The 55780-nt window shown below is 70.1% G+C and carries 60 protein-coding genes (2 of these 60 only partly in view); 27 read left to right on the forward strand and 33 right to left on the reverse strand.

The window, feature by feature from the left end; genetic code table 11:
• Positions 1–869, forward strand: the 3' portion of a protein-coding gene (locus tag G406_RS0129645; RefSeq protein WP_051342873.1) for an alpha/beta hydrolase. 313 nt of this gene lie to the left of the window's left edge; the window shows 869 of its 1182 coding nt (coding positions 314–1182); its start codon lies off the left edge, out of view; it ends in the stop codon at positions 867–869.
• 5 nt (positions 870–874) lie between these two features.
• Here the strand turns inward: G406_RS0129645 and G406_RS57390 are convergent, their stop codons facing one another.
• The 10 genes from G406_RS57390 to G406_RS50730 all read right to left on the reverse strand — a co-directional run bounded on the left by G406_RS57390 (position 875) and on the right by G406_RS50730 (position 10530).
• Complete coding sequence (locus G406_RS57390; protein ID WP_169736814.1) at positions 875–1690, reverse strand: ESX secretion-associated protein EspG; 816 nt, start codon at positions 1688–1690, stop codon at positions 875–877.
• On the reverse strand, positions 1687–2919 hold the full coding sequence (locus G406_RS57395; RefSeq protein ID WP_169736815.1) for a PPE domain-containing protein: 1233 nt from the start codon (positions 2917–2919) through the stop codon (positions 1687–1689). The genes G406_RS57390 and G406_RS57395 overlap by 4 nt, the downstream gene beginning before the upstream one ends.
• 16 nt (positions 2920–2935) lie before the next feature.
• Positions 2936–3271 carry a PE domain-containing protein gene (locus G406_RS0129660; protein ID WP_028936597.1) on the reverse strand — a complete coding sequence of 112 codons (336 nt, stop codon included), beginning with the start codon at positions 3269–3271 and terminating at the stop codon, positions 2936–2938.
• A gap of 158 nt (positions 3272–3429) precedes the next feature.
• Positions 3430–5238, reverse strand: a complete 1809-nt coding sequence (locus G406_RS0129665; RefSeq protein ID WP_211241321.1) for an acetyl/propionyl/methylcrotonyl-CoA carboxylase subunit alpha — start codon at positions 5236–5238, stop codon at positions 3430–3432.
• 49 nt (positions 5239–5287) lie between these two features.
• Positions 5288–5728: an SCO6045 C-terminal-like domain-containing protein gene (locus tag G406_RS0129670; protein WP_084216473.1), complete on the reverse strand. Its 441-nt coding sequence runs from the start codon at positions 5726–5728 to the stop codon at positions 5288–5290.
• The gene (locus G406_RS50725; RefSeq protein ID WP_051342874.1) at positions 5725–6600 is read right to left on the reverse strand and encodes an MbnB/TglH/ChrH family RiPP precursor modification enzyme; all 876 of its coding nucleotides are present in this window, start codon (positions 6598–6600) and stop codon (positions 5725–5727) included. The genes G406_RS0129670 and G406_RS50725 overlap by 4 nt, the downstream gene beginning before the upstream one ends.
• On the reverse strand, positions 6597–7445 hold the full coding sequence (locus G406_RS0129680; RefSeq protein WP_156935224.1) for a TIGR04222 domain-containing membrane protein: 849 nt from the start codon (positions 7443–7445) through the stop codon (positions 6597–6599). Before G406_RS0129680 ends, G406_RS50725 begins: the two co-directional genes overlap by 4 nt.
• Positions 7442–8419, reverse strand: a complete 978-nt coding sequence (locus G406_RS0129685; protein WP_028936601.1) for a TIGR04222 domain-containing membrane protein — start codon at positions 8417–8419, stop codon at positions 7442–7444. The genes G406_RS0129680 and G406_RS0129685 overlap by 4 nt, the downstream gene beginning before the upstream one ends.
• A 56-nt stretch (positions 8420–8475) precedes the next feature.
• Positions 8476–9468, reverse strand: coding sequence for a TIGR04222 domain-containing membrane protein (locus G406_RS0129690; RefSeq protein WP_169736816.1), 993 nt, complete (start codon positions 9466–9468; stop codon positions 8476–8478).
• Positions 9469–9588: 120 nt separating this feature from the next.
• Positions 9589–10530 carry a TIGR04222 domain-containing membrane protein gene (locus G406_RS50730; protein ID WP_051342876.1) on the reverse strand — a complete coding sequence of 314 codons (942 nt, stop codon included), beginning with the start codon at positions 10528–10530 and terminating at the stop codon, positions 9589–9591.
• A gap of 170 nt (positions 10531–10700) precedes the next feature.
• Here G406_RS50730 and G406_RS0129700 point away from each other — a divergent pair, with 170 nt between their 5' ends.
• Positions 10701–11654, forward strand: a complete 954-nt coding sequence (locus G406_RS0129700) for a hypothetical protein (protein ID WP_028936603.1) — start codon at positions 10701–10703, stop codon at positions 11652–11654.
• A gap of 53 nt (positions 11655–11707) precedes the next feature.
• Here G406_RS0129700 and G406_RS0129705 read toward each other — a convergent pair whose 3' ends face one another.
• From G406_RS0129705 to G406_RS0129740, 8 genes are all read right to left on the reverse strand, one after another.
• Positions 11708–12151 (reverse strand): SufE family protein, encoded by a 444-nt coding sequence (locus G406_RS0129705; protein WP_028936604.1) that lies wholly within the window; start codon positions 12149–12151, stop codon positions 11708–11710.
• Positions 12148–13041 carry a sulfurtransferase gene (locus G406_RS0129710; RefSeq protein ID WP_028936605.1) on the reverse strand — a complete coding sequence of 298 codons (894 nt, stop codon included), beginning with the start codon at positions 13039–13041 and terminating at the stop codon, positions 12148–12150. Before G406_RS0129710 ends, G406_RS0129705 begins: the two co-directional genes overlap by 4 nt.
• A gap of 189 nt (positions 13042–13230) precedes the next feature.
• Positions 13231–13851: a Maf family protein gene (locus G406_RS0129715; RefSeq protein ID WP_028936606.1), complete on the reverse strand. Its 621-nt coding sequence runs from the start codon at positions 13849–13851 to the stop codon at positions 13231–13233.
• Between the two features lie 27 nt (positions 13852–13878).
• A complete protein-coding gene (locus tag G406_RS0129720; protein WP_028936607.1) occupies positions 13879–14532 on the reverse strand; it encodes a response regulator in 654 nt (217 codons plus the stop codon).
• Positions 14529–15650, reverse strand: a complete 1122-nt coding sequence (locus G406_RS50735) for a sensor histidine kinase (RefSeq protein ID WP_156935226.1) — start codon at positions 15648–15650, stop codon at positions 14529–14531. Before G406_RS50735 ends, G406_RS0129720 begins: the two co-directional genes overlap by 4 nt.
• A gap of 4 nt (positions 15651–15654) precedes the next feature.
• Positions 15655–16182: a hypothetical protein gene (locus G406_RS0129730; protein WP_028936608.1), complete on the reverse strand. Its 528-nt coding sequence runs from the start codon at positions 16180–16182 to the stop codon at positions 15655–15657.
• A gap of 256 nt (positions 16183–16438) precedes the next feature.
• Positions 16439–16690 carry an acyl-CoA carboxylase subunit epsilon gene (locus G406_RS0129735; protein ID WP_245607262.1) on the reverse strand — a complete coding sequence of 84 codons (252 nt, stop codon included), beginning with the start codon at positions 16688–16690 and terminating at the stop codon, positions 16439–16441.
• Positions 16687–18321, reverse strand: a complete 1635-nt coding sequence (locus G406_RS0129740) for an acyl-CoA carboxylase subunit beta (protein WP_028936610.1) — start codon at positions 18319–18321, stop codon at positions 16687–16689. The genes G406_RS0129735 and G406_RS0129740 overlap by 4 nt, the downstream gene beginning before the upstream one ends.
• A gap of 70 nt (positions 18322–18391) precedes the next feature.
• Here G406_RS0129740 and G406_RS0129745 point away from each other — a divergent pair, with 70 nt between their 5' ends.
• Genes G406_RS0129745 through G406_RS0129755 form a run of 3 tightly spaced genes read left to right on the forward strand, consistent with a single transcriptional unit; the run spans position 18392 to position 20923 of the window.
• Positions 18392–19207 (forward strand): biotin--[acetyl-CoA-carboxylase] ligase, encoded by an 816-nt coding sequence (locus tag G406_RS0129745; RefSeq protein ID WP_028936611.1) that lies wholly within the window; start codon positions 18392–18394, stop codon positions 19205–19207.
• A 4-nt stretch (positions 19208–19211) separates the two neighbouring features.
• A complete protein-coding gene (locus G406_RS0129750) occupies positions 19212–19697 on the forward strand; it encodes a PH domain-containing protein (RefSeq protein WP_028936612.1) in 486 nt (161 codons plus the stop codon).
• Positions 19698–19756: 59 nt separating this feature from the next.
• Positions 19757–20923, forward strand: coding sequence for an LLM class flavin-dependent oxidoreductase (locus G406_RS0129755; RefSeq protein WP_028936613.1), 1167 nt, complete (start codon positions 19757–19759; stop codon positions 20921–20923).
• A 92-nt stretch (positions 20924–21015) separates the two neighbouring features.
• On the opposite strand, the gene G406_RS0129760 is transcribed toward G406_RS0129755, so the two are convergent.
• From G406_RS0129760 to G406_RS0129780, 4 genes are all read right to left on the reverse strand, one after another.
• Positions 21016–21297, reverse strand: a complete 282-nt coding sequence (locus G406_RS0129760; RefSeq protein ID WP_028936614.1) for a hypothetical protein — start codon at positions 21295–21297, stop codon at positions 21016–21018.
• A gap of 382 nt (positions 21298–21679) precedes the next feature.
• A complete protein-coding gene (locus G406_RS0129770) occupies positions 21680–22141 on the reverse strand; it encodes a MaoC/PaaZ C-terminal domain-containing protein (protein ID WP_028936615.1) in 462 nt (153 codons plus the stop codon).
• A gap of 32 nt (positions 22142–22173) precedes the next feature.
• Positions 22174–22947: a histidinol-phosphatase gene (gene hisN / locus G406_RS0129775; protein ID WP_156935227.1), complete on the reverse strand. Its 774-nt coding sequence runs from the start codon at positions 22945–22947 to the stop codon at positions 22174–22176.
• A gap of 2 nt (positions 22948–22949) precedes the next feature.
• Positions 22950–23468, reverse strand: a complete 519-nt coding sequence (locus G406_RS0129780) for a GtrA family protein (RefSeq protein WP_028936617.1) — start codon at positions 23466–23468, stop codon at positions 22950–22952.
• 100 nt (positions 23469–23568) lie between these two features.
• Between G406_RS0129780 and G406_RS0129785 the strand changes: the two genes are divergently transcribed.
• The 4 genes from G406_RS0129785 (at position 23569) to G406_RS0129800 (ending at position 27654) form a co-directional block, all read left to right on the forward strand.
• The gene (locus tag G406_RS0129785) at positions 23569–24771 is read left to right on the forward strand and encodes a 5-(carboxyamino)imidazole ribonucleotide synthase (RefSeq protein ID WP_028936618.1); all 1203 of its coding nucleotides are present in this window, start codon (positions 23569–23571) and stop codon (positions 24769–24771) included.
• Entirely contained in the window at positions 24762–25271 is a 510-nt protein-coding gene (purE, locus tag G406_RS0129790; protein WP_028936619.1) for a 5-(carboxyamino)imidazole ribonucleotide mutase, read from the forward strand. Before G406_RS0129785 ends, purE begins: the two co-directional genes overlap by 10 nt.
• Positions 25272–25593: 322 nt before the next feature.
• The gene (locus G406_RS0129795; protein WP_028936620.1) at positions 25594–26751 is read left to right on the forward strand and encodes an acyl-CoA dehydrogenase family protein; all 1158 of its coding nucleotides are present in this window, start codon (positions 25594–25596) and stop codon (positions 26749–26751) included.
• A 201-nt stretch (positions 26752–26952) separates the two neighbouring features.
• On the forward strand, positions 26953–27654 hold the full coding sequence (locus G406_RS0129800) for a class I SAM-dependent DNA methyltransferase (RefSeq protein WP_028936621.1): 702 nt from the start codon (positions 26953–26955) through the stop codon (positions 27652–27654).
• A 9-nt stretch (positions 27655–27663) separates the two neighbouring features.
• Here the strand turns inward: G406_RS0129800 and G406_RS0129805 are convergent, their stop codons facing one another.
• From G406_RS0129805 to G406_RS0129820, 4 genes are read right to left on the reverse strand one after another with little or no spacing between them, the layout of a single operon-like run.
• Complete coding sequence (locus G406_RS0129805; protein WP_028936622.1) at positions 27664–29007, reverse strand: acetyl-CoA carboxylase biotin carboxylase subunit; 1344 nt, start codon at positions 29005–29007, stop codon at positions 27664–27666.
• Positions 29008–29018: 11 nt separating this feature from the next.
• Positions 29019–29525: an acetyl-CoA carboxylase biotin carboxyl carrier protein gene (locus tag G406_RS50740; protein ID WP_051342878.1), complete on the reverse strand. Its 507-nt coding sequence runs from the start codon at positions 29523–29525 to the stop codon at positions 29019–29021.
• Positions 29522–31255, reverse strand: coding sequence for an acetyl-CoA carboxylase carboxyl transferase subunit (locus tag G406_RS0129815; protein WP_028936623.1), 1734 nt, complete (start codon positions 31253–31255; stop codon positions 29522–29524). Before G406_RS0129815 ends, G406_RS50740 begins: the two co-directional genes overlap by 4 nt.
• Before the next feature lie 25 nt (positions 31256–31280).
• Entirely contained in the window at positions 31281–31541 is a 261-nt protein-coding gene (locus G406_RS0129820; protein WP_028936624.1) for a phosphopantetheine-binding protein, read from the reverse strand.
• Between the two features lie 184 nt (positions 31542–31725).
• Between G406_RS0129820 and G406_RS0129825 the strand changes: the two genes are divergently transcribed.
• The 3 genes from G406_RS0129825 to G406_RS0129835 all read left to right on the forward strand — a co-directional run bounded on the left by G406_RS0129825 (position 31726) and on the right by G406_RS0129835 (position 35017).
• Positions 31726–32727, forward strand: a complete 1002-nt coding sequence (locus G406_RS0129825; RefSeq protein ID WP_051342880.1) for a beta-ketoacyl-ACP synthase 3 — start codon at positions 31726–31728, stop codon at positions 32725–32727.
• A gap of 105 nt (positions 32728–32832) precedes the next feature.
• On the forward strand, positions 32833–33618 hold the full coding sequence (locus G406_RS0129830; protein ID WP_028936626.1) for an SDR family NAD(P)-dependent oxidoreductase: 786 nt from the start codon (positions 32833–32835) through the stop codon (positions 33616–33618).
• Between the two features lie 562 nt (positions 33619–34180).
• On the forward strand, positions 34181–35017 hold the full coding sequence (locus G406_RS0129835) for an AfsR/SARP family transcriptional regulator (protein ID WP_028936627.1): 837 nt from the start codon (positions 34181–34183) through the stop codon (positions 35015–35017).
• Here G406_RS0129835 and G406_RS50745 read toward each other — a convergent pair.
• Entirely contained in the window at positions 35002–35655 is a 654-nt protein-coding gene (locus tag G406_RS50745; protein ID WP_051342881.1) for a TetR/AcrR family transcriptional regulator, read from the reverse strand. The genes G406_RS0129835 and G406_RS50745 overlap by 16 nt on opposite strands.
• Positions 35656–35827: 172 nt before the next feature.
• On the opposite strand from G406_RS50745, the gene G406_RS0129845 reads away from it, so the two are divergent.
• The 8 genes from G406_RS0129845 to G406_RS50755 are packed head-to-tail and all read left to right on the forward strand — an operon-like array spanning position 35828 to position 42911.
• On the forward strand, positions 35828–37093 hold the full coding sequence (locus tag G406_RS0129845; protein WP_028936628.1) for a beta-ketoacyl-[acyl-carrier-protein] synthase family protein: 1266 nt from the start codon (positions 35828–35830) through the stop codon (positions 37091–37093).
• On the forward strand, positions 37090–38307 hold the full coding sequence (locus G406_RS0129850) for a ketosynthase chain-length factor (protein WP_028936629.1): 1218 nt from the start codon (positions 37090–37092) through the stop codon (positions 38305–38307). The genes G406_RS0129845 and G406_RS0129850 overlap by 4 nt, the downstream gene beginning before the upstream one ends.
• 18 nt (positions 38308–38325) lie before the next feature.
• Positions 38326–39525: an SRPBCC family protein gene (locus G406_RS0129855; protein WP_051342882.1), complete on the forward strand. Its 1200-nt coding sequence runs from the start codon at positions 38326–38328 to the stop codon at positions 39523–39525.
• Positions 39522–40451 carry an MBL fold metallo-hydrolase gene (locus G406_RS0129860; RefSeq protein WP_028936631.1) on the forward strand — a complete coding sequence of 310 codons (930 nt, stop codon included), beginning with the start codon at positions 39522–39524 and terminating at the stop codon, positions 40449–40451. The genes G406_RS0129855 and G406_RS0129860 overlap by 4 nt, the downstream gene beginning before the upstream one ends.
• 12 nt (positions 40452–40463) lie before the next feature.
• Entirely contained in the window at positions 40464–40937 is a 474-nt protein-coding gene (locus G406_RS0129865) for a nuclear transport factor 2 family protein (RefSeq protein ID WP_028936632.1), read from the forward strand.
• A complete protein-coding gene (locus G406_RS0129870) occupies positions 40934–41386 on the forward strand; it encodes a nuclear transport factor 2 family protein (protein WP_051342883.1) in 453 nt (150 codons plus the stop codon). Before G406_RS0129865 ends, G406_RS0129870 begins: the two co-directional genes overlap by 4 nt.
• A gap of 5 nt (positions 41387–41391) precedes the next feature.
• Positions 41392–41700 (forward strand): antibiotic biosynthesis monooxygenase family protein, encoded by a 309-nt coding sequence (locus tag G406_RS54685; protein ID WP_051342884.1) that lies wholly within the window; start codon positions 41392–41394, stop codon positions 41698–41700.
• Positions 41697–42911, forward strand: a complete 1215-nt coding sequence (locus G406_RS50755; RefSeq protein ID WP_037079335.1) for a cytochrome P450 family protein — start codon at positions 41697–41699, stop codon at positions 42909–42911. Before G406_RS54685 ends, G406_RS50755 begins: the two co-directional genes overlap by 4 nt.
• Before the next feature lie 126 nt (positions 42912–43037).
• On the opposite strand, the gene G406_RS0129885 is transcribed toward G406_RS50755, so the two are convergent.
• On the reverse strand, positions 43038–43841 hold the full coding sequence (locus G406_RS0129885; RefSeq protein WP_028936634.1) for an AraC family transcriptional regulator: 804 nt from the start codon (positions 43839–43841) through the stop codon (positions 43038–43040).
• A gap of 54 nt (positions 43842–43895) precedes the next feature.
• On the opposite strand from G406_RS0129885, the gene G406_RS0129890 reads away from it, so the two are divergent.
• Positions 43896–45092, forward strand: a complete 1197-nt coding sequence (locus tag G406_RS0129890; RefSeq protein ID WP_037079337.1) for an MFS transporter — start codon at positions 43896–43898, stop codon at positions 45090–45092.
• Here the strand turns inward: G406_RS0129890 and G406_RS50760 are convergent.
• The 5 genes from G406_RS50760 to G406_RS0129915 form a co-directional block, all read right to left on the reverse strand.
• The gene (locus G406_RS50760) at positions 45037–45723 is read right to left on the reverse strand and encodes an antibiotic biosynthesis monooxygenase (RefSeq protein WP_156935229.1); all 687 of its coding nucleotides are present in this window, start codon (positions 45721–45723) and stop codon (positions 45037–45039) included. The two genes, G406_RS0129890 and G406_RS50760, sit on opposite strands and share 56 nt — an antisense overlap.
• A gap of 75 nt (positions 45724–45798) precedes the next feature.
• Positions 45799–46620 carry a mycofactocin-coupled SDR family oxidoreductase gene (locus G406_RS0129900; protein ID WP_028936636.1) on the reverse strand — a complete coding sequence of 274 codons (822 nt, stop codon included), beginning with the start codon at positions 46618–46620 and terminating at the stop codon, positions 45799–45801.
• A 21-nt stretch (positions 46621–46641) separates the two neighbouring features.
• Positions 46642–48096, reverse strand: a complete 1455-nt coding sequence (locus G406_RS0129905) for a carotenoid oxygenase family protein (protein WP_028936637.1) — start codon at positions 48094–48096, stop codon at positions 46642–46644.
• 252 nt (positions 48097–48348) lie between these two features.
• Positions 48349–49077, reverse strand: coding sequence for a TIGR03089 family protein (locus G406_RS0129910; RefSeq protein ID WP_028936638.1), 729 nt, complete (start codon positions 49075–49077; stop codon positions 48349–48351).
• Positions 49067–50560 (reverse strand): LCP family protein, encoded by a 1494-nt coding sequence (locus G406_RS0129915; RefSeq protein WP_051342886.1) that lies wholly within the window; start codon positions 50558–50560, stop codon positions 49067–49069. The genes G406_RS0129910 and G406_RS0129915 overlap by 11 nt, the downstream gene beginning before the upstream one ends.
• A 64-nt stretch (positions 50561–50624) precedes the next feature.
• On the opposite strand from G406_RS0129915, the gene rfbB reads away from it, so the two are divergent.
• From rfbB to manB, 6 genes are all read left to right on the forward strand, one after another.
• Entirely contained in the window at positions 50625–51614 is a 990-nt protein-coding gene (rfbB, locus tag G406_RS0129920) for a dTDP-glucose 4,6-dehydratase (RefSeq protein WP_028936640.1), read from the forward strand.
• A complete protein-coding gene (gene rfbD / locus G406_RS0129925) occupies positions 51611–52519 on the forward strand; it encodes a dTDP-4-dehydrorhamnose reductase (protein WP_037079339.1) in 909 nt (302 codons plus the stop codon). Before rfbB ends, rfbD begins: the two co-directional genes overlap by 4 nt.
• Positions 52520–52874: 355 nt before the next feature.
• A complete protein-coding gene (locus G406_RS0129935) occupies positions 52875–53714 on the forward strand; it encodes a tetratricopeptide repeat protein (protein WP_037079342.1) in 840 nt (279 codons plus the stop codon).
• Positions 53715–53885: 171 nt separating this feature from the next.
• Entirely contained in the window at positions 53886–54755 is an 870-nt protein-coding gene (locus tag G406_RS0129940) for a glycosyltransferase family 2 protein (RefSeq protein ID WP_028936643.1), read from the forward strand.
• 29 nt (positions 54756–54784) lie between these two features.
• The gene (locus G406_RS0129945; RefSeq protein WP_028936644.1) at positions 54785–55411 is read left to right on the forward strand and encodes a GNAT family N-acetyltransferase; all 627 of its coding nucleotides are present in this window, start codon (positions 54785–54787) and stop codon (positions 55409–55411) included.
• Positions 55412–55436: 25 nt separating this feature from the next.
• A protein-coding gene (gene manB, locus G406_RS0129950; protein WP_028936645.1) for a mannose-1-phosphate guanylyltransferase crosses the window boundary here: on the forward strand, positions 55437–55780 show its 5' portion. 739 nt of this gene lie beyond the right edge of the window; only the first 344 of its 1083 coding nucleotides appear in the window; the start codon lies at positions 55437–55439; the stop codon falls past the right edge of the window.

The following is a 55780-nucleotide window of genomic DNA, read 5'->3' on the forward strand; positions in this document are numbered from 1 at the left end:
ACCCGTCCAGGGCGGAGGCGGCGTCGGTCGACGCGGACAGCGGCGACCGGGCCGCGGCCGTGATGTTCGCCGCCGACGGCTACGTCGTGTCGGCACCGGATTATCTGGGGCTGGGGACCGGTCCGGGTGACCATCCGTACGTCGATCTCCCGTCGACGGTCACCGCCTCGGTCGATGCGCTGCGCGCGACCAGGGCGCTGGCGGACCGCGACGGCCGACGGCTGACCGGTGACGTGCTGCTCAGCGGCCACTCACAGGGTGGGCAGGCGGCGATGGCCGTGGCGAAGGAACTGCTGCGGGCAGGCGAGGAGACGCTGCACCCCGAGGCGGTGGCACCGATCAGCGGCCCGTACGACGTCAGCGGCACGCTGCACACCGCGGTCACCGGCGGAATCCGCAACGGTGCCGCGTACCTGGCGCTGCTGGCCGTCCAGTGGAACCGCCTGCACCATCTCTACGACACCCCGGACCAGGCGTTCCGGTCACCCTACGACCGCACGGTGACCGGGCTCGTGAGTGGCGACCACGGCAGCGAGCAGGCATTGCGCGCGCTGCCGGAGACACCTGAGCAGCTGTTCACCCCGGCGTTCCTCGCCCTGCTGCGCAACCCGGCCGGTCCGTTGGCCGACGCTCTGCGCGTGGCCGACGGAAGCTGCGACTGGCGGCCGCCGACGACACTGCCGGTGCGCATCTACGCGGCCTCGGGCGACCAGGACGTCCCGATCGCCAACGCCACCTACTGTCAGCGGCGGATTCGAGCGGCGGGCGGCGCCGCCGACGTGATCGACCTCGGGATGATCGACCACTCGGCCTCCGCGCCCCGCGCTCTGCCGATGGTGCTCGCCGGCTTCGACAGAGCCGCGAGCTGACCTGCTCAGACCCGGTTCGCCCGGTCCATGGTCTCGGTCAGCAGCTCGTCGACACGGAACCGCAGCCGGTGCGCGTCGGTCGGTGCCAGGGTCGTCCACTCCACGCTGCTGCCCGGCGCGGCCGCACGCTGGATCGTGTACCGGCCGTGCCGCGTGTCCAGTACGCCGACGACCTTGCCGAGCCGGTGCAGCATCCCCCAGCGGTCCGCCGCGAGGACGCTCAGCTGCCCTCGGCCGGTGATTCCCCCGAGGATGGCCTGGACCAGCTCGGCATCCCCCGGGTCGACGCCCCGGTCCCGCAGCGCCTCGGCCAACGGCAGGCCGGCGTCGGCGGAGGAGCTCGCGGCGTCCAGGTCGGCGCTGGGCAGCGTCACCGAGCGCCCGGCGCCGGGAGGCAGCGGGGGGAGCGCGCTGAGTGCGGCATCGATCGGCTGCGTCGCCGCGCTGAGCGCGACCGTCGCGTCCTGGCGCACCGCCAGTGCGGTCGCGGTCGACTGGCCGGCACCGACGGCCCGCAGGTCGTGCCCGGATCGCAGCCGTAGCTCGACCTGCTGAGCCGGTGCCGCGAGCAGATGCATGAGCCGGACGATCTCCGGGTCGGGACCGCTGTGGTCGGCGAGCCCACGTTCGCGCAGGCCGTGCCAGCCCGCGTTGATGATGTCCCTGCGCTGGCTGTGCGTGCGACCGGGCGAGTCGAGCTGCAGCACGACCGGTGTGGCACCGAGACCGAGCCATTCCCAGAGCACGTCGAACTCGACAGCGGTCAACACCCGCCGCTCCGGGGCCCGATAGCCGTGGTGGATCGGCGTCCCGGCGGTCACTTCCCGATCACCGGAGGAACCACCCAGCTGTCTCCGTCGAACAGCTCGAAGTCGTCGAGCAGGTACGCCGGTGTCTGGTGCCGCTGCTCCGAGCCGGACGATCCACTCATTCCCGAACCTCCCATCATCGGCGACACCATGCCGCCGTGCGCGCCGGTCATCGCCTGCTGTGGCCCGCCGTGCCCCGGCGCCCCGGCCTGCTCGGTGCCGGGAGGCGGAGGACCGTACGGGTAGCCGACGCTCGGCTGACCAGCGTCGAGATGGCCTTCGCCCCGCGCCGTCAACTGCCGAGGAGCCGGTCTCGAAGGGTGTGCCGGACCGCCCGGCACGACCGCCTCCGGGCTGGGCCGGGGACCACGTCCACGCTTCCGGCCCTGCCCGTCCGGCCCGGGAAGCGCGGCGGCGGGCGCGGGTCCGCCTCGTGGTGCTCGCCGGGTCGAACGCTCCGCGAGATACCCGTTGGTACCGGGAACCATCTCGCTGAACCCACCGGGCTGATAGCCCCTGGTGGAGCTCGGCCGAGCGCCCATACCGGCCCTGCCCGCGCCCTCGTTCACGGCCGAGGCCTGACGGACCGACGACGCCGCGCTGGTCCTTGCGCCACCGGCGCCCGCTGCACCCGCCGCGCCGCCGGCGGCCGGGCCGGGCGCCTTCACCCCGGCGCCGCGACCTCGCGTCGCGGGAGCGCGCGAGCCCGAGGCGCCCGCTTTGGCGCCCGCGGCCGAGCCGGCGGTGGGCGGCGCGGTCAGCGCGGTCCTCGGGGTGTTCGACCGGCAGTTGCCCGCATGTTGCTTGAACAGCTCGCGTGCCCGCTGCTCGGCCTCGCGCCTGGCGCCCTCGACGGCGGCGGCGTTGGGCGAGCCGTCGGGCGCCCGGCCACCGGGCGCGTTCGTGGTACTGGCCGCGATGGTCGCCGGGTCCGGAATGGAGTTCTTCACGTGCGTGACGCTCTGGGCGTGCGCCTCGGCGTTGGCCGCCACCGCCGTGGACTCCCGCGCCGCCGTCTGTGCCCACTGCACGTGCTGGCCGATCCCGGTCTGTGCCGCCTGCGCGCCCTGCCCCTGCCACCCCGTACCGATCTTGTCGAGTGAACCGCGTAGGCCCTGCGACACCTGGTAGAGACCGGCGGAGACCTTGGTGAAGCCCTCCCCGCTACTGGTCGCGACGGCGGGTGTGGACGACTGCGCCGTCGCGTACATCTGTTCGAGGGTCATGCCCGCTGGGCGCATCTCGGCCATGGTCAGGTCACGACCCCAGCTGGGCGGCCAGGTTGCGCGCGGTGTCCTGGTCGTTCGAGTCGTAGGCCCGCTGGATCGAGCCGAGTGTCGCCAGCACCTGGTTCAGCCGCTGCTCGAATGCCGTGAGCGAGTCGAGGTGTTGCGTCGCGGACTGGTTGAAGGCCGCCTGGAACTGGGTGCTCGCCTCGTCGGCCATGGCGGGGCTCGCCATCGGCAGGCTGTGCCCCGCCTCCTGAAGCACCGGTCGCAGCTGCGCGAGCGCATCCTGGAAGGCCTTCTGAAGCTGGGGGATCGTCGTGGGATCGATCCTGAAGCCGCCTGCGGCGGGGGCGTTGTCCGGCATACGGCCACGCTAGGAGCGAACCCGCGCCGGCCGGGGGCGAACGATCGAAAACCTTCGCGATCGCACAGCTTGTCGAGTCAACGACAGTGGGCCGGACAGACGACTGGCCGTTGCCGCTCCAACGCGAGCGGCAACGGCCAGTCGATCGGACCTGCCGGTCAGGCGTCCTTGATCTCGCAGATCACGGTGCCCTGGGAGATCGATCCGCCCGCCTCGGCGGACAGACCGGTGATGGTGCCGTCCTTGTGCGCGGTGACCGGGTTCTCCATCTTCATCGCCTCGAGGACGACGACCAGGTCGCCCGCCGAGACGGTGTCGCCGTCGGAGACCGCGACCTTGATGATGGTGCCCTGCATCGGCGCGGTGACCGCGTCACCCGACACGGCTCCGCCGCCCTTGCCACCTGCCCGCTTGCGCGGCGGCTTCTTGGCTCCGGCCGCCGCGCCCCCGCCGCCACCCAGGGCGAGATCGCCGGGCAGCGACACCTCGAGGCGGCGACCGCCGACCTCGACCACGACGGTCTGACGCTCCGAGCTCTCCTCGTCAGCGCCCTCACCACCGGTGAACGGCGGCACCGTGTTGTCCCACTCGGTCTCGATCCACCGGGTGTGCACGGTGAACCCGTCCTCGGTGTTCGCCGCGAACGCCGGGTCCTCGACGACCAGACGATGGAACTCCAGCACCGTGGCCATGCCCTCGACCTGGAACTCGGCCAGCGCGCGGCGCGAGCGCTCCAGCGCCTGCGGCCGGTCCGAGCCGGAGACGATCAGCTTGGCCAGCAGCGAGTCGAACTGGCCGCCGATGACCGAGCCGGACTCGACGCCGGCGTCCACCCGGACACCGGGCCCGGCCGGATACGCGATCGAGGAGACCGTGCCAGGGGCAGGCAGGAAGTTACGCCCGGCGTCCTCGCCGTTGATCCGGAACTCGATGGAATGCCCGCGCGGCTCCGGGTCGTCCTTCAGGTTCAGCTCCAGGCCCTCGGCGATGCGGAACTGCTCACGCACCAGGTCCAGCCCGGAGGTCTCCTCGGACACCGGGTGCTCGACCTGCAGCCGGGTGTTGACCTCGAGGAAGGTGATCAGGCCGTCCTGGCCGATCAGGAACTCGACGGTACCGGCGCCGTAGTAGCCGGCCTCCTTCACGATGGCCTTGGAGGCGTCGTAGAGGGTCTTGCGCTGCTCGTCGGTGATGAACGGCGCCGGGGCTTCCTCCACCAGCTTCTGGAAACGCCGCTGCAGCGAGCAGTCCCGCGTTCCGACCACGATGACGTTGCCGTGCTGGTCGGCCAGCACCTGGGTCTCGACGTGGCGGGGCTTGTCCAGGTAGCGCTCGACGAAGCACTCGCCACGGCCGAACGCCGCGGTGGCCTCGCGGACCGCGGACTCGTACAGCTCCGCGATCTCCTTCTCCTCGCGCGCGACCTTCATGCCGCGGCCGCCACCGCCGAACGCCGCCTTGATGGCGACCGGCAGTCCGTACTCCTTGGTGAACTCGATGACCTCGTCGGCGCCGGACACCGGGTCGGGGGTGCCGGGTACCAGAGGTGCACCCGCGCGCATCGCGATGTGCCGCGCGGTCACCTTGTCGCCGAGGTCGCGGATCGACTGGGGGGACGGTCCGATCCAGACCAGGTCCGCGTCGATCACCGCCTGGGCGAAGTCGGCGTTCTCGGACAGGAAGCCGTAACCGGGGTGGATGCCGTCGGCGTCCGCCTGCTTCGCGGCGCCGATGACCTTCTCGAAGTCCAGGTAGGACTCGGCCGCGGTGTTGCCGCCCAGCGCGTACGCCTCGTCGGCGAGCCGGACGAACAACGCGTCCCGATCAGGTTCGGCGTACACCGCGACACTGGTCAGGCCGGCATCACGGCAGGCTCGGATCACCCGAACCGCGATCTCGCCCCGGTTGGCGATGAGCACTTTCCGCAACTGACGGGTCGCCTCGGCGGCCACGGTGCCTCCATGCATAGATCTTCAGTGTCATTCCACGATCGGCCGAGTCTATGCGGGGACCGGACTATCGCCAGAGCAGGTGACCCCGACCGAGTGCGCCGAACGCGAGCCCGCCGGGGACCCGGCGGATCGTCGGCAGCATACGGCGTCGCGGATCCCGCCGGCCGTCATAACGCATAACCGTGTCGCGAAACGCCAGTTCTCGCGCCGCACGCGGCGAAAGTTGATCTCTGTCGGCCAGTTCGCGGGCCAGGTCCCAGCCGTCCCGCAGCGAGCCCCGGGGCGGCTTTCCGGCCGACCACCTGCAGAAACACGGGATCCAGGCGTCGCCGAGGGAGGCCGCGAGGATCGGCCACACCCGTGCCACCTCGCCGGCTCGCTTGCGACGCAACGCGTGCTGTGCCACCGCCACCCTGTCGGTGTCGAAACCGGTCGGCAGCGGCCCTCCGGCGACGAGCGCCGAGACGAGCGCGGCCTGCGCCTGCGCCAATGTGGACTTGCTCACCGTGTACTCCTGGTCACCCGCGATCGGGTGATCGGCTCATGTGAACGGGGGCTAGGTACACCCGCCGCGAGGGCGATCGCGTCCAGCTCCGCGTACAGCTGCTCGGCGGGCGGGTAGTCCCCGTCGCGCTCCAGCATCAGCGCGGGCGGTCGTCGGCGCGCGCAGAGCTCGGTGACGAGCGCGAGCACCTCCGGTGGCGTCGTCGCCGTATGCGTGTCGTGATAGAGCCCCTCGTGCTCGGCACCCCCGGCGACGTGCACGTACGCGACGCGTTCCAACGGCAGCCGGTCGAGCAGGTCCAGTGGGTCCTGTCCCCGGTTGCGGGCGTTCGCGTAGACGTTGGCGACGTCCAGCAGCAGCCATGCGCCGGTGCGGTCCAGCAGCTCGGTCAGCCAGTCCGCCTCGTCCAGCTCGTTGTCCGGCCAGTCGAACAACGCGGCGATCGGTTCGAGCGCGATCGGCACGTCCAGCTCGCCCTGGAGCGCGCGCACGTTGTGTTCCAGGACATCGAGGGCCTCGCGGGTGCGCGGCAGCGGAAGCAGGTGCCCGGCTTCGAGACCGCCGGCCCTGACGAACGCGATGTGCTCGCTCACCAGGGGTGCACCCAGCATGTCCGCCGCCGACGCGAAGTGCCGCACGCGGTGCGGGTCGAGCGGTTGCGTCCCGCCCAGCGACAGGCGCGTCCCGTGCGGGACGACGGTGACGCCGTCCTCGACCAACCGGCGCAGGGGCGCCGGCAGTGGACCGTCGCAGGGCAGTGACTCGGCGACGACCTCGCAGAAACGCAGGCCGGGAAGCTTCGCCAGCGGCCCGGCGATCTCCGACCGCCAGCCGATCCCGACGCCCAGCTCGGTCAGCGGGTTCGCGCTCATCGGGGTCCCCCTCGGTCGGTTCCCGCCCCGACGAGACCGGCGCCGGCTTCGACGACCTCGTCCGCGAGCCCGGGATTCGCGGCTCGGAGCGCGGCGAAGCCGAACACCGCCACGGCCAGCGCGGCACCGGTCGGGCCGTGGGCGTCCCAGTCCGGGCGGGTCGCGGGGTCGAGATATCCGTACTTGGTGCGCAGCATCGAGGCTGCCTGACGGCCTCGCGCCGTCCTGGTCGGAGCGTTGATCATCAGTACGGTGGCCACCACGCCGAGGGACAGGACACAGAGCAGCAGACCGGTGAACAGGCCGCCGTCGATCAGCTCGCCGACCAGCCGTGCCACACCGACGAGCAGGACCACGAGCACGACGTAGCTGAGGTACCGCATCCGCGCCCGTTGCCCGTCGCCGAGCAGCAGGCCGTGCCGGATCAGCTGACCGCGCAGCTGCTCCAGCTCCACCTGGATGTGCCGTGCCCGGGCGAGCTGCCCGAGTGACCGGGCTCCGGCCAACTCGGTGAGCACGGCCCGCTCCAGAGCCGGTGTCGGCTGCTCCGCCGCGCCGTCGATGCGGAGGAGGCTGTGCCGCTCGGCGCGCAGCCGTCGAGTGCCGTGCAACGAGACCACCGCGCTCAGCAGCGCCAGCTCACCCCCGCCGTTCAGGGAGGCGGCCAGGTAGGGGTCGGTCGGGCCGTGCAGGGTGAGGACACCGCACGGCTCGGGTGACGACCGGTGGCCGGCCGACCCGACGGCGAGAACGAGGGTGGCGGTCACCGCGAGGTACCAGCCGAGGAACGCCGGCCCGCTGACACCCCACATGGTGCCACCGCCGACGAGTACGTCGGTGATCATCCGCCGCACCCCCCTCCGCCTCCGCCCCCGCCGCAGCCGCCTCCTCCGCCCCCGCCGCAGCTGGAACCGCCGCCGCAGCTCGAGCCGCCGCCACAGCTGGACCCGCCGCCCCCGGACCACCACGAGCCGCCGGAGTACGAACCGCCGCCGAGCATCGAGGACGCCTGGTGCTCGACCAGCTCGTCGGCGAAGGCCGGGTCCGCCGCGTAGAGCGCGCCAGCCCCGAACACGCCCACCGCGAGGGCCGCCGCGGTCGCGCCGTTCGCGGTCCAGTCCGGCCGATGAACCGGGTCGAGGTGGTCGTGCTGTTCCCGTAGCCGAGCAAGTTCCCGGTCCCCGAGCACGGTGCGGCCCGGCGGCTCCTTCATCATGATCAACAGCGTCGGCACGATGAGCACCGCCACGCTGAGGGCGAGATAGCCCACCGGGTGGTCCGACGTCGCACCGGCGATCATCCGAACGACTCCGAGAGCGCAGAGAGCGACCATCGGCCAGCCCGCGCGCCGATATCCGGTGCGCTGCCGCCCGCTCATCAGCAGCCCTCGCTCGACGAGCTCGTCCCGCAGGCGCTCCATCACCGCGACGACTCCCGGGCGCCTGGCCAACGAGTTCCGCGACGTCGGAGTGGACAGCTCCAGGAGAACCTGCCGCTCCAGAGTGGGGCGCCCCCGCTCGGAGGTGGCGCCGGTCGGTTCCCAACGGTGGTCGCGGCTCTGCACGAGCCCGTCGGTCCGCAGGGCGGTGAGCGCGGCGGTGAGCGCGAGGTGGGCGTCGCCGTTGAGATACGCGGCCAGGTAGGGATCGCTGTCCAGCTGGGCTCGCGGACCACCGACGGGTACCTGCTCGCGGATCGCTCGCCTGAGCAACAGCACCGCGATGATCGCGGCCGCCGCCAGCACCCAGTACAGACTCAGGAACGTCGGGCTGCTGACGCCCCAGGTGTCGCCTGGGGCGGCGAGTGTCAACCGTGTCATCTGGTCGTCCTCCCACGTGTGAGCAACCTGTGGTCCACCGGTGAGCAGCTCGGTGATCATCCGCCGCACCCCCCGCCGCCCCCACCACCACAGCCGCCTCCTCCGCAGCTGGAACCGCCGCCGCAGCTGGAATGGCCGCCGTAGCCGCCGGTGTTGGCGGCGGTGGCCCATCCCGAGTTGTCGCCGGATCCGGAGTAGAAGCCGGTGCCGAACAGGGACGACGCCTTGTGCACGACCAGCTCGCCGGCCAGCGCAGGACTGGCCGCGTACAGGGCGCCCACGCCGAACACCCCGACGGCCAGCGCGGCGGCGGTCGCGCCGTTGGCGGTCCAGTCCGGCCGGTGGGCCGGGTCGAGGTGTTCGTGCTCCTCCCTCAGCCGAGCCAGCTCCTTGTCACCGAGCACGGTGCGCCGAGGCGGCTGCCTTCTGATGATCAGCAGCGTGAGGAGGACGACCACCACCACGCTGACGGCGAGGTAGGTCACCGGCCGGCCGGATGTGCCGCCGGCGATCAGCCGGAGCATCCCGAGGATGCACAGAGCGATCAGCAGCATCCCGGAGTAGCGGTAGTGATCGTACTGCCGGCCGTTCAGCAGCAGCCTGCGCCGAACGAGCTCGCCGCTCAGCCGCATCATCACCTCGGCGACACCGGCCCGTCCGGCCAGCGAGCGGCGGGTGGTCGAGGTGGTGGGAGCCAGGTCGGCCATCTCGGTGAGCAGCTGTCGCTCCAGGCCGGGACGATCTCCTCGCGCGACGGCGTCGGTCCGTATGCACACCTTGTGCCGGCACTCGACGAGACCGTCGGTGGACAGCGCGGCGAGCGCGGCCGTCAGCGCGAGGTGTGGACCGTCGTGGAGGTAGGCGACCAGGTATGGGTCGTCGTCCAGCCGCCTCGAGGAGCCGGCGGGACGCACCTGTTCGCGGATCGCGCGCCTGGTGACCAGCACCGCGGCGACCGTGACCGCGGTGAGGACCCAGTACAGGCCGAGGAACGTCGGGCCGCTGATGCCCCAGGTGTCGCCGGGTGCGGCAAGCGTGAGCTGTGTCATCTGTACGTCCTCCTTCATGGGAGCCGTACCTGAGAAGTGTGGGCGGGGCCACGGTGGGGAACCAGCGGTTTGATCAGGACTTGATCTGTTGCAGGGCGAATCTTGAGGTTGGCCCGGGGTTCACTCCCTGTCGCCGCTGCCGGACTCTCCGTTCCCGCCGTCGTGGAGGGTCGCGGCCCCGTAGGCGGTTGCGGTGCTCCCCCCACCCGGCGACCAGGTGCCGGCGCCGCGGAAGTCGCGGAAGAAGCCGGTCAACGGCCGTTCGGCCAGCTCCTCGGCGAACTCCGGATCGGCGGCGTGCAGCGCGTCCTCGCCGAACAGCGCGACGGCCATCGCCGCCGAGCCGGCACCGCTCGCGGTCCAGTCCGGCCGGTGGTGGGGCGCCAGGTGTTCGTGCTCGACGGTCAAGCGGGCCAGCTCCCGATCACCGTGCAGGGTTCGTTTCGGCCTTCTCCGCACGAGCAGCAACCCGATGGCGAGGGTCGCCAGCAGGCTCAGTCCCAGGTACAGGACCGGATGGCGGCTCATCATCCCGGCGACCAGGCGGACCACCCCGAGTACGAGCACCACCAGCAGGAGCGCAGTGCAGCTCTGGTGGTCGGCGTGCTGGGCATCGCTCATCAGCAGCTTGCGCTGGATCAGCTGGTTGCGGAGGTGTCTGAGGGCGATGACCACCGCGGATCGCCTGGCCACGGTGCTGCGGGGCCGTGGCATGGTCAGCGAGCCGAGCACCGCGGTCTCCAGGTCCGGGCGAACCCGGTCCGGTGGGGTCCCGATCACCTCGCATCGGGTGTCGCGGCACCGCACCAGGCCCTCGGCGCGCAGTGTCGCGAGCGCCGCGGTCAGCGCGAGGTCCGGTCCGCCGTGGAGGTAGGCGGCCAGGTACGGCTCGTCGTCCAGCCGGGTGCGGGAACCGTCCTCCGGGGGCCGCAGACGGATAGCCCGCGTGAGCGAGAGGATCACGACGACCGTGGCCGCGGTGACGATCCAGTACAGGCCGAGGAACGTCGGGCCGCTGATGCCCCAGGTGTCGCCGGGTGCGGCGAGCGTGAGCTGTGTCATCTGTACGTCCTCCCTCGTAGGAGCCGTACCTGAGAATTGTGGGTCGCCACACCGCTGATGACCAGCGGATTGAGCAGGACTTGAGCTGGGGCGGGACAAAACCCGAGGTTGCCCCAGCAGTGGCTGCCCCAGGCAACTACTGTCCCCGTGAAGAACGGGGGGAACCGCCTATGGCACGTACGGCCTGGATCGGCGTCGTACTCGGGCTGGTGATGACGCTGGTCGGCTGCGCGGGCGCACCGCCGCCGCCCGCCCCCGCTCCGCCCGTCGGCTATCAGGACCGGCTGAGCCGCACCGATCGGGACATCTCGGCGGCCTTCGACGGCATCGCCCGCGCGCCCGACCTACCGGCACTGACCCAGTCCGTGCTCGGTGCCGCCGGGGTGGTGAGCGCCGCGAGTGAGCAGCTCGCCACGGGCGGCCCCACCCCGATCCAGATGACCGGGCCGAACGGTGAGCTGGTGGCCGCGCTGCGCCAGTTCGGCTATGAGCTCGCCTACCTCAGCCAGCAGATCAACCTGCAGGTCATCTGCACCGGTTCGACCGCGGCTGCCGCCATCACCACGGCGCCGAGCATGGACGCGTTGCGCGCCGCATCCACCGGTATCGGCACCCCGACGGCGGACCGGCCGGCCTTCGAGTGGGGCGGCTGGATTCCCGCCGCGAGGGACGCCGTGAACGCCCGGATGCCCAACGGACGGGTGGTCGTGGACCGGCGCGCGGCCGGCAGCCCGGCCGACGGCGTGCTGGAAGTGACCGACGACGAGGACGTCGACGCGGTCCTCGCCCTGTCCCGGCAAGGGAAGATCGTGGTGTCGGTCGCGGTCGGCGCACGCAAGACCGTCCGTCTCGACGGCATCCCGGACGGTGTCTACGACCTGTACTACAGCACCGGCACCGACTGGGACGACGTCGTCGGCGCGTTCGGCCGGGGGTGTGAGTTCCACCGGTTCACCGACCCGACCACGTTCAGCTCACAGGCACTGCCCGACGGGACCTCGTACACCGTGCAGACGATCACGCTGCACACGTCGCGCGACGAACCCGGTGCCGCGCCGGAGGACGCCGCCGGTGCGGCCGCCGACGAAGCTCCGGAAGTCCCGCCCACACAGCTACCCCGCTGACACCCGTGAGTGTTGTGGGTTGCCATGGCAGCCCACAACACTCACGGGTTCTGTCAGGCTGAGCGTTCGCGGACCTGGTTCTTGATCCGGGTGAGCATCGCCGCCATGCCGCGCAGCCGCAGCGGGCTGACCGCTTCGCCGAGCTTCAGCGCCGTGTAGAAGTCGTTCGGTACGGCCAGGACGGTCTGTGCCTGCTGGCCGTCCAGTCCGGTGTGCATGATCGAGGCGAAACCGCGCGTCGTCGGTGCCTCCGGCGGCGCGTCGAAGAACAGGTGCACCACCTGGTCGTCGTCGACCTCCACCGCCAGGAACAGCGGCGTCTGGCACTCGTGCACCTGCTCCATGCCCGCTTCGCGCTCCGCATATCGAGCCGGAAGCGCTGGTAATTCTTCGGACAGCTCCAGCAGCAGCTGCAGCCGGTCCTTCGGGCCGACCTCGGAGAACTCCTCGACCAGCTCGGTCAGCTTCGGGGGCAGCTCGCCGACCGGCGAGGTCATCGTGCCGATCCGCGCTCGGTGCCGGTCGTGATCGGCACCCGCACCGAGTTGCCCCACTCGGTCCAGCTGCCGTCGTAGTTGCGCACGTTCTGGAAGCCCAGCAGGTGGGTCAGCACGAACCAGGTGTGGCTGGAGCGCTCGCCGATGCGGCAGTACGCGACCACGTCGTCCGACGGCGACAGGCCCTGCTCGGTCAGGTAGATCGCCTCGAGCTCGTCACGGGTCTTGAACGTGGCGTCCTCGGCCGCTGCCCTGGCCCACGGGACGCTCGCCGCGCCCGGGATGTGCCCGCCGCGCATCGCGCCTTCCTGCGGGTAGTCCGGCATGTGCAGCAGCTCGCCCGAGTACTCGCCCGGCGAACGGACGTCGACCAGTGGCTTGCCCAGGTGCGCCAGGACGTCCTCCTTGAACGCGCGGATGACGCTGTCGTCGCGCTCCACCACCGGGTAGTCGACCGAGGCCCGGTCCGGGACGTCCTTGGTCAGCTCACGGCCCTCGGCCACCCACTTGGCGCGCCCGCCGTCGAGCAGCCGCACGTCGCGGTGCCCGAACAGGCTGAACACCCACAGTGCGTAGGCGGCCCACCAGTTGTTCTTGTCGCCGTAGATGACGACCGTGTCGTCGCGGCCGATGCCCTTCTCGCCGAGCAGCTCGGCGAAGCGCGTGCCGTCGACGTAGTCGCGGGTGACCGGGTCGTTGAGCTCGGTGTGCCAGTCGACCTTCACCGCGCCGGGGATGTGGCCGGTGTCGTAGAGCAGCACGTCCTCGTCCGATTCGACGACCACGAGCCCGGCCTGCCCGAGCTGTTCGGCCAGCCATTCGGTGGTGACCAGGCGCTCCGGGTGGGCGTAGGAGGCGAGCTTCGGGTGCGTGTCGTTGGGTACTGGCATAGGACCCAGGCTAACGGGTCTGGACCAGCGGGTGCATAGCCCATCTCGCCGTGGCCCCTGTGCCCTCGTGCCGCATGAGCCGATTCAATCCCGCACCGCGCACCGCGCGGTCACACCGCGCTATGTGCACGTCGCGCGGTGTTGACTCGAGGTGCGCGGCGTCGCTCACATACCGCTTTACGCTGCACGTCAGTCGCGGGATTTCCACAGGTCGGTCACCACGACGCCGACCTTCGCCAGCAGTGTGCGGGTGAGCGGCAGGCTGATGCCGATGACGGTCGACGGGTCGCCGTCGATGCCGTCGACGAACCAGCCGCCGAGCCCGTCCAGGGTGAACGCACCGGCCACCGCGAGCGGCTCGCCCGAGTTCAGGTACGCGTCGAGCTCCGCTTCGGACGGGCTCCCGAACCGGACCGTCGTGCCGGCGTGCGCGGCCGCCTCGTCCACGATGTCACCAGCGGACAGCCGAAGGACGGCGTGTCCGGTGACCAGCTCCCCGGTCCGGCCGGCCATCCGGGCCCACCTCGCGCGGGCGACCTCCACCGTGCCGGGCTTGCCGACCAGCTCGCCACCGATCGAGAGCATGGAATCGCAGCCGATCAGCACCGCGTTCGTCGAACCGAGCCGCCGGGCGACAGCGTGTGCCTTCGCACGGGCCAGCGCGGTCACCGCGTGGGCAGGCGAGGCACCGGGCAGCGAGTCGAGTACCGCGTCCTCGTCCACATCCGAGACTTCGACCAGTGGGTCGAGCCCCGCGGCCCGGAGAACGGAAAGGCGAGCCGGCGAGGCCGACGCGAGGATCACCTGCATGACGCCGATCGTGCCATCAGGCTCGTGTCACTCGGGCACGAGGCCGTTGCGGTAGGCGTAGCGGACCGCGTCCGCGCGGCCTCGCAGACCCGCTTTCGTGAACAGGTGGTTGATGTGGGTCTTCACCGTCGTCTCGCTGATCACCAGCCGTCGGGCGATCTGCCGGTTGGTGAGCCCCTCGGCGATGAGCCCGAGCACCTCGATCTCACGAGGGGTCAGCTCGTCCGGAGGCTGGTCGGTGCGGGTCGGCGCACGTTCGGCGGACGCGACGAGACGGGCGAGGACCGCCGCGTCGATGGTGGACTGTCCAGCGGCCGCCGACCGGAGCGCGTGCCCGATCGCCTCGGCGTCGGAGTCCTTCGACAGCCAGCCGACGGCGCCCGCGCGCAGCGCGGCCAGGACCGACTCGTCCTCGGCGTAGGTGGTCAACACGACGACAGCGGTGTCCGGGTGCGCGGCCCGGACCCGCTCGGTCGCGCGCACGCCGTCACAGTGGGGCATCCTCAGGTCGGTGAGCAGCACGTCGGGCCGGTGCTCGGCGACCAGCTCGACCGCCCGATCACCGTCGGCGGCCGACCCGACCACGGTGATTCCGGGCAGCAGACCGAGCACCGTGACCAGGCCCTCACGCACGATCGCCTGGTCGTCGGCGAGCACGACCCGCAGCTCGGGGTCACTCATCGAGGGATCCGCAGCCGCACCTGCCACCCGTCCTCCGTCGGCCCGGCACCCCACTCGGCACCGATCAGCGCCGCGCGTTCGGCCATTCCGACCAGACCGTAGCCGTCGCTGTCACGCACGGCAGGCCGGGTGCCGGACCGGTCGCGGACGATCAGTGTCGTGCCCTCGGCGTCGTGGCGCAGGGTGACGACGACCGGGGCGTCCGGGGCGTGCTTGCGGGTGTTGGTCAGTGCTTCCCGTGCGACCCGCAGCACCGTCTCCCGCTCCGCCGCGTCGAGTGAGTCCGGCGCCGTGCCCTCGAGAACCAGCTCGGCACTCGGATGAGCCTCCACCAGGTCGCCCAGGCCGTCGGCGAGCGTGGCCGGATCCGTGCGCAGCGCCGACACCGCACGCCGTGCCTCGGCGATGCCTTCGGTCGCCAGCCGCTGAGCGCGTTCGATCTGGGCGACCGTGTCCGCCGGTGCACCATCCCGCAACACCATGAGCCGGGCGCCCTGCAGCTGCACCGCCAGCGCCGAGAGCGAGTGCGCGAGCGCGTCGTGAACATCGCGCGCGATCCGGGCCCGCTCGGCCAGCGCCGCGGCCCGGATGTGCTCCTCCTGGGCCCGCGTCGCGGCGGCCAGTGCCAGTTCGCGTTGCTCGGCCTGCAGCGCGGTGTCGCGCCGGCCGATACCCGCCACCAATGCCATGACCAGCATCAACGTCACCAGCACCACACCAACGAGCCCGGACTGAGGCTCCAGGAGGATCGCCAGCGCCGACGCCACGCCGAGGAACACCGCCACCGAGGCCGCTCGGGGCAGCCGCCCACCGCCGGATGCGACCGCGAGGAAGCAGAACGCGACCGGGACCGACCAGCCACCGACCGCCGCGACCATCGTCGTGCCACCGATCGCGGTCGCCAGCACACCGACCGGCTGGGACAGCCACAGCCGATCGCGTGGGCGCAGTACCAGGATCAGCCATCCCGCCGAGGCGACCGCCGCCGCACCGGCTGCCGCCCACGGATGGGCGACCGGGGCATCGCCGACGTAGGGCGACACGACGATGATCGGCAGCCAGACGACCGTGAGCAGGAAGCGGGACAAGCCGCCCGCGTGGCCCGGACCGATGATCACGGAGTCAGTGTGACCCACTCGGGGGAGTGCCGGCGACCTCGTGACGCCGGGTTCGGCCCTCGGCGGGGCGGACCGGCCTGCCGTCACCGCGCACCCGGTGCTGCACCACCATCGCCTGCACCACCAGGCTGATCCCGAAGGTCAGCGCCAGTGTCGCACCGGCCGCCGCGCCCACGCCGAGGGACGCGGCGAGCAACCCCACCCCGACCCGGACCGCGATGGACAGCGCCCACAGCAGCAGGGTCGGCACGCCGCCACGCTGGTAGAGGTAGCCGTCGCGCAGGCTCAGCCGGATCGAACAACCGCGAGCCACACCGAGCACCGCGGTCAGAACCAGATCGGCGACGATCACCAGAACGGCTAGTGGCGACAGTGCCGGATGGGCCTCGCCGAACTCGACCAGTCCGAGGGCGACGAGGACCAGCGGAAGCTTGTAGGCGCGGCCGGGGGCGGCCACGAACCGGCCCTTGAGGTTGCGGCTGATGATCCAGCCCAGCACCAGAGCGGTCCCCAGGACGGACATGAGATTCATACCGACGATGATCGGGTGTTCGGTTCCCGATCACATCGGACCCGAGGTGGGGCCGGGGTGGAGCCGGATGTCCACCCGAGGGTGGACATCCGGCTCGCTCACGAGCTGAACACCGCGTCGCGGATCACCCGTGTGTGCTCAGGCCGCCAACTCAGTGTGCCCACGTCCCCGACTCGCGCGATGCCGGCGCCCGACCCTTCCGCGAGTCGGGCGCCTGAGCACAGCGAGTCGGGCGTTTCAGCACATGCCTTGCACCTCAGCGAGGCAGGACCGACGCCTTCCAGGCGCCCGGGCCGGGGTACAGCGGCTGACGCAGCTGCGCCTGCCGGTCCACCCAGACGCTGTGCGACCGGTTGCTCTCCGGTTCCTCGGAGCCGGACGACGCGGCCGCCGCCAGCACCACGGTGAGCGCCGCCAGCTCGACGTCGTCGGGCTCGCCACGCACCACCCGGAACAGCGCGCGACGCTCCTCGGGGGTCTGCTCGTCGTCGCTCACGGTGTCGCTCACAGGGGGATGTTCCCGTGCTTGCGGGCCGGCGAGGCCTCCCGCTTGGTGGCCAACATCCGCAGCGACCGTCCGACGTAACCTCGGGTGTGCGAGGGCGGGATCACCCCGTCGATGTAGCCGCGGTCGGCCGCGATGTACGGGTTGCAGAGGGTGTCCTCGTAGTCCTGCTGCAGCTCGGCGCGCTTCGCGGCCAGCTCGTCACCCTCGAGGCCCTTGAGCTCCTTGCGGTACAGGATGTTGACCGCGCCCTGGGCGCCGGTGACGGCGATCTGGGCGGTCGGCCACGCCACGTTGACATCGGCACCGAGGTGTTTCGACCCCATGACGTCGTACGCGCCGCCGTAGGCCTTGCGGGTGATCACGGTGACCTTGGGGACGGTCGCCTCGGCGTAGGCGTAGATCAGCTTCGCGCCGCGCCGGATGATGCCGTTCCACTCCTGGTCGGTGCCGGGCAGGAAGCCGGGGACGTCCACGAAGGTCAGGATCGGGATGTTGAACGCGTCGCAGGTGCGGACGAAGCGCGCGGCCTTCTCCGAGGCGTCGATGTCGAGGCACCCGGCGAACTGGGTCGGCTGGTTGGCCACGATGCCCACGCTGCGGCCCTCGACCCGGCCGAAGCCGACCACGATGTTGGGTGCCCACAGCTCCTGGACCTCGAGGAACTCACCCTCGTCGACGACGCGGCTGATCACGCCGTGGATGTCGTACGGCTGGTTCGGCGAGTCCGGGACCAGGGTGTCAAGCTCCAGGTCGGACTCGGTGAGCCCGTCGGCGATGGACCCGGCGACCGGCTCGGCCGGCGCGAAGACCGGCGGCTCGGACAGGTTGTTCGACGGCAGGAAGCTGAGCAGCTCCTTGACGTAGGCCAGCGCGTCCTCCTCGTCGGAACCGAGGTAGTGCGCGACACCGGACTTCGAGTTGTGCGCCCGGCCTCCGCCGAGCTCCTCCATGTCGACGTCCTCGCCGGTGACGGTCTTGATGACGTCGGGGCCGGTGATGAACATGTGGCTGGTTTCGTCGACCATGACGGTGAAGTCGGTCAGCGCCGGGGAGTACACGGCGCCACCGGCCGACGGGCCCATGATCAGCGAGATCTGCGGGATCACGCCGGAGCTGCGCACGTTGCGGATGAAGATCTCGCCGTACAGACCGAGCGCGACGACACCCTCCTGGATGCGTGCGCCACCACCGTCGTTGATGCCGATGACCGGGCAGCCGATCTTGGTCGCCAGGTCCATGACCTTGACGATCTTCTCGCCGTACACCTCACCGAGCGAGCCGCCGAAGACCGTCGCGTCCTGGCTGAACACGCACACCGGGCGGCCGTCGATCGTGCCGCTTCCGGTCACCACACCGTCACCGAAGGGACGGTTGGCCTGCATCCCGAAGTTGGTCGAACGGTGCCGGGTCAGTGCGTCCAGCTCGACGAACGAACCGGGGTCGAGGAGCTGGTCGACCCGTTCGCGGGCGGTCTGACGGCCTTTGCTGTGTTGCCGCTCGATGGCTTTCTCCGAGCCGGCGTGCACAGCGGCGTCATCCCGCCGGTACAGGTCCGCCAGCTTGCCGGCGGTGGTGTGGATATCGGGCTCGTCGGCCGGCGGCTCACCGATGGGCGCGGTCGCGGTACTCATGACTGGGCAGCCTATCGATATATTTGCCCGCCCCGATCGGCGTAGTGACGGGGCTCATTAACCTGCATGGGTGGAATATCGAGCACTGGACGTCGAGGAGCTCCGTTCGGCCCTCGTCGAACCGTCGGGACCGGTCGCCGGGCTCGATGTCGTCGAGCGAACCGGGTCGACGAACGCCGATCTGAGCAAGGCCGCTCTGGCGGGCGCGCCGGACCGGACCGTGCTGGTCGCCGAGCTGCAGGAATCCGGCCGGGGGCGCCTGGACCGGCGCTGGACCTCGCCGTTCGGCGCGGGCGTCACGGTCAGCGTCCTGCTGCGCCCGACCGCGGTACCCCAGGCGCGGTGGGGCTGGCTGCCGCTGCTCACCGGCTTGTCCCTGCTGCACACCGTTCGGGAGCTGACCTCGGTCCAGGCCGCGCTGAAGTGGCCGAACGACCTGCTGGTCGGTCCGGACGGGGCGAAGTGCGCCGGGCTGCTCGCCGAGGTCGCGGCGCCGGGCGCGGTGGTGCTGGGCATCGGGCTGAACGTGCGCACCACACCGGAGCAGCTGCCCGAGGGAGCGAACGCCACGTCGCTGCTGATCGAGGGCGCCGACCTGCGCCGCGAGGACGTGCTCATCGCGTTCCTGCGCAGGTTGCTGGCCGACGAGGCCCGCTGGCGCGCGGCAGGTGGCGATCCGGACGCGGTCGGGCTGTGGGACGACTACCGCGCCGGGTGCGCGACCATCGGTTCCCGGGTACGCATCGAGCAGCCCGGCGGTGAGACGAACGAGGCCACGGCGATCGACGTCGACCGCGACGGCCGGCTGCTGGTGCGGGACTCCGTGAGCGGTGACACGCGCGCGGTCGCGGCTGGCGACGTTGTGCACCTGCGGGCGATAAGTTGAGGCCGTGGCCTATCCGGACGAACTGCTGGTCTCCGGTGAACACGTGCTCGCGCACCAGCATCCGCATCCCAAGATGCTCGTGGTGCCCGCGCTGATCTTCCTGGTCACCGTGGGCGCGATCGCCTATCTCGCCGCCCTGATCAGCGCGGCGAGCTGGCACAGCTACGGCTGGATCGCGTTGACGGTCCTGGGTCTGGTCTCGATCGGCTGGTTCACCGTCGCGCCCCTGCTGCGGTGGCGATGCACCCATTTCGTGGTGACCAACCGCCGGGTCCTGGTCCGCGAGGGCGTCCTCACCCGGACCGGTTTCGAGATTCCGATGAACCGCATCACCAGCGTGCACTTCCGGCAGACCGTGTTCGAGCGCATGCTCGGCTGCGGGACGCTGAGCGTCGAGTCGGCGTCGGACGAGCCGCTGGACTTCGACGACGTCCCCGGTGTCCAGCACGTCTACGGCCTGCTCTACCAGGCATCGGACGGAGATCGGTGAACTCGCAACGTTGATGCAAGGGTGTTGCGGGTCACGTCCGTGGCCGTAGCGTGGGTCACATGAGCAGACTGCGCTTCGGCATCTTCCTGGCCCCGTTCCACCCGGCGGGGGAGAACCCCACGCTCGCACTGCAGCGGGACCTGCGCCTGATCGAACACCTGGACCACTGCGGCTACGACGAAGCGTGGATCGGTGAGCACCACTCGGCGGGCAGCGAGATCATCGCGTCGCCGGAGATCTTCATCGCGGCGGCCGCGGAACGCACCAAGAACATCAAGCTCGGCACCGGCGTGACCTCGCTGTCATACCACAACCCGCTGTGGGTGGCGGAGCGCATGGTGCTGCTCGACCACCTCACCAAGGGCCGCGCGATGCTCGGTGTCGGCCCCGGTTCGCTGCCCACCGACTCGGCGATGATCGGGCTGAACCCGACCCAGACCCGCGAGCTGCTCGAGGTCAACCTCGACGTCGTCATGCGTCTGCTGACCTCGGACGAGCCGATCACCGTGGACACCGGCACCCACAAGCTCATCGACGCGCGGCTGCACCTGCGTCCCTACTCCGAGCCGCACTTCGACGTGGCGGTCGCCGCCGTCGCGTCGCCGACCGGGCCGAGGCTCGCCGGCAAGCACGGCGTCGGCCTGATGTCGATCGGCGCGACGCTGAGCAGCGACGGCTTCGACGCGCTGGCGCACCACTGGAACGTCATGGAGGAGCGCGCCGCCACCTTCGGCACCACCGTGGACCGTGCCCAGTGGCGCCTGGTCGGCCCGATGCACATCGCGGAGACCCGCGCGCAGGCGTACAAGGACGTCGAGCACGGTATCGAGCAGTGGTTCAACTACTTCAAGAAGGTCGCGGCGTTCCCGCAGATGGCGGTCGACGGCGGCAACCTCGAAGAGATGATCAACTTCATCAACAGTGCGGGCATCGGGGTGATCGGCACACCCGACGAGGCCAAGGCCCAGGTGCAGCGGTTGGTCGACCAGTCCGGCGGCTTCGGCGCGATGCTGTTCATGGCACACGAGTGGGCCAACCCGGAAGCGACCCGCCGCTCCTACGAGCTGATCGCCCAGCACGTGATGCCCGAGTTCCAGGGCCAGGCCCACTCGACCCTCGCGGCGAAGCAACGGGCGATGGACACCCGCACCGGCCACGCGGAGTCCCAGGTCCAGGCGGTGGCCCACATGACGGCCAAGTACGAGAAGGAACTCGCCGACAAGTAGCGCCGACTTCGCAGCCGACTTCGCAGAGCTTCACGTCGTGTCGCAGACACTGCAGTGTCTGCGACACGACACCTAGCTCTGCGAGGCACTGGTCAGGTCAGCGGGCGGGCCGCGTTGACGGCGATGCTCGGGTCGGCTGGGTCGTTGACGATGTTTGCCGGTTTGTGGTCGGGGCCGAAGAACGAGTCGAAGCCGCTGCCGAACTGGCGGCCGCCCTCCGCCGCCATCGCGCCATAGATGAGGATCATGGGGACGCCGCCGAGGGCACCGAATCCGGTGTCGGAGAGGGCGGCCCCTTCGGCTTCGCCGAGCATGCCGTCTGCCACTTTGAACGCACCGAGGCCCATGGCGGCGAGCGCCTGGCTCTTCGACATCTGCGGTGTGATCAGGTCGGTGGAGCCACCCGAGGCGGGTGCTGGTGGCAGTTTGCGGCAGCCCGGGGCGTTGTCCGCACCACATGCCTGCTGGGCCGCTGCGCCGTCGGGAGGGCGTGGAGCCATCGTTCGGCGGAAGTACTTGAGGCGTCGGACCGCAGGGTTGGCCCGGACTTCCACACTGGTCGGGCGCCGTGTTGCGATCCCGCTCCTGGTGTCCTTGGTCGCCGCTACCCTGGTCAGCTACGCCGAGCTGCGCTTCTGGGAGTAGTCCCTCCCGCCCATACCGCGCACCTTGTCGTCACACCGCGCTAGGTACACGTAGCGCGGTGTGGGCGGGAGGTGCGCGGTGTGGGCGAAGTTGATCACAGCCCTGGGTTCGCTAGTGGTCAGCCAGACCCAGGAGGAGCGCGAACTGGGCTCGGTAGACGCAGTGGTCGTCGCGATGCAGCGTCGCCAGGACGTCCACCAGGCCGACGCCGGGCTGAGCCTTCGACAACCGGGAGCTCAGCACGCCGCCCCGGATCGCCAGCTCGTCCCCCGCGAAGACCGGGGCCGGCCAGCTCACGTTGTTCGCCCCGGGGCAGCTCAGGGCCGTGGAGCGGTTCAGCACCTGCTCGGCGAACGCCCGGCTCCACAGCGCCGCCACGAACAGACCGGAGGCGCACAGCTTGCCGACCAGCGGGTTGCGGGCGGCGGCCGCGTCGTCCAGGTGGACCGGCTGCGGGTCGTACAGAGACGCGAAGCCGACCATCTCGTCGCGGTCGACCCCGACCGTGCCCAGATCGAACACCCGCCCGGCGGTGAAGTCCTCGAAGGCGAGCTCCGTACGCACCTCTGTCATGGCACAGATCGTGTCATGACCTGTGTGAACCGTTATCGACGGAGGGTGTCGAGCGCCGCGTCGTGCAGCAGGCCGTTCGAGGAGATGCCGGAACCGCCGTCGAAACGGTCGGCTCCGCTCAGGTCGGAGAACCGGCCGCCGGCCTCGGTGACGATCAGCTGGATCGCCGCCAGGTCCCAGGCGTTCGCCTCGCCGTCCAGACCCAGGTCGATCGCGCCCTCGGCGACCAGCATGTGCTGCCAGAAGTCGCCGAACGCGCGGACCACCCAGCAGCGGGCCGCGAGGTCCAGGTACTGCTGGAGGGCGCCGAGCTCCACCCAGGTGCTCAGCTCGGTCGTCGACAGGCACGCGTCGGAGAGGTCGGCCACCCCGGACACCGAGATGCGGCGGGCGCCCTGCCCGGCGTCGGTGAACGCACCGCCACCGGCGCTCGCCCACCATCGGCGGCCCAGCGCGGGGGCGCTCACCACACCGACCGTCGGGCGGCCGGCCTCGGTGAGCGCGATCAGCGTGGCCCAGACCGGGACGCCGCGCGAGTAGTTCTTCGTGCCGTCGATCGGGTCGAGGATCCACGCCCGGTCCCCGGCACGGGAATCCAGTCCGCGTTCCTCGCCGAGTACCGCGTCGTCCGGCCGGTGCTCGCCGATCAGCGCGCGCAGCGCGTCCTCGGTCGCGGTGTCCGCGTCGGTCACCGGTGTGCGGTCCGGCTTGCGGTCGATCTTCAGGTCGGACGCCTGGAAGCGGTCCAGCGTGATGCGGTCGGCGGCGTCCGCGAGAGCGAGCGCGAGCGTCAGGTCGTCGGTCACGGTCAGTGCTTCGCCACCGGGACGGGGCGGGGCCGCGCGTCCTCGTGCGGGAAGACCCACCGGCGGAACGCCCACCAGCGGAACGCCATGCCGAGCAGGACACCGACGATCTGACCGCTGATCAGGTCGGCCATGTGCTCGGTGAACAGCGTCACGGTCGGCGTGCGCAGATCGAGGACGTAGCGCGACACCCAGACCGGCGCCGCGTACACGCCGACGCTGATCGCGCTGACCAGGACGTAGAGCACCGTCTCGTGATGGCGCTCCCGGCCGCCCCGGGTGCGGAACGACCAGCCGCGGTTGAGGCCGTACGAGACGATCGTCGCGATGACCGTGGCGATCACCTTCGCCGTGGTCGGCTTGGGCTCCAGGATGGTGCTCTTCAGTACCAGGAAGATGGCCGTGTCGATCACCCACGTGGTGCCGCCGACCATGGCGAATTTGAGAAGTTCGCGGTGGCGGATGGCCACGGCACGATAGGGCTGCGGTATCAGACCGAGCGCCGTTTCGACCATCGTCACCCGGCCAGTCTAAAAGATTGCCTTCAGCGGTTGACTTCCTGCCCATCCAGGTGGCGCGGTGGACGGGCATGCCAACGGGTCCGATTAGGCTCCTCAACCCGTGGACCCCCGTACTCGTCTCCCTGTTGTCGGAATGGTCGGCGCAGGCCAGCTGGCGCGCATGACGCACCAGGCCGCCGTGGCGCTCGGCCAGTCGTTGCGCGTGCTGGCGGTCTCCCCGGACGACCCCGCCGCGATGGTCAGCCCCGACGTCGTACTCGGCAGGCCGGACGACGCGGACGCGTTGCCGCGTTTCCTCGCCGGGTGCGATGTGGTGACGTTCGACCACGAGCTGGTGCCGATGGAGCCGCTCGCGTCGCTGGCCGCCGCCGCCGCCGGCGGGGTTCCGCTGCGCCCGGCTCCGCACGCGCTGGCGCACGCGCAGGACAAGATGGTCATGCGCGACCGGCTGACCGCCCTCGGCGTGCCGTGCCCGCCGTACCGCGCGGTCGCCTCGGTCGCCGACGTCGAGGCGTTCGGCGCCGAACACGGCTGGCCGGTGGTGCTCAAGGCGCGCAGCGGCGGCTACGACGGGCGCGGCGTCTGGATGCTCGACGACCTGGCCGAGGCGGAGCGCGTGGTCGCCGAGACGCTGGCGGCGGGCACGTCGCTGATGGTCGAGCAGAAGGTACGGATGCGCCGGGAGCTCGCCGCGCTCGTCGCCCGCTCGCCGTTCGGCCAGGGCGCCGCGTGGCCGGTCGTCGAGTCGGTGCAGGAGAACGGGATCTGCGTCGAGGTCATCGCGCCCGCGCCGGGGCTGTCGCAGGACCGCGCCGAGGCCGCGCAGAGCCTCGCGCTGCGGGTCGCGAACGAGCTCGACGTCGTGGGGCTGCTCGCGGTCGAGCTGTTCGAGGTCGACGGACCAGGATCGGGTCTGCTGGTCAACGAGCTGGCCATGCGGCCGCACAACTCCGGGCACTGGACGATCGAGGGTTCCCGCACGTCGCAGTTCGAGCAGCACCTGCGCGCGGTCCTGGACTACCCGCTCGGCTCGACGAGCCTGACCGCGCCGGTCACCGTCATGGCGAACGTCCTCGGCGGTGACCCCGCGCCGGACATGTCGATGGACGAGCGCGCGCATCACCTGTTCGCCCGCTTCCCGGACGTCAAGGTGCACCTGTACGGCAAGGGCGAGCGGCCGGGACGCAAGATCGGTCACGTCACCGCGCTCGGTGACGAGGTGGAGCCGACCCGTCGACGCGCGGTGACGGCCGCCGCGTGGCTGTCCACCGCCCAGTGGCTATCGTCGGACAAATGGACCTGAGCGACGGCCCCGTGGTGGGCGTGATCATGGGTAGCGACTCGGACTGGCCGGTGATGTCGGCGGCCGCCGAGGCGTTGACCGAGTTCGAGGTGCCGCACGAGGTCGCCGTGGTCTCCGCGCACCGCACGCCACACCGCATGCTGGACTACGCGGGCGAAGCCGCCGTCCGAGGCATCCAGGTGATCATCGCGGGCGCGGGCGGAGCGGCCCACCTGCCGGGCATGGTCGCGTCCGCGACACCGCTGCCGGTGATCGGCGTGCCGGTGCCGCTGGCGAACCTGGACGGGCTGGACTCGCTGCTGTCGATCGTGCAGATGCCAGCCGGCGTGCCGGTCGCGTGCGTCTCCGTCGGCGGTGCGCGCAACGCGGGTCTGCTCGCGGTCCGCATGCTCGGCGCCACCGAACCGGCCCTGCGCGCGCGGATGTCGGTCTACCAGGCCGAGCTGGAGAAGATGGTGCTGGCCAAGGACGCGGCGCTGCGCAAATCGATCACCAGCTGAGGGCCGCACAAAACCTCGTTGCCGGGAAGGGCCACCTCGACGTAGCGTGGACTTACACGTGAAGGGAGGTGGTCCAGCGTTGAATAGCTCTAGGACTCGTGAGGTGGCTGTCCGCTAGCACCGAGAATCCTGACGGTACGTGGTAACCGGTCCGGTGCCGGTAATCCCCGACAGTCACCCGACCCCCGGGCAACCGAGCCAAAGTCCAGCTCGGTCACACGCTTGGCTAACCCAAGCGTGTGAAGCTGCCCGGGGGTCGTCACGTATCCATAGGGGAGTCGTCCCTGTTCGTCACGGATATGTGCCTATAGCATCACTGCTCGTGAACTCTGATTTCGACCTTTTCCAGCTCGCCGAGGAGCACCAGGAACTGCGCGCGGCTGTCCGAGCGCTCTCCGAGAAGGAGATCGCGCCGCATGCCGCGGATGTCGACGAAGAGGCCCGGTACCCGGTGGAGGCGCGCAAGGCGCTCACCGCGGCGGGCTTCCACGCGGTGCACCTGCCCGAGGAGTACGGCGGCGACGGCGCCGACGCGGTGGCGGGCTGCATCGTGATCGAAGAGGTCTCCCGGGTCTGCGTCAGCTCGTCGCTCGTGCCCGGCATCAACAAGCTGGGCAGCATGCCGGTGCTGATCTCCGGTTCGGAAGATCTGAAGAAGCAGGTCATGCCGTCCATCGCCAGCGGCGAGGCGATGATCTCCTACGCGCTGTCCGAGCGGGAGTCCGGTTCCGACGCCGTCGCCATGAAGACGAAGGCGCGCCTCGACGGGGACAACTGGGTCCTCAACGGTGGCAAGGCCTGGATCACCAACGCCGGGGTGTCGACCTGGTACACCGTGTTCGCGGTGACCGACCCGGAGAAGGGCGCGAACGGCGTCTCCGCGTTCGTCGTGCACTCCGACGACCCCGGCTTCGAGGTCGGTGCCAAGGAACGCAAGCTCGGCATCAAGGGTTCGCCGACCTGCGAGATCTACTTCACCGACTGCACGATCCCGGCCGACCGGATCATCGGCCAGCCCGGCACCGGCTTCAAGACCGCGATGAAGACCTTCGACCACACCCGCCCGACGATCGGCGCGCAGGCGGTCGGGGTGGCGCAGGGCGCGTTGGACGCCTCGGTCGCCTACGTCAAGGAACGCCGCCAGTTCGGCAAGTCGGTCTCGGAGTTCCAGGGCGTCCAGTTCATGCTCGCCGACATGGCGATGAAGGTCGAAGCCGCCAGGAACATGGTCTACGTGGCCGCGGCGAAGGTCGAGCGCGGCGACAAGGACATGACCTTCTACGCGAGCGCGGCGAAGTGCTACGCCTCCGACATCGCGATGGAGGTCACCACGGACGCGGTCCAGCTGTTCGGCGGCGCCGGTTACACGAAGGACTTCCCGGTGGAGCGCATGATGCGCGACGCCAAGATCACCCAGATCTACGAGGGCACCAACCAGATCCAGCGCATGGTGATGGCCAGGGCCCTGCTCAAGGGCTGACCGGCGCACACAGAAAACACGCCGCACAGAGCCCGGAGGCTTGTGAGGTGACTGTGCACACGGTCGTGTCGCGTCGCACACGTCCGGACATGTGCGACGCAGCATGAGCATGTGCACAGTGCCTCCAGATGTGGCCGGTGCGACGGGGCGCGGCTCGAAACTGAGTGACGGTGGAGGGTCGTCGGTGTTTACGATCTTCCGGTGACACAGTTCGCGGACTTCGACACTCGCAACTACCGGACGGTCGACGTACGGACCGGGTACGGGCAGTGGGTCGCCACGTACGAGCAGACCGTCGAGGACGTCATGGACCTGGCGTTGCTCGACCGTCTGGAACAGCCCTCGTGGACCACGGTCCGCCGGGCGATCGACCTGGGCTGCGGCACCGGCCGGACGGGTGCGTGGCTGCGCAACCATGGTGTCGAGCTGATCGACGGGGTGGACCTGACCCCGGAGATGCTGGCCGTGTCGCGCCGCAAGGGCGTGCACCAGACCCTGACCGAGGCCGACGTCACCGACACCGGCCTATCGTCCGGCTCCTACGACCTGGCGATCGCGTCGCTCATCGACGAACATCTCCCGGACGTCGCGCCGCTGTACGCCGAGGCGTTCCGGCTCGCCGAGCCGGGTGGTCTGTTCGTGATGGTGGCGTTCCACCCGCACTTCATCATGACCGCCGGCATGCCGACCCACTTCACCTCCGCGACCGGCGAGCCACTGGCGATCAGCACCCACGTCCACCTGCTGAGCACCCAGATCACCGCCGGGCTCGCCGAAGGCTGGGTGCTGACGGAGATGCGCGAGGGCGTGATCGACGAGGGCTGGCTCGCGGTGAAGCCCAAGTGGGAACGCTTCCGGGGCCACCCCGTCTCGGCCGCGTTCGTGTGGCGCAAGCCCGGGTGAGGTCGCCGCTCATCCGGTGAGGTCGTCGATGTACGTCGTTCCGTGCGTGACCTTGTGCCACGCCGGAGAGGTCAGCAGCTCGTGGAGGAAACGGGTGGTGGTGTGCACACCCGGACCGGTCACGGTGATCTCGTCCAGCGCACGGCGCATGCGTGCGGTGGCTCCATCCCGGTCCGGTGCCCACACGATGACCTTGGCGACCAGGGAGTCGTACTCCGGCGGTACCTGATATCCCGCGTCGACATGCGTGTCCACCCGCACGAACGGTCCTCCCGGCAGTGCGAGGTCGGTGATTGTTCCCGGAGCGGGGGCGAACCGCCGATCGGGGTCCTCCGCGTTGATCCGGCACTCGATGGCGGCTCCGCGCAGCACGATGTCGTCTTGCGTGAGTGTCAGCGGCTCGCCTGACGCGATCCGGATCTGTTCGGCGACCAGGTCGATTCCGGTGACCATCTCGGTGACCGGATGCTCGACCTGGATCCGGCAGTTGACCTCCATGAAATAGAACTCGCCGCGTTCGTCGACGAGGAACTCGAAGGTCCCGGCGCCCTGGTAGCCGGCGGATCGTGCGCCGTCGACAGCGGCCCGGCGCATCCGCTCGACGAGCTCGCGGGGAAGAGCGGGCGCGGGTGACTCCTCGATGAGCTTCTGGTGCCGGCGCTGCATGCTGCAGTCGCGTTCACCCAGGTGGAGCACCGAGCCGTGCTGGTCGGCGAGAACCTGGACCTCCACGTGCCGAGCACGGGCCAGGTAGCGCTCCGCGTAGACGCGGCCGTCGCCGAACAGGGTGGCGGCCGTGGCTTGCGTGCGGCGGAACACCTCCGGCAACGTCGCGGCGTCCCACGCCACGTCCATACCGCGGCCACCACCACCCGCCGCTGCCTTGATCAGCAACGGGAACCCGATCCCTGCCGCGAGGCGGGTCACCCCGGGGAGATCGAGCGGATCGGTGCTGCCGGGCAGGAGCGGAAGCCCGGCCGACGACATCAATGCGCGGGCGGTGACCTTGTTGCCGAGCTGGGCCATCACGTCGGCCGGTGGGCCGATCAGGGTGATCCCATTGAGCTCGCAGGCCTCGGCGAAGTCCGGGTCCTCGGAGAGGAAACCGTAGCCGGGGTGCACCGCGTCGGCACCGGTGTTCAGCGCAGCCTGGATGACGGCCGCCGCGTTCGTGTAGCTGAGCTTCGCCCTGGGCGGCCCGATTCGCACGGTCTCGTCGGCCAGCTGTACCGCGCGGCTGTCGGCGTCGCGCGTGGAATAGCATACGACGGTGCGGATGCCCAGCTCACGGCAGGTGCGCAGGACACGAACCGCGATCTCGCCCCGGTTGGCGATCAGGATCTTCCGGAACATGGCGGGCCCGGTCATTCCGGGTCGGTCGGTTCGACGACGATCAGCGGCTCGCCGTACTCGACGGGCTCGCCGTCGTCCTTCATGATCGCGACGACCGTGCCGGCGATGTCGGAATCGACCGGCAACATGAGTTTCATCGCCTCCAGGATGGCCACCTGATCGCCTGCCCGGACCGTGTCGCCGACCTCGACGAACGGCTGGGCACCCGGTTCCGGAGACCGGTAGAACGTGCCCACGGTCGGCGCCGTGAGCTGATGACCGGTGGTGCTCGGCTGCTGGGCGAGTGCCGACGCGGTCAGGACGGGCCAGCCGGGTGCGTCCGATTCCGATGTGCGCCCGGTCTCCGGCCATTCGACCTCGACGGCGACCTCGCGCGCGGTCACCCGGACTCGCTTCGGGAGCGTCGGCATCCGGGTCATCAGCTCCAGGACCGAGGCGCGGACCTCGGCGAGGAGCCGCCGGTCGGGTGTGCCCTCCTCGGAAGCCTCGTGCTGGTGGCGGTCGATGATCCCGGTCACGATGCCTCCTCGATGTCGCTCGGCACACTGACCGACCCGGCGCCGAACCGGGCGAACCTCGCCTGGCGGTCGGTGCTCAGCCGATCACCGCTGTGCCCGCACAACTCGTCGAGGCAGTCCGTGAGTACCGCGCCGAGACGTTCGGCGGACAGCAGCGGATCGCCGTCGACGCCGCCGGGTGGTTCGGGGATCACGCCGTCCACGATCCCCAGCTCCAGCAGGTCGCGGGCCTGCAGCTTCAAAGCGGCCGCCGCCTGTTTCGACGCGGCCGGGTCGTTCCACAGGATCGCGGCGCACCCCTCTGGGCTGATCACCGAATAGACCGCGTCCTCCCACATCAGCACCCGGTTGGCCAGAGCGAGCGCCAGCGCTCCGCCGCTGCCTCCCTCACCGGTCACGACCGTGACGATCGGCACCCGCAACGCGGCCATCAGTTTCAGGTTGTCCGCGATCGCCACCGCCTGCCCCTGTTCCTCCGCGTGTCTGCCGGGGTAGGCACCAGGGGTGTCCACCAGGGTGACGACCGGGATGCCCAGCTTCTGCGCGAGCCGCATCAACCGTGCCGCCTTGCGGTAGCCGGCGGGGTTGGGCATCCCGAAGTTGCGCCGGGTGAGCTCAGCCGGGTCGTGTCCCTTCTGATGACCGATCAGCATGATCGGCCTGCCGTGCAGCCGCCCGACCCCACCGACCACGGCCGCACAGTCGCCGCCGACCCGGTCGCCGAACAGTTCGCGGAACCCGTCGAGCAACAGGGCCGCGTAGTCCAACGTGGTCGGACGGGTGATCCGGCGCGCGCCCCGCACCGCGACGACCGGGTCGCGCCCGTCCACCAGCGCCGGATCGCGCACGACCGGGTCGCCGGTGTGCGGACGCAGCCGAACCGGTGCGCGGCGGGCTGTGTCGCGGCCGCTGCTCCGACCGGCGCGCAGCAGCGCGGCCAGCTCCGGGCGCAGTTCGCGGCGGGCCGCCACGAAGTCGAGGAACCCTCGTTCGAGCAGGAACTCCGCGGTCTGGAAGTCGGCGGGCAGCCGCTCTCCGATGGTCTGTTCGATCACTCGTCTCCCCGCGAAACCCAGCCGGGCGCCTGGTTCGGCGACGAGGACGTCGCACAGGGTGGCGAACGAGGCCGCGACCCCGCCGAACGTCGGATCGGTGATGAGCGAGATGCTCAGTACCCCGGCGGCGTCGAGACGGGCGAGCATCGCGCTGGTCTTGGCCATCTGCATCAGGGACAGTGCACCCTCCTGCATCCGGGCACCGCCCGAGGCCGCGACGATCAGCAGCGGGATGCGCCGCCGCAGCGCCAGCTCGCCGACCCCGGTGAGGATCTCACCCGCCGCGCCGCTCAGGCTGCCGCCGAGGAAGCGGAAGTCCATGCACGCCACGGCGACGGGCTGTCCTTCGATGGTGCCGTGGCCGCCGAGGACGGCCTCGGCGAGGCCGGTGACGCGCCGCGCTTCGGCCAGCCGTGCCGGGTACGGCGTCGTGTCGGTGAACCCCAACGGGTCGGTCGCGCGGACGTCGCAGTCCAGCGGCACGAGAGACCCGGGGTCGAGCAACTGGTCGAGACGCTCCGGTGCGGTGACGGCGCCGTGCCGCCCGCATTCCGGGCAGACCTTCAGGTTCCGCACCCATCGCTTGTGGAACAGCATGCTCCGGCAGCCGGGGCAGAACGTCCACTCGGGCTCGCCCGCGTCCGACGCGCGCGTCGCCGGGAGTATTGCGGTCATCGTGTTCCCCTCATCGAACTGCCGGTCAGACGGCCTGGGCGAGTCGCTGGTTCACGAGGTCGACGACCGAGCGCGGCGTGCGCAGTGAGTCGATCTCGTCGTCGGTGATGGTGATGTGCAGGTTGTCCTGCAGGGTGGTGACGAACTCGTAGATCGACAGCGAGTCGTAGCCGAGGTCGTCGAGTGCGGTGTCCAGGTTCGCCTCGGTCAGCGGTTCGGTACCGCCTCCGGCGCCGACACAGGCCTCCACGGTCGTGCTGAGATCTGCCAGGGTGAACTGAGTCATGTGTCTCTCCAGCTGCTGGTTCAGCGGCACCATGATCGTGTTCCGCGCTGTGGACAACGCTGGCAGCGAGTGCTCGAACTCCGGTCAAGGGGCGCTGGAGTGATGTCCTCGAGCCGGCTTCGAGACCTGCTCGACCGGGTCCGGGCACGGTCGGGCGCAACTACCCGAGGCTCGGAGGACGACTGTGGCGATCAGCATCGGACGCGGTACGCCGACCGGCAGCGCGATCGTGGGGCTGGGTGTGTGCCGGCCCCGGCGTGCCGTGTCCAACGGTGAGGTCTGCGCGCGAATCGACTCGACGGAGGAATGGATCGAGACCCGGTCCGGCATCGTCAGCCGGTTCCACGCCGACGATGAGGAGACATTGTGTCGGCTGGGGTCCGACGCGGGGCGGAAGGCGCTGGCCGCCGCGGGAGTCCAGGCGGCCCGGTTGAGCTGTGTGATCGTGGCGAGCATGTCCAACACGGTGCAGACGCCGCCGCTGGCCATCTCGGTCGCGCACGCTCTCGGCGCGACGGAGGCGGGTGGGTTCGATGTCTCTGCCGCGTGCGCCGGTTTCTGCCATGCGCTCGGGCTCGCCGGGAACATGGTGTCGGCGGGTGAGGCCGAGTACGTGCTGGTCGTCGGTGCGGAACGGATGACCGACATCGTCAGCCCGGTCGATCGGACGATCGCGTTCCTGTTCGGTGACGGAGCGGGTGCCGTCGTGGTGGGTCCGTCCGAGGAGCCCGGGATCGGACCGACCGTGCGCGGCGCCGACGGCACGACCCTGGACGCGCTGCGGATGACCAACTCGTGGTCGGCGTTCCGGGCGGACCCGGAGTCGGCGGCGCCGTACATGATCATGGACGGGAAACGGGTCTTCCGGTGGGCCGTCGCCCAGATCGTGCCGGCGGCGAAGCGGGCGATCGCGGCTGCCGGTCTCACGCCGTCCGACCTCGCGGCGTTCATCCCGCACCAGGCGAACCTGCGGATGATCGAGGTGCTGGCGGCCCGGCTGGGGCTGCCGGACTCGGTCGTCGTCGCCGAGGACGTGGTGCACAGCGGCAACACCTCGGCGGCGTCGATCCCGCTGGCGATGGACCGGTTGCTGGCCTGTGGAGCGGTGTCCACCGGCGAGCCTGCCCTGCTCATCGCATTCGGGGCGGGGCTGAACTACGCGGCGCAGGTGGTGCGGCTGCCCTGAGCCGACGGTGCGGTTCGAGTGAGGTTCGAGTGCCCGCTGCGACGGTGAGCTCGCCGAAGGCCGTGACATCGGCGGCGGAGCGACGGTCGAACAGCGGAGGGAATCATGCGATCCAGCGCGGAACGGTCCACCTTGATCACCGGTGCGACGAGTGGAATCGGGCTGGCCATAGCGGCTCGGCTCGGCGAGCGGGGGCACCGGGTGTTCCTCTGCGGACGGGACGGGCAGGCGCTCGAACGGACCACGAGAGACCTGCGGGACAAGGGCATCGAGGCGGACGGTGCGACCTGCGACGTGACCGACCCGGCGCAGGTCGACACGCTCGTGACCGCGGCGACCGCTCGCTACGGCCCGATCGAGGTATTGGTGAACAACGCGGGGCGCAGTGGTGGTGGCGTCACCGCGCAGCTCGCCGACGACCTGTGGTTCGACGTGCTCAACGCGAACCTGAACAGTGTCTTCCTGGTGACCAAGCGGGTGCTCACGCTCGGCGGGATGCTCGAGCATGACCGCGGCCGGCTGATCAACATTGCCTCGACGGGAGGTAAGCAGGGCGTCGTGTTCGGTGCGCCCTACTCGGCGTCCAAGCACGGCGTCGTCGGATTCACCAAGGCGCTCGGGCTCGAGCTGGCGAAGACCGGGATCACGGTCAACGCGGTGTGCCCCGGCTACGTGGAGACCCCGATGGCCCAGCGGGTCCGGGAGCACTACGCGGAGATCTGGCACGAGACGGACGACGACGTGCTGCGGAAGTTCAACGCCAAGATTCCGCTCGGTAGGTACAGCACACCCGACGAGGTCGCCGCGATGGTCGAGTACCTGGCCGGGGACGATGCCGCGCCGGTGACCGCGCAGGCGCTCAACGTCTGCGGAGGTCTCGGCAACTACTAGTCCTCATCGTCGATGAGGTGATCGCCGCACAACGCGGCCGAGGCGGAGTTCGTCCGCCTCGGCCGCGTTGTGCTGTTTTCGGCGCCCCCCGATCGAGCAGGAACGAGTATTCATTACCGTTTATCTTGTTTCGTCTATTTCTTTCCGGGTGGGCGCGGTAAGGTAATTCTACTCGTTTAGGACTGGTCGTCCTTGCTATGTGGAACCACCAGTCCAAAGTTTCCGTCACGTGTCTACCTGTTGTCTGTCGAGTAATGAATAATAAGCGAGTTATCTATAACGGTGCACTGAATCTGGTCGGCTGCGGAGACGGTTCGGCCGACAGACTCTCAGTGTGGCCGATCCTGTAGGCATCATGGCTGGTAGGGGGCCTGTGTTCAATTCCTGAGATTCCGCTGACGATGGATCGTGGACTTGTATGGAATCCTTTTATTGGTTCTTGAATTCGCTATGACCGACATCACTCTGGTTGTTATCTCTGTCTGTTTACACTCATTCGTGTCGCTTCGTCGGGGGGTTCCGGTCGAACGTCTAATAGTGTTGATTGAGGGGAGTCGTACAGATGGATGCTCTGGTGCTCGGGTCGCTGGTTCTTCAGCACGGAGACCGGCAGGCGGTGCCGACGGCACGAAAGCCGCGTCAAGTCCTGTCGCTATTGGTTCTCAACGAGGGTGACATCGTGCCCACCACGTCCCTGCTGCGTGAGCTCTGGGACGAACGGCCGCCGAGAAGCGCCATGACGACGTTGCAGACCTACGTGCTCCAGCTCCGCAAGTTGCTTGCCGAGGCCCTCGGTACCACCCAGGCCGAGGTGGCCAGGGACGTCCTGCGGACCGGTGGCACCGGCTACCAGCTGTGCCTTCCGGGGACCGTGCTCGACCTGGAGAAGTACCGGGGTCTTGAGCGCGCCGGCCAGCACGCCTTGGAAGCGTCGGACGACGATGCGGCCACCGACCTGTTCAGCGAGGCGCTGGCGCTGTGGCGCGGCCGTGCGCTGGGCGACGTCGAGCACGGGCCGATGCTGCGGGCGGAGGCGGCCCGGCTGGAGCAGTCCCGGCTGACCATGGTCGAGTGCCGGCTCGAGGCGGAGTTGCGTCTCGGCCGGCACCGGGAGTCGCTGAGCGAACTAGCGGCGCTGGTCGTGCAGCACAGCTACAACGAGAACCTGTACGCGCAGTACATGCTGGCGCTGTACCGGTCCGGGTGCCGTACTCGTGCGCTGGACATCTACCGGCGGCTGCGTGCCTCGATGGTCGACGAGCTCGGGCTCGAGCCTTCTCCCCGCCTGCAGCGTCTGCAGCGGGCGGTGCTGACCGCGGCACCGCACCTTGACGATGTGGGCGGCGGTCGGTGGTCGAGCGTCGAGCTGGTGGGCCAGCCCGCTCAGCGTGGTGCGTAGCGTCGCAGGAACATCTCGATCGCGGCGTGGATGGTCTTCTCCAGCTCGGCATCGGTGACCGGGGTGGAGCCCAGTGAGGACTGGAGGAACGGGTCGAAGGTGACCAGTGAGAAGAACTGGCGCGCGGCTCGGTCCGGATCGTCCAGCTCCAGATATCCGCTCCTGGCGAGCCGGGCGAACCGGTCCGACAGTGCCTCGACGAAACGGATGGGGCCCCAGGCGCGCCACACGGTCAACAGGCTCGGATGGCGGCGTTCCTCGGCATGTAGGAGTCGTCGGATCGCAATGGCGTCCTCGTCCATGAAGCTCTTGATCATCTGCCAGCCGACACCGACCAGCTCCCGCTCGAACTCGGCAGGCCGTTCGGGGAACGCCGCGACGACTGCGAGCGCCGCCGAGCTGGACTGTTGCAGGGTGTCCTCGACCACGGCGACGAAGAGCATCTCCTTGTCCCTGAGGTGGTTGTAGATCGTCTGCTTCGACACGCCGGCCTCGGCCGCGACGGACTCGATCGTCGCGCCCGCGTAGCCATCGCGCAGGAACACGGTGCGCGCGGCCGTCATGATCGCGTGGCGCTTGTCGATGCGGCCGCGCAGCGGACCGTTCCACGGCTCACTCGCACGGGCGACAGTACTCACACGATCAGGGTAAGTCGCCACAGGCCACATTTGAAACAACATTCAGAACTGTTTCGCGACCTGACCGGTTCCGGGCCCTCGTCCGAGACGTATTCGAGGGTGGCTCGAGGCCGGTGCCGAAGGCTCGTAGGTGAGGACATCCCACCGGATACGACGGCTTCGAGGAGCACACGTGGACCGACGAGTTGTGATCACCGGGATCGAGGTGATCGCGCCGGGAGGAGCGGGCACCAAGGAGTTCTGGGAGCTGCTCACGTCGGGGCGCACGGCGACCCGGACGATCTCCACCTTCGACCCGACACCGTTCCGCTCCCGGATCGCGGCGGAGTGCGACTTCGACGCTGCGGGCGCCGGGCTGACCCCCCGCGAAATCCGCAGGCTGGACCGGGCGGCGCAGTTCGCCGTCGTGTGCACGCGTGGCTGTCTGAGCGACAGCGGCCTGGTCGAGGGTGACCTGGAGCCCACCCGGCTGGGGGTCAGCGTCGGCAGCGCGGTCGGCGCGACCACCAGCCTGGAGCGCGAGTACCTGGTGCTGTCGGACAGTGGCCGGGAGTGGCTGGTCGACCCGGACTATCTGTCCCCGCACATGTACGACTACTTCGTACCCAGCTCGACCGCCGCCGAGGTGGCGTGGCAGGCAGGTGCGCAGGGGCCGGTGGCGGTCGTCTCGACCGGGTGCACGGCGGGGCTGGACTCGGTCGGGCGGGCATTCGGGCTGATCGCCGACGGAGCGGCGGACGTGATGATCGCCGGTGCGACGGATGCGCCCATCTCGCCCATCGCGGTGGCCTGTTTCGACGCGATCAAGGCGACCAGCCCACGCAACGACGACCCCGCGCACGCGTCCCGGCCGTTCGACCGGACCCGCAACGGGTTCGTGCTCGGCGAGGGCGCGGCGATGCTCGTGCTGGAGGAGCGGGCGCACGCGATGGCGCGCGGCGCGCACGTCTACGCCGAGATCGGTGGCTACGCCACCCGGTGCAACGGCTACCACATGACCGGCCTGAAGCCGGACGGTCGTGAGATGGCGGAGGCCATCCGGCACGCGATGTCCGATGCGCGGTGCGCTCCCGAGCAGGTCGACTACATCAATGCGCACGGCTCGGGTACCGCGCAGAACGACCGCCACGAGACCGGTGCGTTCAAGGAGACGCTGGGGGAGCACGCCTACCACGTGCCGATCAGCTCGATCAAGTCGATGATCGGCCACTCGCTCGGTGCGATCGGTTCGATCGAGATCGCGGCGTGCGCGCTCGCCATCGAACACGATGTCGTGCCACCCACCGCCAACCTGCACGAACCGGACCCCGACTGCGATCTCGACTACGTGCCGAACGAGGCACGCGACGTCCCGGTGGACACCGCGCTGACGGTCGGCAGCGGGTTCGGCGGTTTCCAGAGCGCGATGGTGCTGCGCGGATTCGACGGTGCGCGATGACGCTCGACGGCTGCGCGGTGGTGACCGGGATCGGAGTGCTGGCCGCCACCGGACTCGGTGTGGACGCGTACTGGAAGGCGACACTGGCCGGTGAGTCCGGGATTCGGCGGCTCGAACGCTTCGATCCGGCCCGCTACTCCGCCGAACTGGCCGGTCAGGTCCCCGACTTCGAGGTGGCCGACCACCTGCCGAGCCGGCTGATCCCACAGACCGACCGGGTCACCAGGCTGGCACTGGTCGCGGCCGACCAGGCGCTCGCCGACGCGGGAGTCGGTGCGGCCAGCTACGCCGACTTCGAGATGGGCGTGGTCACCTCGAACGGGTCCGGCGGTTTCGAGTTCACCCACACCGAGATCAACAAGCTGTGGACACAGGGCCCGGGCCGGGTGAGCGTCTACGAGTCGTTCGCCTGGTTCTACGCGGCGAACACCGGGCAGATCTCCATCCGCAACGGCATGCGCGGCCCGAGCGGGGTCCTCGTCGCGGAACAGGCGGGCGGCCTCGACGCGATCGGGCAGGCACGACGCAACCTGCGCCGGGACGCCAAACTGATGATCACCGGCGGGGTCGAGTCGTCCTTCGACCCGTGGGGCTGGGTGTCGCACTGCGCGAGCGGCCAGGTGAGTACCGACCGCGACCCGGCCACCGCGTACCTGCCCTTCGACACCGGGGCACGTGGGTACGTCCCCGGGGAGGGCGGGGCGATCCTGGTGGTGGAGCGTGCCGACGCGGCCGACGCGCGTGGCGCGTCGTCCTACGGGCGGATCGCGGGACACGCCTCGACGTTCGATCCGCCGCCGGACAGCGGCCTGCCGTCGAACCTGGGGCGGGCTCTGACGCTCGCGCTCGCCGATGCCGGAGTGGCCCCCGGTGACGTGGACGCCGTGTTCGCCGACTCGGCCGGAGTCCCCGACCTGGATCGGGTGGAGGCAGCTGCCCTCGCCGAGGTGTTCGGGCCGTCCGGGGTCCCGGTCACAGCGCCCAAGTCGGGCAGCGGCCGGCTGTGCGCGGGCGGCGGACCGCTGGACGTGGCGACCGCGCTACTGGCGATGCGTGACGAGGTGATCCCGCCGACGCCGAACGTCCGCTCGGTGCCGGCGGAGTACCGGATCGATCTGGTCCTCGAGCCCCGGTCGGCGGGCCTCGGGGTCGTGGTGGTGCTGGCGCGCGGCCGGGGCGGATTCAACTCCGCGCTGGTCCTGACCAAGTCCTGACGAGGTAGGGAGAACACGATGATCGCGACCATGACGTTCGACGACCTGCGCGCGATGCTGGTCGACTGTGCCGGACTCGTCGAAGGAGTGGAGCTCGACGAACGCCACCTGGACACCGAGCTGGCCACGCTCGGCTACGACTCGCTGGCGCTACTGGAGATGGCCTCACGGATCAAACAGGACCTGGGGGTCCACATCGCCGACGAGGAGGTCACCGACCTGCGCACACCGAGGTTGCTGCTGGACCGGGTCAACACCGCGCTCGCCTCGGCCCGGGTATCGCCCGCGCAGCTGCACTCCGAACACGACATCATCGTGAACGCGCCGGCTCCGGCCGTGTTCGCGCTGCTCACCGACGTATCACTGTGGCCGGTCATCTTCAGCCCGACCGTGCACACCCGGCTGCTGGAGCGCACCGAGCACGGTGACCGGTTCGACATCTGGGCCACCGCCGCCGACGGGGACGTCAACACCTGGACCTCTCGCCGCACCTTCGACGCCGAGGCGGGTGTGATCACCTTCGCCCAGGACCGCGACACCCCGTTGTTCGGCTTCATGGGCGGCAGCTGGACCTGCGAACCGCGCGGCGACGGTCGCACCAGGGTGGTTCTCGGCCACCACTACAACCCGTCGCCGGACGAGCCGGACGCGGAGCGGGTGATCCTGCGCGAACTCGACCACAACGGCACCCGTGAGCTGGAGGCGTTGCGGGTCATCGCCGACCTTCCGGGGGACATCGCGTCGCTGCTGGTCAGCTTCACCGAGACGGTCGAGCTGGCCGGCCCAGCCGACCGGGCGCACGAGTTCATCTGGGCCGCCGACCAGTGGCCGTCCCGGTTGCCGCACGTCGCCGAGGTCACTCTGCGCACGCGAGGCGGCAACGCACAGGACCTGACCATGGCGACCCGCACCCCGGACGGCGCGCGGCACACCACACGGTCGGTGCGGGTGGGTCTGCCGGATCGGACGATCGCCTACAAACAGATCACGCTGCCCACGCCGCTGCTCGGGCACAGCGGCAGGTGGGAGTTCACCGACGGCCGGATCCAATCCACGCACACCGCGCTGATCGACCCGGTGGCGGCGGCCGCGCTGTTCGGCACGGACGTCCCGCTCGCCGAGGTCGCCCGGCGGGTCCGCGCCGCGCTCGCCGCCAACAGCTTGGCGACGATGGAGCACGCCGTGCGCTTCGCCGAGCTGGACCGGGTGGCCGGGTGACCACCAGGTTGCGCGCCCCGTTCGGTGAGCTCACCGAGGTGGCGGACGGAATACACGCGTTCATGCAGTTGCCCGGCGGCTGGTGTCTGAGCAACGCGGGCGTCATCGTCGGCCCGGACGGAGTGGTCCTGGTGGACACCGCGGCCACCGTGGCCCGCGCCGAGGCGTTGCGCGACGCGGTCGAAGGGCTGCGGCTGGGTCCGATCCGCACCGTGATCAACACCCATCACCATGGTGACCACGTGTTCGGCAACTGCGTGTTCACCCCGCCGGCCCAGATCGTCGCGCACGAGCTGACCGGACCGGAGATGGCGGCGGCGGGGCTCGGACTGCAGAGTCTGTGGCCCGACGTGTCCTGGGGAGACGTGGTTCTCGAGCTGCCCACCGTCACCTTCTCCCGCCGGATGACGCTGCAGCTGGGCGAGCGCAGGGTCGAGCTGCACCACGTCGGGCCCGCGCACACCACGAGTGATGTCGTGGTGTGGGTTCCGGACGCCAATGTGCTGTTCGCCGGGGACGTCGTACTACCCGGCTGCACGCCGTTCAACCTGATGGGCTCGATCCGAGGGTCACTCGCGGCACTCGACCGGCTGAGTGGGTTCGGCGCCGACATCGTCGTCGGCGGGCACGGCACGGTGAGCGGCCCCGAGGTGTTCGAGCAGACGGCGAGCTACCTGAGGTGGGTGCTGGAGCTGGCGGCCGAGGGTGTCGCGGACGGCCTGTCCCCGTTACGGACCGCCGGGCGCAGCGGGTACGGCGAGTTCGGTGGGCTCCTCGACCCGGAACGGCTGGTCGGCAACCTGCATCGTGCCTACCTGGAGCTCACCCGTCCCGACCTGCCGCTCGGTGCCGACCTCGACGTCCTCGGCGCGTTCGGAGAGATGGTCGAGTTCGCCGGCGGCCGGCCACTGTCCTGCTATGCGTGAGGAGAGGTACCCGTGAGCGCCCTGGATGCGGCCACGTACTACGAGCTCAAAGCGTTCTACTCCGACCATCTCGCCGGTCGCGACGACGGTGACACCGAGTCCTGGCTGGCTGGTTTCGCCGAGGACGCCGTCCTGGCGACGAACCTGCTCGACGACTCGTCGATCACCGGCAAGGCCCGGTTCGCTCCGAAGGTCCGCGCACTGGACGCCGACTTCGCGGCCGCCGGGATTCAGCGCCGTCATGAGACCAGCACGTTCGTCTTCGACCGCAACACCGACGGCACCGTGTCGTCCAGGTTCTACACCACCCTGCTCACCACCGGCGGCGACGGCGTCAGCCGCGTCCACTCGACGTCGGTCGCCACGGACCTGCTCACCAGGACCGAGGGCGGTTGGCTGGTCCTGTCCCGCCACATCCGCCGGGACGACCTGGCGCAGACCGAGGGCCGATCCGCACCCGAGCAACCGCGAGAGGAACCGTCATGACCCAGATCGTGATCTCCGAGGCCGGCGTGGACCGCGCCGCGCTGCACTGTCAGATCGAACAGTTCTACGCGGCCCAGATGCAGGTCCTCGACGGCGGTGACGCCGCGAGCTGGGCCGTCACCTTCGCCGAGGACGGTGTGTTCACCTCCAACGGCATGCCCGATCCGGTGGTGGGCAGGGCGGCGCTGGAGTCGGCTGCGGTGGACACCATCGCCCGGCTGAACGGGCAAGGAATCACCCGGCGGCACTTCGTCTCGAACGTGCGGATCGAGTCGATCTCCGACGGTGTCGTCCAGGTCGCCAGCTACGTGCCGGTCATCGACACCGTCGACGGCGTCGCGTCCCTCCGGACCAGCACCGTGATGCGCGACCAGCTGGTCCGGTCCGAGGCGGGTTGGCTGATCCGGCACCGCACCGTCACCCGCGACGACCTCCGATCGGAGGGCTGAACGACATGCTGACGCTGGTCAACACGTTCGTGCTCACCGGCGCTCCGGACGAGTTCGAACGGATCTTCACCGACACCGCCGACTTCATGAGCCGTCAGCCGGGATTCCTCGGTGCCCACCTGGTCCGCTCGACGATCGACGAGAACACGTACTTCAACGTCGCCCGGTGGGCCAGCCGGGAGGCTTTCGAGGCCGCCGCCGGGACGCCGCAGATGCGGGAGCACCGCACACACGTGCTCACGGTGGCGACACCTCGGCCACATCCGTGCACGACCGTGCACGTGGCAGCAGCGGCGGAGGGGTCGGGCGAATGACCGAGCTGGACGTACCCCGAGCGCTCGAACCGTCTCCGTTCTTCCTGGCCAGGAGCCCTTACGAACGTCACCGCCAGTACCGGGAGCTGAACCGTCGAGGCCCGGTGCACCGGGTCGTGCTGCCGCACGGTGCGCAGGTGTGGCTGGTGACCGGGTACGAGCACGCCCGCGCCGCCCTCACCGATCCCCGGCTGGCGACGACGGAACCGCTGTTCGCCGAGCAGCTACCGCCCGCGCTGCGGTCCGCGGTGGAGAGCCAGATGCTCAACATGGACCCTCCGGAACACACCAGGCTGCGCAAGCTCGTGACCGCCGCGTTCACCCGGCGCAGGGTGGACGGGCTCGCGCCCCGCGTCCAGCAGCTCGCCGACGAACTGCTCGAACCACTCGTCGGGCGGGCAGAAGCAGGATTCGACCTCATCAGCGAGTTCACCTACCCGCTGCCCATCGCGGTGATCTGCGAGTTGCTCGGAGTACCGCCCGACGGCAGGGACGGGTTCCGACAATGGACGTCGGCGCTGGTCAACGCAACGGTTCTCGGTGCGGACGCGCTCGTCGAGGCCAACGCGGGAATGGTCGAGCACCTCCGGGCACTGATCGACCAGAAGCGTGCACGGCCCGCTGACGACCTCGTCTCGGCGCTCGTCGCCGCGCGCGACGGCGGGGATCGGCTGAGCGAGGACGAGCTCACCTCGATGCTGCACCTGCTGATCGTCGCGGGTCACGAGACGACCGCGAACCTCATCGCCAACGAGGTCCGTGCGCTGCTGACCACCCCCGGGGCCTGGTCGCGGCTCGTCGCGGAACCGGAGCGGGTGCCTACCGTCGTGGAGGAGGCGCTGCGTTTCGACGGTCCGATCCAGACCACGCCGCAGCGCAGGGCGCGGGAGGACTTCGAGCTGGGCGGCGTCCCGATCACCGGTGGGGACATGGTCCTGATCGGTCTGCTGGCAGCCAACCACGACACCGAAGCCATCCCGGACGCGGACCGCTTCGACCCGGTCCGGGAACCGGTCTCGCACCTGGCCTTCGGCCACGGAATCCACTTCTGCCTCGGTGCGCCGTTGGCCAGGCTGGAGGCACGGGTCGGGCTGTCCAGCCTGCTGGCCCGTTTCCCGAGGTTGTGCCTGGCCGCACCGGAGGAGGAGATCGTGACCGCCCCGGGCGTCCTGATGAACGCGATGGAGTCCCTGCCGGTCACCGTCCACTAGCAGGCCAACTCGATCAAGCTGTTGCCCCGCGATTCCCCACGCCCCCGGCGGTCTTGCGCATCTACGTGCTGCGTCGCACATGTCCGGACATGTGCGACGCAGCACGAACACGTGCACAGTGCCCGTTCAGGCGACCGGGCCACGGCCGGGGGTGTGGCCGAAGGTGGCCTTGAAGACGTCTATGAAGGCGCTCGGGGTGGACCAGCCGCAGCGGTGGGCCACCGTGCTGACCGGCAGGTTCTCCGCGAGCAGGATCAGCGCCCTGTGCAGGCGCAGCTGGGTGCGCCACTGCGGGAACGTCATGCCCAGCTCGGTACGGAACAGCCGCGACAGAGTGCGTTCGCTGGCTCCGGCGACCGTGCCGAGCGCGGTGAGCGTGCGGTTGTCGGCCGGATCGTCGAACAGCAGCTGGCACACCGTCACCAGACGCGTATCGCGCGGGGTCGGCAACCGGATCGGCTGCTGCGATGAGTGCCGGAGCTGGTCGAGCAGGACCGCGCGCAGCCGGCGGCGAGCGTCGTCGCCCATGATGTCGTCGACCGTGTCGTCAGGGCGGTCCGCGGCGATCGGCTGGCGGATGAGGTCGTCACCGGCCGGGCTCTTCGTGTAGGCGATGATCAGCTCACGCAGCAGCGGACCGACCGCGAGCACCGCGGGGACGTGCAGGTCCAGCGGGTTGTCCGCGCCCACCCCGACGGTGCGCAGCTCGGTGTCGCCGTAGGCGCGATGCTCGTGCACCGTTCCAGCGGGCACCCAGATGGCGCGGGTCGCCGGCGCGATCCAGTGGCCCCGATCGGTCGCCACCGACAGCACACCCCGGGCCGCGTAGACGATCTGGTTGTCGTCATGACGGTGCGGATCGACGCCGCTGCCGGCCGCCAGGTGCATGACGGCGGTGCGGGCGATCGGGGCGTGGCGGATCGGCGACATCACTTGGCAGATTATCGGAAGCCAGCAAGCCGTGTGCTGCCGGAAGCTGGGACCATGACCGAGAAGCGGGTGCCGACGCTGCTGCTGGCGACGGCTCACGGGAGTGTGGATCTCTATCAGGGTGTGGTGCCGGTCCTGGTGCCCTTCCTCGTGGCCCAGCGCCACTACGACTACGTGGCGGTGTCCGGGTTCGTACTGGCCGCGAGCGTGTTGTCCTCGGTGGTGCAGCCGTTGTTCGGGCTGCTCACCGACCGGCACCGGATGCGCTGGTTGATCCCGGTGAGCATGCTGATCACCGGGATCGGGGTCGCGCTGATCGGGGTCGTGGACAGCTACCCGGCCACCCTCGCGGTGATCGCGGTGTCCGGGGTGGGTGTCGCGGGCTTCCACCCGGAGGCGGCCCGACTAGCGAGGTCGGTCACCGGTGGCGGACACGTGGGGATGAGCTGGTTCTCCCTGGGCGGCAACGTCGGTTTTGCGTTGGCGCCGGTCATCGCCACTCCGATCCTGATCGCCGGAGGCCTGGGCGCGGCGCCGTTCCTCGCGATCCCGGCGCTGATCGGCACCGCGCTGGTGCTGCCGATGCTGCGCCGGGACACCTCGAAGCCCTCGGCACGCGCGTCCCGCGACGGCATCGACGACTGGAAGGCGTTCGGCACGCTGTCGGCCATCATCGTGCTGCGCTCGGTCGCCTACGTCGGGTTGAGCACCTTCCTCGGGCTGTTCGTCCAGCAGCGCATGCCGCACGGCGCCGCCGCCAGTGGGCTGGCGTTGTTCGTGTTGTACGCGGCCGGTGCGGTCGGGACGGTGCTCGGCGGGCGGTGCGCGGTGCGCTGGGGGCGGTTGCGCACGCTGCGGGTCGCGTACCTGGCCTCGGCGTTCGCGCTGGCCGGGGTGGCGTTCGCGCCGGGGCCGTCGGTGCTGGTGTTCGTCGCGGCGGCCTCGCTCGGGCTGTACGTGCCGTTCTCGCTGCACATCACTCTGGGTCAGGACTACCTGCCGACCAGGATGGGCACCGCGAGCGGCGTGACCCTCGGTCTGGCCGCCAGCGTCGGCGGCGCGTTCGCGCCGGCCCTGGGCGCGATCGCCGAGGCGACCTCGCTCCAGGTGACCCTGGCCTGCCTGATCGTGCTGCCCGTCATCGCCTGGTGGCTCGGGCGGACGCTGCGCGACCCGGCCACCAGGACCGAGGCGCTCAGTGCCCCGAGTGTGGGGTCAGATGCAGCAGGAGACGGAAGCGTTCGAAGCTGACCCTGGTCCGTCCGGGGAACAGGTTGACCGCGTCGCGCACCGCACCGCCGGGTTCGTTCACGATCCGGCGGTGCGCCTGTTCGTCCGTCCACTCGGCCAGGTTCAGCACGTGCCGGCCGTCCAGGCTGACGTGAAAGTGCGCGCCGACCAGGCCGGGGACCGGCCGGGGACTGGTCCGTGCCGCGTCGAACACCCCGTCCACCCAGCGCCGGGCGTCCGGCTGACTGAACTGGGCCCGCACGGTGACGTAGCAGCCCGGCCGGGCCTCGGCGTCCGCGCCCGGTGCGCTGCGGTACAGCCGGTACTCGTGGCCGCCCAGCCGCTCGATGCCGGGGACGGCCGAGCTGATCTCCCGCCAGCGGTCCTGCATCTGCTCGCGGACCGAGGCCGTGTCCGAGCTGGCCCACCGGCTGTAGTGCATGAGCGTGTTGCCGTTGATGCTGCCGAAGACCGTGTAGTCCAGCAGCTCTGGCGAGGGCCATGGTCGGCCCTGCCACGCGGTGGCGATGGCGACGCCGGCGAGCATCTGCCGGTCCTGGTCGCCGACGCGCCACGTGGTGGCGATCGCGAGCTGGTCCGGCCCGGCGGCGCCGCGGGTGAGCTCGAGGGACGGGTTGGCGATGCTGGTCACGGTGATCCTCCGCTTGTCGAAGTGTCTCACCGATGACGCTAGGAGCTAAACCGAACTTGAGGTCAAGTCCATTGGTTAGGGTGTACTAAACCCCGCGTCGACCGGTAGCGCCACACCGGTGATGTAGCGGGCCTCGTCGGAGACCAGCCAGGCGATGGCGTTGCTGACGTCACTCGGCTCCAGGATGGTCACGTCCAGCAGATGCCCGACCTCCGAACCGTGCTCGGGCGCCTGCGGGAAGAACCTCTCCATCGCCTCGTTGATCACCATCGGCGTGCGCACCCCGCTGGGATGCACCGAGTTGACCCGGATGTCGTGCGGCGCCAGCCAGCGGGCCCAGTTGCGCATCAGACCGACCAGCGCGTGTTTCGCGGCCGTGTAACCGTCGCCGCCGCCCGACCCGCCGCCGATCCGGCCGGTCAGGCCCATGACCGAGCTGCTCAGCACGATCGAACCGCCCTCGGCTTGCTCGATCATCGTCGGTACGGCGGCGTGCACCGTGTTCCAGACGCCGGTGAGGTTGATGGCCAGCTGGTCGGCGAACGCCTGGGCCTCGCTCGCGCTGGGATCGGCCATCCCGATCCCGGCGTTGGCGAGCACGATGTGTACGCCACCGAGCTGGGCGACGCCGTCCCGGACCGCCGCGCCCAGTGCCTCCGCGTCCCGCACATCGGCCTGGACGGCGACGATGCGCCGGTCCAGAGCCTCCACCTCGGACACCGTCTCGGCGAGGTCGGCCTCGGTCGCCAGTGGGTAGGCGACCGTGTCGATGTCGCGGCAGATGTCCACCGCGATCACATCGGCGCCGTCACGGGCCAGCCGGATCGCATGGCTGCGACCCTGGCCCCTGGCGGCGCCGGTGATCAGTGCGACCTTGCCCTGTAGGCGTCCACTCATCGGCTCAGCCTACGGTGATGATCATTCGGTCGGCGCCCAGTTTCCGTGGAAGCCGTTGGGCACCCGGGACGGCAGGTGCACCGCGCCGACCGTCTCCATCGTCGCCGCGTCCAGGATGGTCAGGTCGCTGCGGTCGGTCGCGGTGTCGTAGACGAACCCCATGAGCACGCCGTCGTCCTCACCCGCATCCGGGCCGCTGGGGACGAAGACGAACTCGCTGCCCCTGCGCTGCGCCCCGAGCTGACGTGCCTCGGTCCGGCCGTTCACCAGGTCGTGCTTGAGGATCGCGTCCCCGGCGTTCGCGCCGGTGCCGGCCATGGTCTGCATCGCGTAGCCGTAGCGGTGCCGCAGACCCACCAGGCGCTCGTCGACCCTGGGGAACTCCTGCGGCCGGTCGTCGAGCCGGGACTCGCGGACCTTGCCGTCCGCCAGGTCGACAGTCCAGCGGTCCAGCGTCGGCTGGCCCTCGTTCGGCCCGTTGAAGTCGCTGGCGAACATCTTGGGGTGCCGCACGACGTCCAGCACGATGGTCTCGCCCTCGTCGTAGGCGTTGAGCGGGTGGAAGACGTAGCAGGGTTCGACGTCGAACCAGCGCACGTCGGCCGAGTCGCCCTCGCGGGGCATGACGCCGATGCGGGCCGGGTAGCGCGGGTCCCAGCGGTAGGGCATGCGGCCGTTGCTCGGCACGCTCTTCGCGAGCATCGCGGTGATCGGATCGGGCACTTTGACCTTGCCGATGAGCGCCGACATCACCAGCTTCGCCGGTGTCCGGAACGCGCGCGGCATCGGTGCGCCGGCGGCCGCCTGCTCGGCGTCGAACACCACCGGCAGGTCGTAGAAGATCACGTGGTTCTCGGTGAGGGAGAAGTCGTGCATCATCGGGCTGCCGGTCACCTCGACGTCCACCGTCCGCCGCGCGCGGCCGTCGGTGCCGATGACCGAGTACTGCACCTTGTTGCCCCACCCGAAGAAGTAGGACACCGCGTGCAGCTCACCGGTACGCGGGTCGCGCTTGGGGTGCGCGGTGTACCCACCGGGCAGTGTGCCGTCGAAGTCGCAGGTCCCGACCGTGTCGAGCTCGTCGGTCAGCTCGTAGTTGGCCGTGCCGCCTTCGACCAGCGCCAGCGTTCGCCCGGCGTGGGAGATGATGTTGGTGTTGGCGCCAGTCGAGGCGACCGGGGCGCTCCCGCGCCGGGGTGGCGGCTGTTCGCCGAGAATCCGGGCGACCGTCTCGGTGCGGATCCAGCGGTTGCGGTACCACTGCGCCTTGCCGTCGCGCAGCCGGACGCCGTGCACCATGCCGTCGCCGAGGAACCAGTGGTAGGTCGCGGGGTCGACCTCGGAGATCGGGTTGGGGCCGTTGCGCAGGTACCGGCCGTCGAGGTAGTCGGGGATCGTCCCGGTGACCTGCAGGTCGGTGATCGTCAGTTCTTCCCGGACGGGAGCGAAGTTGCCTTCGAGATAGTCGTTGGCCATGACGGTTCTCCTCGGCGAGCGTTCCATAACGTCGTTTCGATAACTGTAACGCTGTTACAAAACAAGCGCAAGAGGGTGCCCAGCTCGCACGGAGGCGCACCACCAGCCCCATTCGGGTCATCTCGCAGAGCGCGGTGCGGCCCGCGTGCTCGACCAGCAGAACCGCAGCTCACACAGAGGTTCTCGACGCCGCACAGAGGCCCCAGCCTCTGTGCGGCGTCGGCGAGGTCTGTGCGAGCCGGGATCGCGTGGTCAGGACAGGCGGTGGGTGACGCGCTCACTGTCGGCTCGGCGGTCCAGGGCGTCGCCCGAGGCGGTGTTGCGGCACTGGACCAGGGAAGCGCCCGCCGCCAGGACCGCCAGCGGGACGTCGAGGAGACCGTCTTCGACGGACCAGTCCCGGGTGGTCAGCACCCTGGCGGTGTCGGTGAGCCCGGCGTTGTCGGCGGCCTTTCGCGCGGCCGTGAGGGTGTCGTCGACCCCGCTGCCGTCCAGCGCGTCACCGGCGGTGCCGTGCTCCGGGGTGAAGAGGTCGCCGTGCAGCCTGACCTCGGTCGCGTAGTCGACGACCCCGGCGGGAAGGCCCGGTAGCCCGGCCCCGAAAGCGTGCAGTGAGAACGCCACGACGACATCCGCCCCGGCCGCCAGCGCCACGTCCAGCCGGTCGGCGTCGCAGCAGATCACGTCGGCGCCCTCGGCCGAGGAGACCACCTCGGCTCCGCACCACCAGGCGCCCAGCAGCACCGACAGCGTCTGCCAGTGCGCCGGCAGCAGTACCGCGACGCGGCCGCCCGGCTCGAGGTCGCACTCGTCGCGCAGCAAATTGGCGGTCTTCGCCGCCCAGTTGGCCAGCGTCGTCCCGGACAGCTCGATGCGTTCGCCGGTGGCGTCGTCGTAGTAGGTGACCAGGGGACGGGCCGCGTCCCTGGCCAGGATCGGGCCCAGCAGGGCGTCGGTCAGGGTCGCCGCGCTAGTCGACACAGGGGACTCCCTCGGCGGTGATCGGCGGACCGGCGGGCGGCGGGGGCGGTCCGTCGGACGAGCTACTGGACGACGAGTCGTCGTCGGCGCGGATGTCGGAGGTGGAGAAGCCCGAGGCCAGGTAGACGCGGACGGTGCCGGACGGCACGTCCTGGTCCTCCTCGGTCGCCACCCCGCCAAGGACCTTGGCGACCTGCTTGCCCGCGTCGGCGTGGCCAGGGGCGTAGTGCACGCTCGAGCTGTCCGGCTCGTCGATGTTGTCGGCCTTGCCGCGCTTGTAGCCCAGGTCGCTGAGCTTCTCGGCGACCTTGCCCGCCAGCCCGGTGCGCCCGGTGCCGTTGCGGACGTCCACCGTGAGGCTGCTCGGCGACACGGCCTCGTCCGCCTTGGCCGAGCCGGACGGCGCGGCGGCCGTGCTGGTGTCGGGTGCCGCGCCGGTCTTCTGTGCCACGAAATCCCGCACCTGGTCCGGGTCGACCGTCACCACGTCGCCGTGGTCGTTGGTGGTCTGCCCGGTGGTGGGGATGGTCAGGAACTCGATGTTGCCGCCGGCCAGGTTGGAGGCCTGCCGCGCGAAGCCGAGGATGTCCCAGCCGGAGTCCAGCACGACCGCTTCCTGCGCGGCGTCGATCAGGCCCTGCAGCTTGGTCGGGCTGGTCAGGGTGCCGGCGGAGAGGATCTTGTGCGCGACCGCGGCCAGAAAGACCTGCTGGCGGCGCATCCGGCTGAAGTCGGACTGCGGCAGCTCGTAGCGCTGCCGGACGAAGGCCAGCGCCGCGCCGCCGCTGATCGTCTGTGGCCCGGCGGGGAACTTCGCGCCGGAGCGGTACTCGTTGACCGCCTTCTTCAGGCAGACGTCGACGCCGCCGATGGCATTGGTCAGGCTGAAGAAGCCGAGCAGGTTGACCTCGGCGTAGTGGTCGATCTTGGCGCCGGTGAGCTGCTCGACCGTCTTGATCAGCTCGGTGCGGCCGGCGGTGCGGCTCTCCCGCTCGACGGTCAGCGCGTCCGAGCCCTTGTTGCGCAGCTTGTTGGCCGCTTCGACGGTCGCGGCCGGGTACGCTGAGTTGATCTTGTTCTTGCCGTACCCGGGGATGTTGACGTAGCTGTCCCGGGGGATGGAGATGCCGGTCGCCTTGCTGCCGTCGGCCGGCATGTGCAGCAGGATGATCGTGTCGGAGTTGAGGACGCCGTCCTCCGCGCCGCTGCGCAGCTCGGCGAGGACCTTCTTCGACAGCGGACGACCCTGCGCGTCGGTCCGGCTGTCCACGCCGACGAGCAGCACGTTGACGTCGGTCCCGGACGGCTTCGTGATGCCGCCGCCGGTGATCACGTCACTGGTCGCCATCCCGCCGGTCAGGTCGCGATAGAGGTTCCAGCCGATGCCGGTCGCCAGAAGTACGGTCGCCGAGAGCGCCGCGGCCAGAACGCGCAGGCCGATACGGCGTCCCGAGCGCTCGGTCGGGGCTGGCCGGTTCTCCACACCTCTCCTTACCCTCAAAACATCCTCTGCACCCGCCCGGTGGCGGACATGCCAGACTCCGGGCATGCGCATCCTGGTCACCGGCGGAGCCGGGTTCATTGGCTCGCATTATGTCCGGAGTGCCCTGACCGGAGGTTATCCAGGCTACGCGGACGCCGAGATCGTGGTGCTCGACCTGTTGACCTACGCGGGGTCGGAGACCAACCTCGCGGAGGTTTCCGGCTCGCCCCGATACAGGTTCGTCCGGGGTGACATTCGTGATACTGAACTGGTCAACGACCTGATGGCCCGAACCGATGTGGTCGTGCACTTCGCCGCCGAGTCGCATGTGGACCGGTCCATCACCGGCGCGGCGGACTTCGTGTCCACGAACGTCGGCGGCACCCAGATCCTGTTGCAGTCCGCGCTGGAGCACGAGGTCGGCAAGTTCGTGCACGTCTCCACCGACGAGGTGTACGGCTCCATCTCCGAAGGCTCCTGGACCGAGGACCACCTGCTGGAACCCAACTCGCCGTACTCGGCGGCCAAGGCGGGGTCGGACCTCATCGCCCGTTCGTACCACCGCACGCACGGCCTTCCGGTGTGCATCACCCGGTGCTCGAACAACTACGGGCCCTACCAGTTCCCGGAGAAGGTCATCCCGCTGTTCCTGACCAACCTCATGGACGGACGCACGGTGCCGCTGTACGGCGACGGGCTGAACGTGCGGGACTGGCTGCACGTCGACGACCACTGCCGAGGCATCCAGCTGGTCGCCGAGCAGGGCAGGCCGGGTGAGATCTACAACATCGGTGGCGGGACCGAGCTGTCCAACCGCGAACTGACCGAGCTGCTGCTCGACGCGACCGGCAACGACTGGTCGATGGTCGAGCCGGTGCAGGACCGGAAGGGGCACGACCGGCGCTACTCGGTCGACATCACCAAGATCAGCACCGAGCTGGGCTACCGGCCGTCGGTGCCGTTCGCCGAGGGCATCGCCCAGACCGTCGCCTGGTACCGCGACCGCCGCGACTGGTGGGAGCCCAAGCTGGCGCACCGGGCCCCGGTCCGGTGAGCGGGCGGATCAGCTGGCTGGTCACCGGAGCCGGCGGCCAGCTCGGCAGCGAGCTGGTGGCGCTGCTGCGCGCCGAGGACGAACACGTCGTCGCGGCGACCCGGGCCGAGCTGGACGTCACCGGCGACGGCGTGGCCGACGTGCTGCGGGACTGGGCGCGGACCGCGCACGGCCGTCCGGTGGTGCTGAACGCGGCCGCGTGGACGAACGTGGACGCGGCCGAGGCCGAACCCGACGCCGCCGCGGCCGCCAACGTGGACGGGCCCACACGGCTCGCCACCGCCTGTGACGAGCTGTCGGCGACGCTGGTGCACGTGTCCACCGACTACGTGTTCCCCGGTGTCGTCGACCCCGGATCGGCGCCGCGGCCGTACGAGGTGGACGACCCGGTAGGGCCCCGCACCGTGTACGGCGCCACGAAGGAAGCCGGCGAACGCGCGGTGCGGGAGCGGGCGCGGCGCCACTACATCGTGCGGACCGCCTGGGTGTACGGCGCGGTCGGCGGCAACTTCGTCAAGACGATCGCCGCGCTGCGTCACCGCCGCGACACCCTCGACGTGGTGGCCGACCAGATCGGCGGCCCCACGTGGGCGCCGGACCTCGCTGCCGGCCTGGTGGAGCTGGCGCGCTCGGACGCGCCGCACGGCACCTACCACTGCACCGGTGCCGGTCAGGCCAGCTGGTTCGAGCTGGCCAGGGCGGTGTTCGACGAGGTGGGCGCCGACCCGGAGCGCATCCGGCCGTGTGACACGGCGGCGTTCCCCCGGCCCGCGCCCCGACCGGCGTACTCGGTGCTGTCCGGTCGATCTTGGTCGGCGGCCGGTCTCTCGGTACAGCCGCACTGGCGCGACGCTCTCCGTTCGGCCTTCGAGTCAAGCCGTTCGTCGCTCGACACGCCGATCTAGTGACGTGCTTGCTCTAAAGGCCAGGTGCCGCTACGGCAGGCGGGTGAAAGGTTAACCGGGCCAATACCTTGCGCGAGGACGTTCTCGTTGTGTGAAGCATGGGTCTGGAGTGGATTTTACTCAGTGTTCTGATGGTCGTGGTCGTCTGGCTCGGCACCGACGCGTGCCGCGAGACCAAGCGATTACACGCCCGACTTGCCCGCGTGCAGCTACACCGCCCGATCAACACGGCGGGGCACGACTTACTCGACCGGGGCTGACCGTCACTCGTCAGCACCAGCAGAAACCGCCAGCGTTATAAAACAGTAGCCAATCGGCGTTACCAGCGTCGCCCGAATGGGTAACACTTGCGCTGATGGAGGACGAACCGCTCAGTCAACGCGCCCGTGCGCTCCTCGATGACGACGAGGACAGGCACGACGAGGCGATCGAAGTCCTGCGCCGCGCCATGGTCGCGCGAGAGCCGTCCGCTGTCGGACTACTCGCCAGGGCCTATCTCGACCGCGGCGACCGGCACCGCACGATCGAACTCCTTGCTCCCCGGGTCCGCGCCGGGCAGGCCGACCTCGCGTTGCAGCTCGCCGACGCGCTCGCCAGTACCGGCGACGTGGACCGTGCCGAGGACGCGTATCGCACCGCCGTCCGCGCAGGTGACGTCGCCGCGATGAACACCTTCGGCGTGTTCCTCCGCCACCGCGGCCGGCTACGCGAAGCCGAGCTGCTCCTGCGCCGCGCCGCCGACGCGGGCGACGAGATGGCCGTGGTCAACCTCGTCGCCGTCCAATGGGAATCCCACGGCGACCCCCGCACCGCACTGCACACCGCACTCGACTGGGCCGACGAGGCGAAACCGAGCACGCTGCTCGGCCTGGGGTTCATCCGGGCCGCACTCGGCCAGTTCGACGAGGCCGAACGGACCTACCGGCTGGCGGCCAAGCTGGGCGCCTACCGGGGCCACATCGAGCTGGCGCTGTTCCTGCAGGAGGTCCGGGAGGACACCGACGGCGCAGAAGCCGAACTGCAGACGGCAGAACACGAACAGGAACCCGGCTGGGCCCTGGCCTACGGCCAGTTCCTGGCCGACGTGGGTCGCACGTCCGAGGCCCGCGCCTACCTGGAGCACGCGGTCCACTGGGGCAGCCTGGAGGCGGCGGACATCATCAGCGAGCTCGACGGCGACCTGGACGACGACTAGTCGGGCGAGTCGGTTTTCATGATCACCACCGTCTGGTGGCTGTTTTCGGGCCGCGAAACAGCCGTGAGGCGGTGGTGATCATGAAACTGCTTCTGGTGGTCCGCCCGGCACTGTGTGGCACGGGACAGGCAAAATGGATACACACCCGGCCACCACATAGGGAGCGAGTAAGTGTCCTACGGCGAACGGCTTGCGGTTGTGAGCGTGACCTACTCGCCAGGGGAGTCGCTTGGTGCGTTCCTCGACTCGCTGGTCAAGGCGACCGAGCGCGACTACACCGTGGTGCTCGCCGACAACGGGTCCGTGGACGGCGCGCCGGAACGTGCCGAACAGGAACGCGACGAGGTGACCCTGCTGCGCATCGGGGAGAACGTCGGCTACGGCAGCGGGGCGAACCGGGGCGTGGCCGAGCTGGGGCCGGAGTTCGGCTGGATCGTCGTGGCCAACCCGGACGTGGTCTGGCAGCCCGGTTCCCTCGACGAGCTCATCGCCGCGGCGGAACGGACGCCGAGAGCCGGTGCGCTCGGCCCGCTGATCCGGGGCGGCGACGGTGCCGTCTATCCGTCGGCGCGGTTGTTGCCGTCGCTCGGGCGCGGGATCGGACACGCACTGTTCGGCAAGGTGTGGCCCGCCAACCCGTGGACCCGTGCGTACCAGCAGTCCGAGACGGTGGTGGAGGAACGCGACGCCGAATGGCTGTCCGGGTCCTGCCTGCTGCTGCGGCGGACCGCGTTCGACTCGGTCTCCGGGTTCGACTCGCGGTACTTCATGTACTTCGAGGACGTGGACCTCGGTGACCGGCTGGCCAGGGCGGGCTGGCGCAACCGCTACGTGCCGTCCGCCGAGATCGTGCACACCGGTGGGCACGCGACGACCGCGCACGCCGAGGTGTCGGCCCGCATGCTCGCCGAACATCACCGCAGCGCCTACCGCTACCTCGCCGACCGGCACCCCGGGCCGCTGTGGGCGCCGCTGCGGCTGGTGCTGCGCGCGGGGCTCGGCGCCCGTGCCGCGCTCGCGGTCCGACGAGCCGGTCGTTAGTACGTGCAGGCCGCGGTGAGGGGCCTGGGATGACCGCCAGGATCGAGCCGTTACGGGTGCGTGACGCTGCCGCCGTCGGTCGCCTGCTGGCGGACAGCCACCACGACTACCCCGCCTACCAGGCGCTCTGGCCGAAGCCGGGGGTGCGGGCCAGGGTGCTGCGCGGATACCTGACCGCGATCGCGCGGGACGCCGCGGTGTGGGGTGGCGCGGTGCTGGCGAAGGACGGCAGGGACGTGGTCGGTGCGACGCTGTGGCTGCCGCCGGGCCGCTACCCGCTGACCTGGTCCCGCAAGCTCAGGATGACCTCCGCCATGCTGCGCATGGTGTCAGCGGGGCCGGCGCGCGCGGCGTCGTTCGCGCTGCTCGGGGCGCGGATGGCGCGCGGCAACTGGACCGAACCGACCTGGTACCTGCGCGCGATGGGCGTCCATCCGGACGCGCGCAGACGCGGCGTCGGCTCGCTGCTCCTCGCACCGGTGCTGGCCAGGGCCGACGAGGAGGGTGCCTGGTGCAGGCTGGACATCTCGGACCCGGCCGGTGTGCACTTCCTGCAGCGCTACGGGTTCATGCTGTGCGGCACCGAGGTCACCGTGCGTGGCCGGGGCGGCGCGGAGTCCGCCTCGTACCTGGCGATGGCGCGACCGCCCGGTTGAGCGGGTGCCGGTACTGTCTGCGCGCGTGACAGCACACGAGCAGGACGTCGACGCGGTGGTGTTGGTCGGAGGGCAGGGAACCCGGCTGCGCCCGTTGACGTTGTCCGCGCCGAAACCGATGCTGCCCACCGCCGGAGTCCCGTTCCTGGCCCACCTGCTGTCGCGGATCCGCGCCGCCGGTGTGCGGCACGTCGTGCTCGGCACCTCGTACCTGGCCGAGACGTTCGCCGACCACTTCGGCGACGGGTCCGAGCTCGGGCTGGAGCTGGAGTACGTGGTTGAGGAGGAGCCGCTGGGGACGGGCGGCGGTATCCGCAACGTCGCGTCCCGGCTGCGCGCCGAGACCGTGCTGGTGTTCAACGGTGACGT

The organism is Actinospineispora spinosispora DSM 44797 (genome assembly GCF_000429025.1).
Lineage (GTDB): Bacteria > Actinomycetota > Actinomycetes > Mycobacteriales > Pseudonocardiaceae > Pseudonocardia > Pseudonocardia spinosispora.

Coding starts and splice junctions, on each gene's coding strand:
- G406_RS57395 (WP_169736815.1), bottom strand. CDS start 2,919: ATGCGCCCAGCGGGCATGACCCTCGAACAGATGTACGCGACGGCGCAG.
- G406_RS0129660 (WP_028936597.1), bottom strand. CDS start 3,271: ATGCCGGACAACGCCCCCGCCGCAGGCGGCTTCAGGATCGATCCCACG.
- G406_RS0129665 (WP_211241321.1), bottom strand. CDS start 5,238: ATGCATGGAGGCACCGTGGCCGCCGAGGCGACCCGTCAGTTGCGGAAA.
- G406_RS50725 (WP_051342874.1), bottom strand. CDS start 6,600: ATGAGCGCGAACCCGCTGACCGAGCTGGGCGTCGGGATCGGCTGGCGG.
- G406_RS0129680 (WP_156935224.1), bottom strand. CDS start 7,445: ATGATCACCGACGTACTCGTCGGCGGTGGCACCATGTGGGGTGTCAGC.
- G406_RS0129685 (WP_028936601.1), bottom strand. CDS start 8,419: ATGACACGGTTGACACTCGCCGCCCCAGGCGACACCTGGGGCGTCAGC.
- G406_RS0129690 (WP_169736816.1), bottom strand. CDS start 9,468: ATGACACAGCTCACGCTTGCCGCACCCGGCGACACCTGGGGCATCAGC.
- G406_RS50730 (WP_051342876.1), bottom strand. CDS start 10,530: ATGACACAGCTCACGCTCGCCGCACCCGGCGACACCTGGGGCATCAGC.
- G406_RS0129700 (WP_028936603.1), top strand. CDS start 10,701: ATGGCACGTACGGCCTGGATCGGCGTCGTACTCGGGCTGGTGATGACG.
- G406_RS0129705 (WP_028936604.1), bottom strand. CDS start 12,151: ATGACCTCGCCGGTCGGCGAGCTGCCCCCGAAGCTGACCGAGCTGGTC.
- G406_RS0129710 (WP_028936605.1), bottom strand. CDS start 13,041: ATGCCAGTACCCAACGACACGCACCCGAAGCTCGCCTCCTACGCCCAC.
- G406_RS0129715 (WP_028936606.1), bottom strand. CDS start 13,851: ATGCAGGTGATCCTCGCGTCGGCCTCGCCGGCTCGCCTTTCCGTTCTC.
- G406_RS0129720 (WP_028936607.1), bottom strand. CDS start 14,532: ATGAGTGACCCCGAGCTGCGGGTCGTGCTCGCCGACGACCAGGCGATC.
- G406_RS0129730 (WP_028936608.1), bottom strand. CDS start 16,182: ATGAATCTCATGTCCGTCCTGGGGACCGCTCTGGTGCTGGGCTGGATC.
- G406_RS0129740 (WP_028936610.1), bottom strand. CDS start 18,321: ATGAGTACCGCGACCGCGCCCATCGGTGAGCCGCCGGCCGACGAGCCC.
- G406_RS0129755 (WP_028936613.1), top strand. CDS start 19,757: ATGAGCAGACTGCGCTTCGGCATCTTCCTGGCCCCGTTCCACCCGGCG.
- G406_RS0129760 (WP_028936614.1), bottom strand. CDS start 21,297: ATGTCGAAGAGCCAGGCGCTCGCCGCCATGGGCCTCGGTGCGTTCAAA.
- G406_RS0129770 (WP_028936615.1), bottom strand. CDS start 22,141: ATGACAGAGGTGCGTACGGAGCTCGCCTTCGAGGACTTCACCGCCGGG.
- purE (WP_028936619.1), top strand. CDS start 24,762: ATGGACCTGAGCGACGGCCCCGTGGTGGGCGTGATCATGGGTAGCGAC.
- G406_RS0129805 (WP_028936622.1), bottom strand. CDS start 29,007: ATGTTCCGGAAGATCCTGATCGCCAACCGGGGCGAGATCGCGGTTCGT.
- G406_RS0129815 (WP_028936623.1), bottom strand. CDS start 31,255: ATGACCGCAATACTCCCGGCGACGCGCGCGTCGGACGCGGGCGAGCCC.
- G406_RS0129820 (WP_028936624.1), bottom strand. CDS start 31,541: ATGACTCAGTTCACCCTGGCAGATCTCAGCACGACCGTGGAGGCCTGT.
- G406_RS0129830 (WP_028936626.1), top strand. CDS start 32,833: ATGCGATCCAGCGCGGAACGGTCCACCTTGATCACCGGTGCGACGAGT.
- G406_RS0129835 (WP_028936627.1), top strand. CDS start 34,181: ATGGATGCTCTGGTGCTCGGGTCGCTGGTTCTTCAGCACGGAGACCGG.
- G406_RS0129850 (WP_028936629.1), top strand. CDS start 37,090: ATGACGCTCGACGGCTGCGCGGTGGTGACCGGGATCGGAGTGCTGGCC.
- G406_RS0129855 (WP_051342882.1), top strand. CDS start 38,326: ATGATCGCGACCATGACGTTCGACGACCTGCGCGCGATGCTGGTCGAC.
- G406_RS0129870 (WP_051342883.1), top strand. CDS start 40,934: ATGACCCAGATCGTGATCTCCGAGGCCGGCGTGGACCGCGCCGCGCTG.
- G406_RS54685 (WP_051342884.1), top strand. CDS start 41,392: ATGCTGACGCTGGTCAACACGTTCGTGCTCACCGGCGCTCCGGACGAG.
- G406_RS50755 (WP_037079335.1), top strand. CDS start 41,697: ATGACCGAGCTGGACGTACCCCGAGCGCTCGAACCGTCTCCGTTCTTC.
- G406_RS0129885 (WP_028936634.1), bottom strand. CDS start 43,841: ATGTCGCCGATCCGCCACGCCCCGATCGCCCGCACCGCCGTCATGCAC.
- G406_RS0129890 (WP_037079337.1), top strand. CDS start 43,896: ATGACCGAGAAGCGGGTGCCGACGCTGCTGCTGGCGACGGCTCACGGG.
- G406_RS0129900 (WP_028936636.1), bottom strand. CDS start 46,620: ATGAGTGGACGCCTACAGGGCAAGGTCGCACTGATCACCGGCGCCGCC.
- G406_RS0129905 (WP_028936637.1), bottom strand. CDS start 48,096: ATGGCCAACGACTATCTCGAAGGCAACTTCGCTCCCGTCCGGGAAGAA.
- rfbB (WP_028936640.1), top strand. CDS start 50,625: ATGCGCATCCTGGTCACCGGCGGAGCCGGGTTCATTGGCTCGCATTAT.
- G406_RS0129935 (WP_037079342.1), top strand. CDS start 52,875: ATGGAGGACGAACCGCTCAGTCAACGCGCCCGTGCGCTCCTCGATGAC.
- G406_RS0129945 (WP_028936644.1), top strand. CDS start 54,785: ATGACCGCCAGGATCGAGCCGTTACGGGTGCGTGACGCTGCCGCCGTC.